General features: G+C 67.0%; 56 protein-coding genes. 20 read left to right on the plus strand and 36 right to left on the minus strand.

Going from position 1 to position 55,681, the window contains the following annotated elements:
- Positions 1-60: 60 nt before the first annotated feature.
- From ASD86_RS13520 to ASD86_RS13530, 3 genes are all read right to left on the minus strand, one after another.
- Positions 61-1,515 carry an amidohydrolase family protein gene (locus ASD86_RS13520; RefSeq protein ID WP_056111246.1) on the minus strand — a complete coding sequence of 485 codons (1,455 nt, stop codon included), beginning with the start codon at positions 1,513-1,515 and terminating at the stop codon, positions 61-63.
- Positions 1,516-1,641: 126 nt separating this feature from the next.
- The gene (locus ASD86_RS13525; protein ID WP_056111249.1) at positions 1,642-3,090 is read right to left on the minus strand and encodes a DUF2235 domain-containing protein; all 1,449 of its coding nucleotides are present in this window, start codon (positions 3,088-3,090) and stop codon (positions 1,642-1,644) included.
- Between the two features lie 568 nt (positions 3,091-3,658).
- A complete protein-coding gene (locus ASD86_RS13530; protein ID WP_056111252.1) occupies positions 3,659-5,692 on the minus strand; it encodes a M2 family metallopeptidase in 2,034 nt (677 codons plus the stop codon).
- A 571-nt stretch (positions 5,693-6,263) separates the two neighbouring features.
- On the opposite strand from ASD86_RS13530, the gene ASD86_RS13535 reads away from it, so the two are divergent.
- The gene (locus ASD86_RS13535) at positions 6,264-6,641 is read left to right on the plus strand and encodes a hypothetical protein (RefSeq protein ID WP_056111255.1); all 378 of its coding nucleotides are present in this window, start codon (positions 6,264-6,266) and stop codon (positions 6,639-6,641) included.
- A gap of 247 nt (positions 6,642-6,888) precedes the next feature.
- On the opposite strand, the gene ASD86_RS13540 is transcribed toward ASD86_RS13535, so the two are convergent.
- From ASD86_RS13540 to ASD86_RS13565, 6 genes are all read right to left on the minus strand, one after another.
- Positions 6,889-8,454 (minus strand): SDR family oxidoreductase, encoded by a 1,566-nt coding sequence (locus ASD86_RS13540; protein WP_056112707.1) that lies wholly within the window; start codon positions 8,452-8,454, stop codon positions 6,889-6,891.
- A 227-nt stretch (positions 8,455-8,681) separates the two neighbouring features.
- Positions 8,682-9,155 (minus strand): hypothetical protein, encoded by a 474-nt coding sequence (locus tag ASD86_RS13545; protein ID WP_056111259.1) that lies wholly within the window; start codon positions 9,153-9,155, stop codon positions 8,682-8,684.
- Between the two features lie 250 nt (positions 9,156-9,405).
- Positions 9,406-9,675 (minus strand): cell division topological specificity factor MinE, encoded by a 270-nt coding sequence (minE, locus tag ASD86_RS13550; RefSeq protein WP_036109358.1) that lies wholly within the window; start codon positions 9,673-9,675, stop codon positions 9,406-9,408.
- Between the two features lie 4 nt (positions 9,676-9,679).
- Complete coding sequence (minD, locus tag ASD86_RS13555; protein WP_036109357.1) at positions 9,680-10,489, minus strand: septum site-determining protein MinD; 810 nt, start codon at positions 10,487-10,489, stop codon at positions 9,680-9,682.
- A 25-nt stretch (positions 10,490-10,514) separates the two neighbouring features.
- On the minus strand, positions 10,515-11,318 hold the full coding sequence (minC, locus tag ASD86_RS13560) for a septum site-determining protein MinC (RefSeq protein WP_056111262.1): 804 nt from the start codon (positions 11,316-11,318) through the stop codon (positions 10,515-10,517).
- Positions 11,315-11,932 (minus strand): GNAT family N-acetyltransferase, encoded by a 618-nt coding sequence (locus ASD86_RS13565; RefSeq protein ID WP_056111265.1) that lies wholly within the window; start codon positions 11,930-11,932, stop codon positions 11,315-11,317. The genes minC and ASD86_RS13565 overlap by 4 nt, the downstream gene beginning before the upstream one ends.
- Positions 11,933-12,073: 141 nt before the next feature.
- Here ASD86_RS13565 and ASD86_RS13570 point away from each other — a divergent pair, with 141 nt between their 5' ends.
- From ASD86_RS13570 to ASD86_RS13590, 5 genes are all read left to right on the plus strand, one after another.
- A complete protein-coding gene (locus tag ASD86_RS13570) occupies positions 12,074-13,276 on the plus strand; it encodes a histidine kinase (RefSeq protein ID WP_036109347.1) in 1,203 nt (400 codons plus the stop codon).
- Positions 13,273-13,926 (plus strand): response regulator transcription factor, encoded by a 654-nt coding sequence (locus ASD86_RS13575; RefSeq protein ID WP_056111268.1) that lies wholly within the window; start codon positions 13,273-13,275, stop codon positions 13,924-13,926. The genes ASD86_RS13570 and ASD86_RS13575 overlap by 4 nt, the downstream gene beginning before the upstream one ends.
- Positions 13,927-14,315: 389 nt before the next feature.
- A complete protein-coding gene (locus ASD86_RS13580; RefSeq protein ID WP_056111271.1) occupies positions 14,316-15,407 on the plus strand; it encodes an SRPBCC family protein in 1,092 nt (363 codons plus the stop codon).
- A gap of 374 nt (positions 15,408-15,781) precedes the next feature.
- The gene (locus ASD86_RS13585; protein ID WP_157476610.1) at positions 15,782-16,183 is read left to right on the plus strand and encodes a DUF423 domain-containing protein; all 402 of its coding nucleotides are present in this window, start codon (positions 15,782-15,784) and stop codon (positions 16,181-16,183) included.
- A 2-nt stretch (positions 16,184-16,185) separates the two neighbouring features.
- Complete coding sequence (locus ASD86_RS13590) at positions 16,186-16,875, plus strand: DNA-3-methyladenine glycosylase (protein WP_056111274.1); 690 nt, start codon at positions 16,186-16,188, stop codon at positions 16,873-16,875.
- Positions 16,876-17,044: 169 nt separating this feature from the next.
- Here the strand turns inward: ASD86_RS13590 and ASD86_RS13595 are convergent, their stop codons facing one another.
- The 8 genes from ASD86_RS13595 to ASD86_RS13625 all read right to left on the minus strand — a co-directional run bounded on the left by ASD86_RS13595 (position 17,045) and on the right by ASD86_RS13625 (position 22,045).
- A complete protein-coding gene (locus ASD86_RS13595; RefSeq protein WP_056111277.1) occupies positions 17,045-17,746 on the minus strand; it encodes a methyltransferase domain-containing protein in 702 nt (233 codons plus the stop codon).
- Positions 17,747-17,749: 3 nt separating this feature from the next.
- Positions 17,750-18,145, minus strand: a complete 396-nt coding sequence (locus tag ASD86_RS13600) for a hypothetical protein (RefSeq protein ID WP_056111281.1) — start codon at positions 18,143-18,145, stop codon at positions 17,750-17,752.
- Positions 18,146-18,425: 280 nt separating this feature from the next.
- Entirely contained in the window at positions 18,426-19,229 is an 804-nt protein-coding gene (locus tag ASD86_RS13605) for a M15 family metallopeptidase (RefSeq protein ID WP_056111284.1), read from the minus strand.
- An 86-nt stretch (positions 19,230-19,315) separates the two neighbouring features.
- Complete coding sequence (locus tag ASD86_RS26780; protein WP_157476612.1) at positions 19,316-19,492, minus strand: hypothetical protein; 177 nt, start codon at positions 19,490-19,492, stop codon at positions 19,316-19,318.
- Entirely contained in the window at positions 19,489-19,671 is a 183-nt protein-coding gene (locus tag ASD86_RS13610) for a hypothetical protein (protein WP_036109329.1), read from the minus strand. Before ASD86_RS13610 ends, ASD86_RS26780 begins: the two co-directional genes overlap by 4 nt.
- A complete protein-coding gene (locus ASD86_RS13615; protein ID WP_056111287.1) occupies positions 19,668-20,063 on the minus strand; it encodes a hypothetical protein in 396 nt (131 codons plus the stop codon). Before ASD86_RS13615 ends, ASD86_RS13610 begins: the two co-directional genes overlap by 4 nt.
- Positions 20,064-20,072: 9 nt before the next feature.
- On the minus strand, positions 20,073-20,939 hold the full coding sequence (locus tag ASD86_RS13620; RefSeq protein WP_056111290.1) for an SPFH domain-containing protein: 867 nt from the start codon (positions 20,937-20,939) through the stop codon (positions 20,073-20,075).
- A gap of 224 nt (positions 20,940-21,163) precedes the next feature.
- Positions 21,164-22,045: a hypothetical protein gene (locus ASD86_RS13625; protein WP_157476614.1), complete on the minus strand. Its 882-nt coding sequence runs from the start codon at positions 22,043-22,045 to the stop codon at positions 21,164-21,166.
- A 230-nt stretch (positions 22,046-22,275) separates the two neighbouring features.
- On the opposite strand from ASD86_RS13625, the gene purT reads away from it, so the two are divergent.
- From purT to ASD86_RS13640, 3 genes are all read left to right on the plus strand, one after another.
- Positions 22,276-23,475: a formate-dependent phosphoribosylglycinamide formyltransferase gene (purT, locus tag ASD86_RS13630; protein ID WP_056111296.1), complete on the plus strand. Its 1,200-nt coding sequence runs from the start codon at positions 22,276-22,278 to the stop codon at positions 23,473-23,475.
- Between the two features lie 97 nt (positions 23,476-23,572).
- On the plus strand, positions 23,573-24,007 hold the full coding sequence (locus ASD86_RS28270; protein ID WP_056111299.1) for a hypothetical protein: 435 nt from the start codon (positions 23,573-23,575) through the stop codon (positions 24,005-24,007).
- Between the two features lie 193 nt (positions 24,008-24,200).
- Positions 24,201-24,578, plus strand: a complete 378-nt coding sequence (locus ASD86_RS13640; protein ID WP_056111303.1) for a hypothetical protein — start codon at positions 24,201-24,203, stop codon at positions 24,576-24,578.
- A gap of 242 nt (positions 24,579-24,820) precedes the next feature.
- Here ASD86_RS13640 and ASD86_RS13645 read toward each other — a convergent pair whose 3' ends face one another.
- The 4 genes from ASD86_RS13645 to ASD86_RS13660 all read right to left on the minus strand — a co-directional run bounded on the left by ASD86_RS13645 (position 24,821) and on the right by ASD86_RS13660 (position 28,198).
- Positions 24,821-25,168: an SMI1/KNR4 family protein gene (locus ASD86_RS13645; RefSeq protein ID WP_056111306.1), complete on the minus strand. Its 348-nt coding sequence runs from the start codon at positions 25,166-25,168 to the stop codon at positions 24,821-24,823.
- Positions 25,155-25,991 carry an ATP-grasp domain-containing protein gene (locus tag ASD86_RS13650; protein ID WP_056111309.1) on the minus strand — a complete coding sequence of 279 codons (837 nt, stop codon included), beginning with the start codon at positions 25,989-25,991 and terminating at the stop codon, positions 25,155-25,157. Before ASD86_RS13650 ends, ASD86_RS13645 begins: the two co-directional genes overlap by 14 nt.
- A gap of 148 nt (positions 25,992-26,139) precedes the next feature.
- Complete coding sequence (locus ASD86_RS13655) at positions 26,140-26,685, minus strand: hypothetical protein (RefSeq protein ID WP_056112712.1); 546 nt, start codon at positions 26,683-26,685, stop codon at positions 26,140-26,142.
- A 286-nt stretch (positions 26,686-26,971) separates the two neighbouring features.
- Positions 26,972-28,198, minus strand: coding sequence for an endonuclease/exonuclease/phosphatase family protein (locus tag ASD86_RS13660; RefSeq protein ID WP_056111312.1), 1,227 nt, complete (start codon positions 28,196-28,198; stop codon positions 26,972-26,974).
- A gap of 6 nt (positions 28,199-28,204) precedes the next feature.
- Here ASD86_RS13660 and ASD86_RS26785 point away from each other — a divergent pair, with 6 nt between their 5' ends.
- A complete protein-coding gene (locus ASD86_RS26785) occupies positions 28,205-28,510 on the plus strand; it encodes a hypothetical protein (protein WP_157476616.1) in 306 nt (101 codons plus the stop codon).
- On the opposite strand, the gene ASD86_RS13665 is transcribed toward ASD86_RS26785, so the two are convergent.
- Together ASD86_RS13665 and ASD86_RS13670 are read right to left on the minus strand one after the other, a co-directional pair.
- Complete coding sequence (locus ASD86_RS13665; RefSeq protein ID WP_036109309.1) at positions 28,480-28,914, minus strand: hypothetical protein; 435 nt, start codon at positions 28,912-28,914, stop codon at positions 28,480-28,482. The two genes, ASD86_RS26785 and ASD86_RS13665, sit on opposite strands and share 31 nt — an antisense overlap.
- Positions 28,915-29,038: 124 nt before the next feature.
- Complete coding sequence (locus ASD86_RS13670) at positions 29,039-29,782, minus strand: arginyltransferase (RefSeq protein WP_056111315.1); 744 nt, start codon at positions 29,780-29,782, stop codon at positions 29,039-29,041.
- Between the two features lie 203 nt (positions 29,783-29,985).
- On the opposite strand from ASD86_RS13670, the gene ASD86_RS13675 reads away from it, so the two are divergent.
- On the plus strand, positions 29,986-30,624 hold the full coding sequence (locus ASD86_RS13675; protein WP_056111318.1) for a hypothetical protein: 639 nt from the start codon (positions 29,986-29,988) through the stop codon (positions 30,622-30,624).
- Positions 30,625-31,226: 602 nt separating this feature from the next.
- Entirely contained in the window at positions 31,227-33,419 is a 2,193-nt protein-coding gene (locus ASD86_RS13680; RefSeq protein ID WP_162253665.1) for a DUF11 domain-containing protein, read from the plus strand.
- A 160-nt stretch (positions 33,420-33,579) separates the two neighbouring features.
- Here the strand turns inward: ASD86_RS13680 and ASD86_RS13685 are convergent, their stop codons facing one another.
- Complete coding sequence (locus ASD86_RS13685; protein ID WP_056111324.1) at positions 33,580-34,875, minus strand: sigma-70 family RNA polymerase sigma factor; 1,296 nt, start codon at positions 34,873-34,875, stop codon at positions 33,580-33,582.
- A gap of 414 nt (positions 34,876-35,289) precedes the next feature.
- On the opposite strand from ASD86_RS13685, the gene ASD86_RS13690 reads away from it, so the two are divergent.
- Positions 35,290-35,922, plus strand: coding sequence for a hypothetical protein (locus ASD86_RS13690; RefSeq protein ID WP_157476618.1), 633 nt, complete (start codon positions 35,290-35,292; stop codon positions 35,920-35,922).
- A gap of 210 nt (positions 35,923-36,132) precedes the next feature.
- Here ASD86_RS13690 and ASD86_RS13695 read toward each other — a convergent pair whose 3' ends face one another.
- The 3 genes from ASD86_RS13695 to ASD86_RS13705 form a co-directional block, all read right to left on the minus strand.
- The gene (locus tag ASD86_RS13695; RefSeq protein WP_056111331.1) at positions 36,133-36,984 is read right to left on the minus strand and encodes a hypothetical protein; all 852 of its coding nucleotides are present in this window, start codon (positions 36,982-36,984) and stop codon (positions 36,133-36,135) included.
- A gap of 1 nt (position 36,985) precedes the next feature.
- On the minus strand, positions 36,986-37,885 hold the full coding sequence (gene tesB / locus ASD86_RS13700; protein ID WP_056111335.1) for an acyl-CoA thioesterase II: 900 nt from the start codon (positions 37,883-37,885) through the stop codon (positions 36,986-36,988).
- Positions 37,886-37,997: 112 nt separating this feature from the next.
- Positions 37,998-38,561 (minus strand): N-acetylmuramoyl-L-alanine amidase, encoded by a 564-nt coding sequence (locus ASD86_RS13705; RefSeq protein ID WP_082578335.1) that lies wholly within the window; start codon positions 38,559-38,561, stop codon positions 37,998-38,000.
- 40 nt (positions 38,562-38,601) lie between these two features.
- Between ASD86_RS13705 and ASD86_RS13710 the strand changes: the two genes are divergently transcribed.
- The 6 genes from ASD86_RS13710 (at position 38,602) to ASD86_RS13735 (ending at position 44,829) form a co-directional block, all read left to right on the plus strand.
- Positions 38,602-39,114 (plus strand): MOSC domain-containing protein, encoded by a 513-nt coding sequence (locus ASD86_RS13710; protein ID WP_056111341.1) that lies wholly within the window; start codon positions 38,602-38,604, stop codon positions 39,112-39,114.
- Between the two features lie 480 nt (positions 39,115-39,594).
- Entirely contained in the window at positions 39,595-40,122 is a 528-nt protein-coding gene (locus tag ASD86_RS13715; protein WP_056112715.1) for an alpha/beta hydrolase, read from the plus strand.
- Positions 40,123-40,135: 13 nt separating this feature from the next.
- Positions 40,136-42,490 (plus strand): bifunctional 23S rRNA (guanine(2069)-N(7))-methyltransferase RlmK/23S rRNA (guanine(2445)-N(2))-methyltransferase RlmL, encoded by a 2,355-nt coding sequence (rlmKL, locus tag ASD86_RS13720; RefSeq protein ID WP_056111344.1) that lies wholly within the window; start codon positions 40,136-40,138, stop codon positions 42,488-42,490.
- Between the two features lie 58 nt (positions 42,491-42,548).
- The gene (locus tag ASD86_RS13725) at positions 42,549-43,136 is read left to right on the plus strand and encodes a methyltransferase domain-containing protein (RefSeq protein WP_056111346.1); all 588 of its coding nucleotides are present in this window, start codon (positions 42,549-42,551) and stop codon (positions 43,134-43,136) included.
- Positions 43,137-43,468: 332 nt separating this feature from the next.
- Positions 43,469-44,326: a pirin family protein gene (locus ASD86_RS13730; protein ID WP_056111350.1), complete on the plus strand. Its 858-nt coding sequence runs from the start codon at positions 43,469-43,471 to the stop codon at positions 44,324-44,326.
- 257 nt (positions 44,327-44,583) lie between these two features.
- Positions 44,584-44,829 (plus strand): hypothetical protein, encoded by a 246-nt coding sequence (locus tag ASD86_RS13735; protein ID WP_056111352.1) that lies wholly within the window; start codon positions 44,584-44,586, stop codon positions 44,827-44,829.
- A 206-nt stretch (positions 44,830-45,035) separates the two neighbouring features.
- On the opposite strand, the gene aqpZ is transcribed toward ASD86_RS13735, so the two are convergent.
- From aqpZ to mfd, 7 genes are all read right to left on the minus strand, one after another.
- On the minus strand, positions 45,036-45,746 hold the full coding sequence (gene aqpZ / locus ASD86_RS13740; protein WP_056112718.1) for an aquaporin Z: 711 nt from the start codon (positions 45,744-45,746) through the stop codon (positions 45,036-45,038).
- A gap of 220 nt (positions 45,747-45,966) precedes the next feature.
- Positions 45,967-46,443: a hypothetical protein gene (locus ASD86_RS13745; RefSeq protein ID WP_157476619.1), complete on the minus strand. Its 477-nt coding sequence runs from the start codon at positions 46,441-46,443 to the stop codon at positions 45,967-45,969.
- 107 nt (positions 46,444-46,550) lie between these two features.
- Complete coding sequence (locus tag ASD86_RS13750) at positions 46,551-47,411, minus strand: pirin family protein (RefSeq protein ID WP_056111359.1); 861 nt, start codon at positions 47,409-47,411, stop codon at positions 46,551-46,553.
- 233 nt (positions 47,412-47,644) lie between these two features.
- Positions 47,645-48,055 carry a hypothetical protein gene (locus ASD86_RS13755; RefSeq protein ID WP_056111362.1) on the minus strand — a complete coding sequence of 137 codons (411 nt, stop codon included), beginning with the start codon at positions 48,053-48,055 and terminating at the stop codon, positions 47,645-47,647.
- Between the two features lie 101 nt (positions 48,056-48,156).
- A complete protein-coding gene (locus ASD86_RS13760; protein WP_162253666.1) occupies positions 48,157-48,675 on the minus strand; it encodes a phosphoglycerate mutase family protein in 519 nt (172 codons plus the stop codon).
- A 45-nt stretch (positions 48,676-48,720) separates the two neighbouring features.
- On the minus strand, positions 48,721-49,218 hold the full coding sequence (locus ASD86_RS27280; RefSeq protein ID WP_162253667.1) for a heme-binding protein: 498 nt from the start codon (positions 49,216-49,218) through the stop codon (positions 48,721-48,723).
- A gap of 422 nt (positions 49,219-49,640) precedes the next feature.
- Positions 49,641-53,117 (minus strand): transcription-repair coupling factor, encoded by a 3,477-nt coding sequence (gene mfd / locus ASD86_RS13770; protein WP_056111374.1) that lies wholly within the window; start codon positions 53,115-53,117, stop codon positions 49,641-49,643.
- 210 nt (positions 53,118-53,327) lie between these two features.
- Between mfd and ASD86_RS13775 the strand changes: the two genes are divergently transcribed.
- Positions 53,328-53,618 carry a hypothetical protein gene (locus ASD86_RS13775; protein WP_157476621.1) on the plus strand — a complete coding sequence of 97 codons (291 nt, stop codon included), beginning with the start codon at positions 53,328-53,330 and terminating at the stop codon, positions 53,616-53,618.
- 161 nt (positions 53,619-53,779) lie between these two features.
- Here ASD86_RS13775 and ASD86_RS13780 read toward each other — a convergent pair whose 3' ends face one another.
- Both ASD86_RS13780 and ASD86_RS13785 read right to left on the minus strand, forming a co-directional pair.
- Positions 53,780-54,067 carry a hypothetical protein gene (locus ASD86_RS13780; RefSeq protein ID WP_056111381.1) on the minus strand — a complete coding sequence of 96 codons (288 nt, stop codon included), beginning with the start codon at positions 54,065-54,067 and terminating at the stop codon, positions 53,780-53,782.
- Positions 54,068-54,327: 260 nt separating this feature from the next.
- Positions 54,328-54,921, minus strand: coding sequence for a GNAT family N-acetyltransferase (locus ASD86_RS13785; RefSeq protein ID WP_056111384.1), 594 nt, complete (start codon positions 54,919-54,921; stop codon positions 54,328-54,330).
- Positions 54,922-55,681 lie beyond the last annotated feature (760 nt).

Raw genomic sequence — 55,681 nt, forward strand, 5'->3', positions numbered from 1 at the left:
GCCTTATTTTCCGAAGGGGAACATCGACGGCAGTTTCGTGGCGACGGGGAACACAAGCACTTACTCCGCCTTCTGCGCCGCCACGCGCTTGCGCACCTCTTCCAACATCCCATCCAGCGCCTTGCGGTCATACACCTTGCCGCGCAGCACGAACGTATCGATGCGACGCGTCGCGGCGATGTCGCGCAGCGGGTCGGCATCGAGCAACACGATATCGGCCGCCTTGCCGGCGGCGAGAGTGCCGTGCAATTTCTCCTGGCCCAGGAAGCGCGCGCCGTTGATCGTCGCGGCCTGCAAGGTCTGCAGCGGGGTCAGGCCGCTCTCGACGAAGCGCTGCATCTCATCGTGCAGCCCCACGCCGGGGTAGTTGAAGGAATTGAGAAAGCCCGCGTCGGTGCCGGCCAGCAAGGTCACGCCCGACTGCTGCAGCAACGGCAGGATCGCGGCATCGCGCTCGTAGCGCTGATGGCGGCGTTCGATCGCGGCTGCGTCGTCCTTGGCCGCGCGCTCCACCCGCCAGGCGTAGGTCGCCTGCAGGCCGGGGCCGATGTATTTCAGATAGTCGTCGCCGCGATGATCGTTGCGATCCAGATATGTGGTCACGAAGCTGCCGTTGAGGGTCGGCGTGACCGCGGTGCCGCGCCGCGCCAGACGCTTGTAAGCGGCGCGCGCGGTTTTTTCGTCGAAGCTGGATTGGATGCGGTTCCAGCCCTCCTTGCTGTCGATCTCGCCGCGCCGGACCATCGCGCCGATCTGCGCTTCCTGGGTGGAACCGGCCTTGTACGCGTAGTCGATGTGTTCGATCGAACTCAGCCCGGCCGCGCTGACCTCGTCGATGGTGAGCGAGAACGGCACGTGCGCCGACACCCGCAGGCCGCGCGCATGCGCCTGCTTGAGCGCGTCCATGAACAACTCGGGCGACAAGGTGTTGTCGGTGATCTTGACGAAGTCGACCCTCCAGCCCTGCAACCGGTCCAGCGCCTTGGCGATCTCTTCATGGCTGCCGACTTCGATGTCGCCCGGCCAGATCGACTTGTAGCCCTCCAGCTTCGGACCGGAGGTGAAGATGGTCGGGCCGTCGAGCGAGCCTGCGTTGATCGCGTCGCGCCATTCGAACACGCTCGGGCTCAGGTCGCCGGCGGCGTCGCGCACCGCGGCGATGCCGTGGGCGACGTACAGCGGCAGCAGGTTCTTGTTTTCCTCGATCAGCTTGTCGCCGCCGCCGAAATGCACATGCATGTCCCACAGCGCCGGAATCGCGTACTTGCCCTGCGCGTCGATGCTGCGCGCGCCCTCGAAGCGCCTGGCCTTGGCATCGTCGACGATGGCCAGGATGCGCGCGCCCTTGACCGCGATGGTCTGGTTCGCGCGGGTCTTGCCGCTGGTCACGTCGATCACCGCGGCGTGGCGGATCAGCAGGTCGGCGGTTTCGCCGGCGGCCTGGGCGGTCGTGGCGGCGCAGGCGAGGGCGAGCAGGCTCAGCGCGAGGGCGTGGCGGCGGTGCGGGGCGATCATGCGGCGATTCCGATTCGTGGTCCGCAGCGATGATCCGGCGGCGCGGCCGCCCGCGCCAGTCCCGATCGGGCGGGGGAGATGGATCGGATCAGGGGTTTCGCGCCGGGACGTGCCTGCAGTCCCGATTCAGTGCGGCCTGGCTTGTGCTTGGCTGTCGTCCCCAGGCACCGGCGAGTAGTAATGCGCGACCTGCTTATGTTTCAGCAAAGCCTCGGGCCGGTACGCGTTCTTGCGATCGCGGATCAATACCTGTGAGGCCTTGAAACGCTCCAGCACGGTCGGATCCAGTTCGGCCTCGTCCTGAATCTGACGAGGCGCGCTGGACCACTTGAAGCAGCGCATCCACCAGGGGCCTTGTTGCCGTGCGAATACCTCGCAATGCTGCGGCCCGAGAGGATCCGGGTGCAGGTGCAGTTTGGTCGTGTCCAGCAAAATGGGATGCGGGCCGGCGGTCGCTTCGTCGATCATCCAGCGCAGGGAGATGTCCGACAGGCGCGACTCCTCTTCCGCGTAGCTGCCGCCGATGTCGGAATGGTTGCCGGCGAACCAGCGCTGGCGGAAGTGTCCGCGCGTATCGTCCTGCCGGTCTTTATTCACCCGGCTTCCCCAGGTGACGCGTCCAAAGCTGATCCGCGTTTCGTCGATGGCCAGCGCGTGGCGCGCGATGGGAATACGCGGGTCCAGAAAACGATCGTAGTTCTTCGAGCGCCACAGGGCGAAATGCCACGGCCGGGTCTCGCATCTAACGTCCTTCGACGCCCATCGAAAGGTGATGCGCGCGTAGGCGAACAGCGCCAGCAAGATGCCGATCGAGAACAAGGACGTCGCCACCACCCACTGCGTTAAATCAAACCAGTAGTGGGCCAATGAACCGAGCGCAATGCCGACCGCAGCCAGCGCCAATGCACCGATACCCATCAAAGCCAAACGCGCCAGCACGGGCAGACCCAAGGCCGCCACCGAATCGAACACGCCGATGAATTCGGGATGGACGTCGCCACGGGCGGGGTTGTTTCCGGATCCGTACTTCAATCGAAAACGCCGGGCAATCGCCTCGCGCTGGCGTTCGAATCGCTTGCGCGGGTGCCCGGCGCCATGCTCGTAGACTTTCACGACCGCCTCGGTGGCGATCGCACGCAGCGCCCGGCCTGTTCTCGGCAGCGGACCACCCTGACCATCGGTGGTCGGCACGCCGCACAGATTCAATACGTTGGCCAAGGCGCGCACGGTGTAGCCGCCGCGGCTGAATCCGAACAGATAGATCCGGTCGCCCGGTTCGTAGCGCCTGAGAATGGCCTCGTAGCAATCGATGACGTTGGTGCTGAAGCCCAGGCCGACCGCCAGGCCGGCCCAGGATTTCAATCGTTCCCACAGGCCCAGACTGACGTTGCCGGCCGCATTGGACGTTCCGAGACCCGGCTCGTAATAGGCGACCTGTTCGCTGGGATCGATCGGGCTGTCGGGCCCGACTCGACTCGCGCGGAACAGTTTGTAGATGTTGCTCAATTGCTGATCCGGCCGCACGCCGCCGATCTGGCCGGTCCCGTCCGCGAATATCAGAATGTTCTTTGGCATGGTCGAATGCGTGCCTGTGCGGGCTTGGGCTTTTGGGTCGGGTCGACGACGGCTTTCGTTACGCCGACGAGCGCGCATTCACCGCGGAAAGCGCGCTCGCCGATCCGAATGCGGGCGCATCCGGATTTCGATGCGTCGCTTCATGCCTTCGCCGGATCGTGATCGCCGATTTCACTCGGACCACATCCATCCAGCCTGGGCCACGCAACGGATCGCGCGCCCCGGTCGTCGTCGTTCTTTCCCGGGAAACGTCAGGGCGTGGGCCGGCGTGAACTGCCCGAGCGCATGGACGTTGTTTCGCGCGAGCGGCGTTTCACAGCGATCAAATGCTTCAACGAATTTGCTTGATCGGATCGGCCAACAATCGGCCGCGGAGAGTCGACCGTTGACGCTTCGACGTCAGCGCCTGTCGCCGGCCAAATCGAACCGTCGGCCACTACCCCGAATCCCCAATCCCGAATCCCCAATAACAAACAAGCCGGCATAAGCCGGCCTGTCTGTATCGCTTCAATGTCGCGAGCAACTATCGATCAGCCTTCAAGCCCGATCGATCGCCGCCGCGCGCGGCTCAGCCCTGCGCAGGCTTCGCCTTCGCATCGGTCTTCACCGCCGGCTTGGCCGGCGACAGCGGCGCCGGAGCGCCCGCGGCCGACGCCTGCCAGCCGCAGCTCTTGCCTTCGTTCTGCTGCTTGAGCCAGGTCTGCAGCGGCGCGAAGTATTCCAGCACCGCGGTGGCGTCCATTTTCTCGCCGCCGGTCAGCTCTTTCATCGTCTGCTGCCACGGCTGGCTCGCGCCCTTGCTCAGCATCGCCTCGAACTTCGCGCCCGCGGCCTTGTTGCCGTAGAAGCTGCATTCGTACAGCGGGCCCTTGTAACCGGCCGCGTCGCACAGCGACTTGTAGAACTGGAACTGCAGGATGTGCGAGAGGAAGTAGCGCGTGTACGGGGTATTGCCCGGCACGTGGTACTTCGCGCCGGCGTCGAAGAACTCCTCGCCGCGCGCCTGCACCGGCGCCACGCCCTGGTACTTGGCCTTCAGTTCCCACCACGCCTTGTTGTACGCATCGGGCTTGATCGAGCCGTCGAACACGCCCCAGCGCCAGCGGTCGATCATCAGGCCGAACGGCAGGAACGAGACCTTCGCCAGCGCCATGCGCATCTGCGCGTTGATCAACGCTTCGTTGCTCTGCTGCTGATTGCCGACCATGCCGATCGACTGCAGGTACTTGGGCGTCATCGCCAGCACGATGGTGTCGCCGATGGCTTCGTGGAAACCGTCGTGCGCGCCGGTCTGGAACAGCGGCGGCTGCTTGTTGTAGGCCAGGTAGTAATACACGTGGCCGAGCTCGTGATAGATCGTGGTGAAATCTTCTTCGTTCGGCTTGATGCACATCTTGGTGCGCACGTCGCCGCCCATGTTCATGTCCCACGCGCTGGCGTGGCAGACCACGTCGCGGTCGCGCGGCTTGACGAACTGGGTCTTGGCCCAATAGCTGTCGGGCAGCTTGGGCATGCCGAGCGAGACGTAGAAGTCCTGCGCGCGCTCGGTCATCTGCTTAGCGTTGGCCAGGTTGGCGTCGACCTCGGTCTGCGCCTGCTCCAGCGGGCTGCGATCGCCGCCGGCCTTGGCTTCCTGTGCATCGAGCACCTGCTGGTACTGACGCGCGAGCGCGCCGTTGATGTCCAGGCTGCCGGCCTGCTGCTCGGTGTACGGCGCGAGCACGTCCCACAGATTGCCCCAGTCCTGCTGCCACATATTGCCGAGCAGGTGCGCCGGCAGCATGCCGCCGCCGGTCTGGCCCTTGTCGACGCCGTACTTCGATTCCAGGCGCGAGCGGGTGTAGCAATGCAGTTGTTCGTACAGCGGTTTGACCTGGCCCCACAGGCGATCGGTCTCGGCGGCGAGTTCGGCCGGGCTCATGTCGTAGCCCGAGCGCCACAGCTCGCCGGTGTCGGCGTAGCCGAGGTTCTGCGCGCCTTCGTTGACCAGTTCGACGAAGCGTGTGTAGTCCTTGCGCATCGGCTTGGAAATCGTATGCCAGCCCTTCCAGGCGTCGAGCTGCGCGTCGTAGTCGCGGCTGTTGCGCAGCACGTCCTCCAGATCGCCGAGCTGACGGCAGTCGGTGTCGCCAGGGCCGCTGCAATAGCTGCCCGAGCCATACATGCCTTCCATGCGGGTGGCGATCTGGGTGAGTTCGGCGAGCTTGGCCGGGTCTTTCGGCGCCGGCATCGCGGTGCCGATCTTGAGCAACTGGATCGCGCGCGCGGTCGCCGGCGACATCTGCTTGCCTTCGAACTTCTTCGACTGCTCGATCCAGCTGTTGAGCTGGGTGAGGTAGCGCTCGTTGGCCTTGGCCGACAGCAACTGGCTGTCGTCGTTGATGTAGGTCGACGACAGCCACTGCGCGGCGGTCATCTCCGGATACATCTTCTTGTACTCGTCGTTGACGCGCGCGATGAACTGGTCCGCGGTCTCGCCCTCGGGCGCGGTGGCCGGAGCGGTGGTGGTGCTCGAGGAGGGGACGGGTTCCTTCTTGCAGCCGCTCAGGCCGATCACGGCCGCAGCGACGCCGAGCGCCAACAAGGCGCGGACATGTTTCATGTGTGCTCTCTCCGGAAGAAGTGCGGCGCTTCGCGCGCGAGCCAGAAGGCTAGAGGCCGGGTCGGTCCGGCGCAAGCCGGGCTTGATCGGGCCGGTGGGATCGTCCGTCCGGCAGGTGAACGCTGGAGCGGTCGTGAGGAACTTTTGCGCAAACTCGGCACAGCCGCCGGGCTGAAAACGGTTACGGCGCGGGTAGGGGGCGCCCGGATTTGGCCGATTCAGGCGAATTGCGCATTGTGACCCGCGAACGCCGTCGCGGAATTTTGTAAATAATTCGTTACGTGAAAACGCTTAGATTGTTTTATTTTCGTTATTCACGTGTGCTTTACGCAACGGTGAAGCCCTTTTGCAGCCGTTTGTTCAGTTTCTGATACGGCCACGATCCGGCCTAGCCCGATTCATGTCACAAAAACAGAATTGATTTGTGACGCGAAAACGGAAAAAGTGACGTCCAACGGCAGCCGTTCATCGGCTGCGCTGCCGGGGCAGGCAGGGCCGATCGGGATATCTCTTCGGAGGGCTCCGTTCAGCGCACCCAACTCGGCACGGTCCTGGCTTCAAAAGGTAAGGCATGAAACATACGACGGGCACCGCGAACGGCACGCTGCACACCGCCACTCTGGCCTCGGCCTTGCCGATGCGCGGGCGCGAAGGCGGGGTCTGCCTGTTCTCGGCCGACCTGAGCTGGGCCCGCGAACAAGCGCCGGCGACCTCGCGCAGCCTGTTCGCACGGATCCAGATCACCCGTATCGCCCTGTTCGCGTTGCTCGCGCTGGCGGTGGTCGGGGTGGTGATGATGAATGGGCCGGCCGACGCCGGTCCGAACCGTTCGCTCTCCAAGGCGCTGCCCGATCCGGTCAGCGAAGCCGAGGTCGAATCGGTGGTCGCGAACACGGGTCACCCGGCCGCGCGCCTGCAGGCGACGGCCGAACGCACGGCGGCGCGCTGACGCGCGAACCGGCGTACACCCGATACGGAACTCGGTGGGAGTAGGCGCCTGGACGGCGCAATCAGGGGAAGGGAAGCAAGCAGTACGCTTCAGCAGTACAAGTCGGAGTCCGGTTATGGGGATAATCCGTTCCGCGCAGTTTGAATGGCGTCGGCGCCACGGAAGGCGTCGGTGACCGCTGTCTTCCCGGCCCGCATGCGGGCCAGGACCGAGACCGACCTGCCGCCGCGCGCGCAAGGCGCCGGCATTACCAATCCGTCGGCGCGTAATCCTTGAGGAACTGACCCCATACGTGGGTGCCGGTGTTGATGCCGTGGATGATCGGATCGACGATGCGCGCGGCGCCGTCGACGATGTCCAGCGGCGGATGGAAGCGCTCCTCGATCACCTTGCGCGCGGCGATCTCGACCGGATCTTCGTCGGTCACCCAGCCGGTATCGACCGAGTTCATATGGATGCCGTCGCCGTGGTAATCCGCGGCCGAGGTGCGCGTCATCATGTTGAGCGCGGCCTTGGCCATGTTGGTGTGCGGGTGCTTGGTGGTCTTGAAGTTGCGGTAGAACTGGCCTTCGACCGCCGACACGTTGACGATGTGCTTGTCGCGGCGCGGGCTGTCGCCCTCGGGCACGCGCAGCATCAGCGGCTTCAGCCGCGCATTGATGATGAACGGCGCGATCGCGTTGACCAGTTGGGTTTCCAGCAGCTCCACCGACGGCACTTCGTCCATCTGCAGGCGCCAGGAATTGCGCCCGCGCAGGTCGACCTGCTGCAGGTCCTGATCGAGGCGGCCTTCGGGAAACAGATGCGCCTGGCCGAGCAGTTCGTCGGCCAGCAGCGGCACCTGCGACAGTTCGGCGGCGCGGGTCAGGCCGGTCGCGTCGATCAGCGAGCGCACGTTGCCCTGCGCCTGCAAGGTGCTGCTTTCGCTCTCGCCGGCATCCGGCAGCAGATCGAACGCGCGCAGGCCTTCGTAGCGGCCGACCAAGCGGCGCACCTCGTCGGGCATCTCGTGCAGCGCGGAGGTCTCGCCGGCCATCATGTGCGCGTAGAACGCCGGTGGGCGGCGCACGGTCTGGCAGGCGTTGTTGATGATGAAGTCGAGCCGTTCGCGGGTCGCCAGCAGTTCGCTGCAGAACGCTTCCACGCTCGGGGTGTGGCGCAGGTCCAGGCCGAACACTTCCAGGCGATGGCCCCAATGGGCGAAGTCGGGCTCTTGCGCGTAACGCAGCGCCGAGTCGCGTGGAAACCTAGTGGTGACGATCAACGCGCAACCCGCGCGCAGCAGCTTCAATCCGGCCTGATAACCGATCTTGACCCGGCCACCGGTCAGCAGCGCGACCCGGCCGCTAAGGTCGGCGGTTTCGGTGCGCTTGAAGTAGTTGAGCTCCGCGCAAGGCGGGCACATCTGGTCGTAGAAGTGATGGACCTGGGTGTATTTCTTCTTGCACACGTAGCAATGCAGCAGCTCGGGCGACTCGCTGTAAGCGATCGGCTCGGGCGTGTTGTTGCTGGGATCGTGCTGGCCGGCGGGCTGCGGCGGAAAATAGTTCGGCGTGGTGAATACCGGCTTGCGGCGCAGCGCGCGGATGCCGGTCTGGTTGAGCAGTTCGTCGGCCTTGCGCAGCTTTTCCTGATGGCGGTCGCGCGCCTGCTGCTTGAGCTGCTTGCGCCGTGCCTTGGGTTCGGGATGGAAGGCCTGGGCGATCGCCTGGTGCAGGCGCGCGCGCTCATCGGCGGGCAGCGCGTCGAGCATCGCGCGGTCGGCGTTGAGCTGTTCGAGCACGGCGAGCGCGTCGCGGACGCGATCGAGCAGCGGCGCGCGGTCGGTCTGCGCGGCGGCGTCGGCGCCGTCCGGGGCGTTGTCGGTGGGAGTATTCAAAAGAGGGGGTCCGCGGCGCACGGCGAGGGTGCGCGATTCAATGGGGCTGATCAAAAGGGCGATGCGAAGGCGTGATTCTACAGTGCGCGCCCGTGGCCGCCCGCGGACCGCGATGGAGGATGGATCGGGTGGCCGCTGATTCGACCCGCGGCGCCTGGGTCTTAAATCGCCAGAACCCGTTCAGGCAACCGCACCAGCCCGTGCTCGGCCAGCCATTGCCAGGAGGTTTCGGCGTCCTGCTCGACGTAGGCGCGCGCCGAACCCATGCGGAAGCTGTAGCCCCATTCGTCCATGTCGGCCAGGATGCGGTCGCGGCCGGCGCCGGGCAGGGCGTCGCCGAGCAGGGTCTGCAGCACGCACACCGCGTCTTCTTCCTCGACCGAATCGGTGGCGTCGGTATGCACCTGCGCGCGGCGTTCGGGCGGCAGCACGATCAGGTGCGCGGCTTCGTGCAGCAGCGAATGCACCGGCGTGTCGCCGCGCGCGTACACGGTGCTGCCGATCAGGCCGGCTTCGTTGTCGCCCCAGTAGCTGCCCGGAATCGCCTCGCCGTCGGCGACCCGCTCCAGACGCAGGTCGTAGCGCGCGAGCAGGGCGGCGGCGTCGTCGAAGGCGATGTCGGACAGGGTGAGCATGGGGCGGGATGTTTTGAAGTAGGAGCGAGATAAGTCGCGATGGGTTGCGACACAGCTCCGCGCGAGCGTAGTGATTGCGTCGGTTGCGCCCTGACAGGCCGCATCGCCTGGCCATTGTGGGCATAGGCTGTTTGCGCGGTGATCAGCGTGGCGCGGTCGCGGCTCGTGACCGAAGGAAATCCAGTAGGGCGCCGCTCCTACAGGCGGATACGAGACAAACAGCGGCGGTCGGCGGGCCGACCGCTTGCCGTCAGGCTTGCGCCTGGTGCGGGGTTTCCGGCAAGGCGACGGAGATATCCAGCACCTTGTTGTCGCCTTCGCCGATCAGATCGACCTTGACCGATTCGGCGTCGACGTTGACGTACTTGCGGATCACTTCAAGCAGCTCGCGCTGCAGCATCGGCAGATAGTCGGGACCGCCGCCGCGGCCGGCGCGCTCGTGCGCGACGATGATCCGCAAACGCTCCTTGGCGACGTTGGCGGTGGGTTTCTTGGCCAGCAGGAAGTCGAACAGACCCATGACCTCAGCCTCCGAACAGCTTGGTGAAGAAGCCCTTCTTTTCCACTTGCGTGAAGCGCATCGGTCGGGTGTCGCCGAGCAGGCGGGCGACGGCGTCGTCGTAGGCCTGGGCGGCGTCGGATTCGGTTTCCAGGATCACCGGCTCGCCCTTGTTGGACGCGTTGAGCACATCGCCGGATTCGGGAATCACGCCGATGGTCTTCAGGCCGAGGATTTCCTCGACGTCGCCGATGCTGAGCATCTCCTGGTCTTCCACGCGCTTGGGGCTGTAGCGGGTTAGCAGCAGATGCTCCTTGACCTTCTCGCCGTTCTCGGCGCGGCGGGTCTTGGATGCGAGCAGGCCCAGGATGCGGTCGGAGTCGCGCACCGACGAGACTTCCGGGTTGACCACGACCACCGCCTGATCGGCGAAGTACATGGCCAGGAACGCGCCTTTTTCGATGCCGGCCGGTGAATCGCAGACGATGTAGTCGAAGCCTTCGGCGGCGATGTCCTCGAGCACCTTCTGCACGCCTTCCTTGGTCAGCGCGTCTTTGTCGCGCGTCTGCGAGGCGGCCAGGATGAACAGGTTCTCGAAGCGCTTGTCCTTGATCAGCGCCTGCTTGAGGTTGGCTTCGCCGTTGACCACGTTGACGAAGTCGTACACCACGCGGCGTTCGCAACCCATGATCAGGTCGAGATTGCGCAGGCCGACGTCGAAGTCGATCACGGCGACCTTGTGGCCGCGACGGGCGAGGCCGCAAGACAGGCTGGCGCTGGTGGTGGTCTTGCCGACGCCACCCTTGCCCGAAGTGACAACAATTATTTCGGTCAAAACACGTTCCTCCAATGGTGCGGCGTCAATCCAGCGCCGCAATTTTGATTTGTTCGTCTTCCAGCCAGATCTGCACGGCCTTGCCGCGCAGCTCCTTCGGGATGTCTTCGAGCACCTTGTAATGGCCCGCGATCGCGACCAGCTCGGCATGGAACTCGCGGCAGAAGATGCGGGCCTTGGTATTGCCTTGCGCGCCGGCCAGCGCGCGGCCGCGCAACGGGCCGTAGATGTGCACCGAGCCATCGGCGATGACTTCGGCGCCGGCGCCGACCGTGGTCAGCACGGTCAGGTCGCGGTTATCCGCGTAAATCTGTTGGCCCGAGCGGACCGGGGCGGACTGGATCAGTCCAACCGAAGTGGACTGAGCCACAGCCGCCGGCGCCGTAGCCGAACGCGACACTTTAGCCGGCTCCGGCGCGGCTACCGCCGCGGCCTCGCGTCGAGGCGCGGCAGGCGCCACCGCTTCCGGCGTGGTGCCGCCGTCGGCACGTTCGTACGATGCGCGGAATTTCGCCAGCAACGGCAAGCCCAGCGCCTGCGCCAACCGATCGGTTTCGCTGGTGCCGTAAGCCAACGCCACCGGCAGCACGCCGGCGGCGCGCAGGCCATCGAGCAGCGCCTGCGCGGTGACCGCGTCCGGGGTCTGGCTCAGGCCGCCGAAGTCGATCACCACCGCGGCGCGGCCGAACATGTTCGGCGCGCGCTGCACGCGGCTGCGCATTTCTTCGGTCAGGCGTTCGACGTCGAGGGTGCGGATGCGCAGGTTGGCGATGCCGACTTGGCCGATCTTGAGTTCGCCGGCTTGTTCGTAATCCACGGCTACGCTCACGGGCACGTCCCGGTCGGCCGCTGCGCGGCCTGGTCGTGCACGCGCTGCACCGGCACCCGCGGACGGGTCAGCCAGCTGGCCTCGGGCAGGGCGTCGCCGTAGGTTTCGCGCACCCAGGCGTAGCTGCACAGCGGCTTCATCAGCATCGCCGCGCGCACGCCGGCCTCTTCCATCACGTGCTGGCCGACCTCACGAAAACCGAAGCTGCCATGGAACAGCAGCGCCGGGTCGTTGCCGCCTTCCAGGAACACCTCGCAGGCCAGCTGCGGATAGCGCAGCTCGGCATAGCTTTGGGCGTCGGCATAGAACGCGCGGCCGACACCGCCGCCGCGGCGCCGGCTGGCGACGACGATGCGGTCGATATAGAAGAAATCCGGGTGACGATCGCGAAACCAGCGGAAATTGCTGCTGTCGTGACCGGTATTCGAGCCCATCCCAATCAAGAAACCGGCCAGGGTCCCGTCGCGCTCGGCGACGCGGAAATATTCGGCGCTGTCGAAGAAATGACGCAGACGGACCGCATCCAGCGGCAGGATCGCGGGGCCGGCGGCGTTGTTGAGGGCAAGGACGGAATCCAGCTCGTGCTCACGCACGTCGCGGACGACGATCGACATTCCACGCTCCAAGTATTCAAAAACCGGCACGCGTTCCGTGCCGGCGTCCCGATTATCGCATGGCCGTCCGCCTGGGGCGAACGGCAAGTGCATGACTTCTGGACGGCTCGGCGGGGGCGCCCATGCCGTTAGCATGCATTCATGCTGGCACGCCTCACTCCTACTCAACTCATGCGGTTCGCCGGGCTGTTCACCTGGGGCATGGCGGGGTGCTGGCTGGTGATCATGTGGCTGGAGCCGGAAGCGGCGGCCACCCTGCCGGGCGGCAGCGAGCACACCTTCTTCCTGCTGATCCTGCGCTGGGTCGCGATCCACCTGGCCTTCGGCGCGGTGTACTGGTGGGCCAGCCGCGGCCTGGGTCAGCGCCGGCCGGGCCCGACCGATTACGCCATGGTCCTGGTCCTGACCGCCTGCGCGATCGGGGTCGGCTACTACTCCAACAGCGGCATCGGCAGCATCTTGCTGATGGTCGTGGCCGGGCTGCTGCCGTGGCTGCTGCCGCTGCGGGTCGGCGCGGCCTGGCTGGTGCTGGGCAATCTGTCGATCATCCCGGTGTTCGTGATCGCCATCGGCCAGCCGCTGCTGGTCGCGATCGTGCAGTCGCTGGCCTATGCCGGCTTCTCCAGCTTGGTGTTCGTCAGCTCGTTGGTTGCGATGCAACAGGCCCAGGCCCGCGAGGACCAGCGCCGGCTCAACGCCGAACTGCGCGCGACCCGCGCCCTGCTGGCCGAAAGCGCGCGGATCAACGAGCGCACCCGCATTTCACGCGAACTGCACGACCTGCTCGGCCACCACCTGACCGCGCTGAGCCTGAACCTGGAGGTCGCCGGCCACCTGTCCGAAGGTCGGGTCAAGGAACACGTGCAGCAGGCGCATACTCTGGCCAGGCTGCTGCTCACCGACGTGCGCGAGGCGGTCAGCCAATTGCGCGAGAACGGCGCGATCGATCTGGCCCTGGCGCTGCGTCCGCTGGCCGAAAACGTACCGGCGCTGGACATCCGCATGGACATAGAAACGCCCCTGACCCTGGACGACCCCGAGCGCGCCCATGTGCTGCTGCGCTGCACCCAGGAGATCATCACCAACACCGTGCGTCATGCCGGCGCGCAGCACTTGTGGATCGACGTGCGCCGCAGCGGCGAACAGATCGTCATGAGCGCGCGCGACGACGGCCGCGGCGCCGATCACCTGATCGCCGGCAACGGCTTGCGCGGCATGCGCGAGCGGCTGCAGCAGTACGGCGGACAACTTCTCATCGAAACCCGGGCCGAGGCGGGCTTTTGCCTGCAGCTGACACTCCCGGCCACCGCGGCCGCCATGGCCCGCGAAGGAGCGCTTGCATGATCCCGAACCCCATCCGCGTATTGCTGGTCGACGACCAGACCCTGGTCCGGCAGGGGGTGCGCTCGCTGCTCGCCCTGGCCGAGGGCATCGAGGTCGTGGGCGAGGCCAGCGACGGTCGTCAGGCCGTCGAGGTCATTCCTCAGATCCGTCCGGACGTGGTCCTGATGGACATGCGCATGCCGGTGATGTCCGGCCTGGAGGCCCTGCAGGCGCTGTCGCGCGCGGGTTACCTGCCGCCGACCATCATCCTGACCACCTTCGACGACGACCAACTGGTGCTGGCCGGGCTCAAGGCCGGCGCCAAGGGCTATCTGCTCAAGGACGTATCGCTGGCGCAGCTGGTCGGCGCGATCCAGGCGGTGGCCGACGGCGGTTCGCTGGTCCAGCCGGCGGTGACCCAGCGCCTGCTGTCGGGGCTGGAGCATATGCGCAACGACTTCGTCAGCCTGGACCGGCCCGATCCGCTGACCGAGCGCGAGACCGAGATCCTGCGGCTGATGGCCGGCGGCTTTTCCAACAAGGAAATCGCCAATTCGCTGGGCGTGGCGGAAGGGACGATCAAGAACCACGTCTCCAACATCCTGTCCAAGCTCGGCGTGCGCGACCGCACCCGCGCGGTGCTCAAGGCGTTCGAGCTGCAACTGGTCTGAGTCGTTGGGCTGAATCGTCGAGTCGATTCAGGCGCCCCCGGCCCGGCGCGACGCGCCGGGCGTTCGCGTCCACGCGAGTCGTTCACCTGGATCGGCCGCGCAACTGGCGCATTGCAGGCACCGATCGCGCCCGCGCCGCGCACTCGCGGCCCCCGCCGACTTGTCCGAATTTGCGCATCCGCATCCGCGCGGCCGTCGCATACCGAGGCGAATGCGCGCGGCAGGCGGCGAAAAGCCGGTGATTTCCCGGCTTTTCGCGACGCGATGGTCCAAGTGGGCGATTCGGCGAATTTTCTTCGCTGTGACGGCTGTCCTAGCCGGGATTTATCTTGCTACGATTGTGGGTCTGCGCCCCCGGCCCGATCCGGGCCCGGCCCTGGAGAACCTGAATGACCCGTCTGATCGAGATTCTGATTTCACTGGCGATCGTCGCCGTGCTGTTCCTGGTTGTCGGCATCGTGCTGCCGTCGAGCCGCCATCTGTCGCACTCGGTTGAGACCAACCGCAAGCTGACCATCGTGTTCGACACGTTGAACAGCATGCGCCGCTTCAAGGATTGGAACCCGCTGGCTCTGCGCGATCCGAACATGGAGCTCAAGCTGGTCGGCAAGGAAGAGGGCGTCGGCGCCCGTCTGGAGTATTCGTCCAAGGAACGCGGCCTGGGCAACGGCAGCTGGGAAATCGTCAAGAGCGAGCCGGGCAAGCTGGTCGGCTACAAGATCAGCAGCGTCGAGCGCGGCGACAACAAGCGCTCCGAGTTCACCCTCAAGCCGACCGGCAAGAACAACCGCAACGTCGAGATCACCCAGACCTACGACGTCGACTACGGTTGGGACCTGCTGGGTCGCTACTCCGGCCTGTACGTGAGCAGCAACGTCGGCGAAGACGTCAAGATGGGCCTGGCGCGACTGAGCAACCTGCTCGCGACCGTGCCGAACTACGACTATTCCAAGCTGGCCGAAACCGATCCGGCCGGCGCGCCGAAGATCGTCGACCGTCCGGCCGAGAACGTGCTCAGCGTGACCGCCGCGGTCGCGCGCGACAACGACAAGATCAAGGGCCAGATCCACTCCAACATGGAATGGATCAAGAAGGTCATCGCCGCCAACGGCCTCGAGGCGGTCGGTCCGGTCCGCATCGTGACCAACGAATTCGGCGCCGAGACCTACTCGTTCGACGTGGTCCAGCAGGTGCGCAAGATCGGCGACACCAGCACCGAAGCGACCAAGCTCGACGTCAAGATCGACGGCCCGGGCAACCCGGTCAAGGCCGAGTTGCTGCCGCCGACCAAGGTCGTCGTCTCCTCCAGCAGCGGCCACAACTTCGCGGCGCTGCCGCCGGTGCGCGACGCGGTCCGCGCCTGGGCGCTGACCCGCGGCTACACCACAACCGATCGCCCGTACGAAGCGTGGAAGGCCGGCATCGACGAAAGCTTCGATCCGGCGCTGGGCAAGTTCGACGTGTACTGGCCGGTCAAGTAAGCCGCGCCACATCGCGACGCCGCCAAGGCGGTGTCGCGTGCGAAAACGCGCCGCGGTTTCCGCGGCGCGTTTTTTTTTGGCGCTCGCGTTGCCGCGCACCGGTCGGGCGATGGATTGCGGGTGATGCGTTGCGTCGCTCGCCTTCGACCGGGAGCGTCGTCGCCCGCATGACCGCCGAAAGGCGGCTGCGTGGACTATCGATCTGCAGTCGCAAGAAATGGGGTGATCCGGCCAGCGCTGGCGCGGCGGTTGCTCGTGCGATGCATCGATCGCCACGTTCCTGGCGATTGCATGCGACCGGGGATCGCGCCGCGCCGCGGGCCGCGGCCCGGCTGCTATCGTGGCGTTCCACGAATCCCATGGTTTCGACCCGCATGAACCTTCCCGCGCACGACGCCCGCGATGGGCGAGCCGCGTTGTTCCCGTTGCCGTTTTCGTCGCGATTTCTCGCCGCCGCCGGGGCCTTGCTGGCCGCGCTCGCGGTCGCCTTGTCGGCGTACGCCGCGCACGTGGCCGATCCGGCCGGGCAGTCGCGCCTGCAGACCGCCGCGATGTACGCCTTCGGCCATGGCATCGCGTTGGCCGCGCTGGCGCCGTTGGCGCGTCGCGCCCTGGGCCGTTACGCCTTGATCGCGGTGTTGATCGGCACGTTGGTGTTCGCCGGTGGTCTGGCCTGCGCGTATTTCCTTCATACCTCGACCGCTCTGCTGCCGTATGGCGGCAGCCTGATGATCCTGGCGTGGCTGGTCTACGCCATCGATGCCCTGAGGCGCTGAGCATGCCGCGCCAGGTTCGCGGCTACGACGCGCAGGCCGCTTACGCGCACTTGAGCAAACGCGACCGCAAGCTCGGTGCGTGGATGAAGAAAGTCGACGCGCTCGAAGGCGGCCCGATCCCGACCGATCCGCGCTGGCGCAAAACCTTCGATCCGGTCGATGCGCTGGCGCGCGCGATCTTGTTCCAGCAGCTCAGCGGCAAGGCCGCCTCGACCATCGTCGGCCGGGTCGAAACCGCGATCGGCGCGAGCCGCCTGCATTACGACACCCTGGGCCGTTGCGACGATGCGACCTTGCGCGGCTGCGGCGTGTCGGGCAACAAGCTGCTGGCGCTGCGCGATCTGGCCGCGCGCGAATCGCGCGGCGAGATTCCCGATCTGCGGCGCATGGCCGGCATGAACAACGAAGCGATCATCGCCGCGCTGGTGCCGATCCGCGGCATCGGCCGCTGGACCGTGGAGATGATGCTGATGTTCCGGCTCGGCCGGCCCGACATCCTGCCGGTCGACGATCTCGGTATTCGCAAGGGTGCGCAGCGCGTCGACAAGCTCGAGGCGATGCCGGCGCCTAAAGCGTTGGCCGAACTCGGCGAGCGCTGGGGGCCGTATCGCAGCTATGCCAGCTTGTATCTGTGGCGGATCGCCGATATCAGCGATGGACCGAAGGCGGCGACGAATCGGTCGCAGGATTGAGCGGCGGTTTGTGAGGTGGCTTCGAATGGGCTTTGTGCCCAGCGAATGCGTGGCGGCTTGAGCAAGCAGCGCCGGGCCCTCATCGCGATGTCTTCGTCGCGGTGACCATGCAGATCGGATACCCGGGCGACACGTTGATGCGACGCGCATCGGTGTCGGAACCGGTCGGCTAAGCCACGTCCGCGATCAACATCAGCGATACCGGTTGCCCGCTCACCGGGTGCACCGGCTCAGCCAACTCGCGCAGTCGCAGTCCGCTGCGTTCGAGCAGCGCGACCCAGCCGCCGATGGTGCGGAAATACCACGGCGCCGGTTCGCCGAACGCCGCGTCGCAACCGGCCCAGCTGCCGTCGCGCCAACCGTCGATATAGGGCGCCTCGCCGCAGGCTTGCGGCGGATGCAGAGTCTGGATCAGCACATGGCCGCGCGGGTTCAACATGCCCGGCATCGCGCCCAGCAAGCCGGCCACGCTGTCGTCGCCGAGCAGGGAGAAGTTGCAGATCGCCAGGTCGTAACGCGCGCTCAGAGCGCCGGCAGCGATGTCTTCGTAACTCAGGCAGTCGTAGCGTGGTTCGGACGCGTCGGCGGTTTGCATGCGGCGGGCGGCGTCGATCAAGTCCGGTATCGCATCGACGCCATGCACGTCGATGTTGTGCGCGCACAGCGCGCGGCTCAGCCAGCCTTCGCCGCAACCCAGGTCGAGCACGCTGCGCGGCGCAAGCCGCAGCGCGGCATCGACGACGGCGCGGTCGGTGACCAGGCGTCGGCTTTCGATCGCCTGCGCGCGCACGGTCTGGGTCCACGGCGCGGCGTTCTCGCGCCAGGCCTCGAGCACGCGCGCATCGCTGTGGCGGGGTGGAGTGCGGGCCATGGCTCAGGCCTCCGCAGCGGCGGGGTCGCGACGACGCGAGGTCGAGTACGCCAGCCACAGCAGGCCGGCCAGGGCCAGCACCGCGATCGATCCGGGCAGGTACAGCACGAACCAGGCGATCGCGGTGTCGACCTTGCCATAGGTCCAGATCGTGAATGCCGCGAACAAGCCGTCGGCCAGGATCAGGAACGCCAAGGTGGTGGTGCGGCGCACGCTGGCGAGCAGGCAGGTCAGGGCGATCAAGGCCTGCGGCAGGCCGATGTAGAAGAAATTCATCGCGCCGGTGTACAGCGATTGCGACAGTCCCTGGCCGTCGGCGATCCACGACTGGCCGAAGAAATACCCGAACGGCAGCGCGAACAGAATGGCGGCGAGCGGCCAGAACCGGCGGGTGCTCATGCGACGCTCCTTGAGCGGATCGGATTTCGATTGGGTTCGACGACCCCGCCTGGTCCCGCGGCGGTACGCATGCGATGCGTACTGTTTTGTAGCCAGTGGTGCCACAACGCTGGCTGAGTGGAATGCGTTGGCACACCCGATGCCGCGTCGCTACACGAGGGTTTCGAAGTCGCCGCCCGATCCGGCCGCGCCGATCCGCTCAGCCCGTCGTCGCCGCGGACATCGCGGTCAGGCCGGCGCACTCAGGCCCGGATGCTCAGACCAGCGTGTTCCGGCGAGCTCAGGCCGGCGTGCAGCGCCAATGCCAGGGTTCGTAGACGATCCCGTGCGGATTGCCGCGCGGATAACTCATCGCATAGCCATAGCCGCCGGCACGCTCGCGCAGCCAGGCGAAGGCCGCGGTGTGTTCGAACGATTCTTCGGCCGGCGGTTCGCCCGGCGTGCCGATGTCCAGCGCGAGGCCGCTGTGGTGTTCGCTGTAGCCCGGCGCGGCGTTGACGGTGAGGATCTCCTCGACGCTCAGGCCGCGCGCCAGTTTGCGTTCGAAGATGCCCAGTTGGTAATCGTGACTGCGATAGCCGGAGATCGCGTCGAGCACGATGCCGTCGCGCTGCGCCGCCTCGCGCAGGTGAGTCCAGGCGCGCGCGGCGACCGGGTGCAGCCACAGCGGGCGGCGGAAGCGGTCGACGCCGGCCAGCGCCAGCCGGTCGGGTTCGGCGACCAGATCCAGGCCGGTGCGATCTTCATAGGCGGCACCGTCCAGGCCGAGCGCGTCGAGCCGATGCTCGATCCGGTCCAACGGCAGCTCATGCACGCGGACCAGGCCTTCGCGGCGGTATTCGACGATGCTGTCCAGGGCGTCGAGCGCGGCGTCGATACCGTCTTCGCGCATCAGTCGGTGGACCAGCGGCAGCAGGCCTTCGGGCAGGTCGGCGGCGAGGAAACGGCCGTCGCGCTTGCGCCGCAGTACGTGCCGCGCGCGCGCCAGGGCGCGGGCGTCGTGGTTGCTGCGCGCGCGCAGCAGTCCGCCCGGCCACAGTTCGATCTCGGGCGTGTTGATCAGGACAGTGCCGGGGCCGCGCATGGGCTCAGGTTAACGGCTGCGGCCGCGGCGTGCCACGTTGCCGAGGGCCGGCCGGGCTGAAGCGGGCCGGGCAGCGCGCGGGCTGGTCATGCCGGCTGCTTGAAATACAGGCGGGTGCCGAGGATGCCCGGGTCGTGTTCGACCGCGACCAGTTCCCAGCCCTGTTCGCCGCGCTGATCGAGTTCGCGCTGGATGCGCTCGCGCATCGGCGCCTCGAACAACTGGTAGGTGAGTTCGGTTACGTGGTGCTTCCATTGGCTCATGCGTCGTCCTCGGGCGTCGGGGTGTCCTGGCGCGGCAGCCGGCCGCTCTTGCGCAGCGCGTCGCGCAGGACATATTCGATCTGCGCGTTGAGCGAGCGCAACTCGTCGTCGGCCCAGCGCTGCGCGGCGGCGAGCACTTCGGCGTTGATGCGCAGCGGGTAGGCCTTCTTCTCGCTCACCGGCGGCCGGTCCGCTCGCTGCGAGATCCGTTCGCCGTGTCGTTGCGCTGCGAGTCGCGATAATCGCGCCGCGCCTTGGCCACCGCCAGCATCAGCGCCACCACCAGGCCGTTGACGGCGATCAGCAGGGCCACGGTGACGCCGGTGGTGCGGCTGTCGTTGCCGGTCGCCCAGTAATACCCCGGCGCGGCCAGCAGGATCGCGATGGCGATCAGCGCGAGCAGTCGCGACAACCGCGCCGCGGTCGCGGCCGGGTCGCGCAGGCGCGAGGCATCGAGCCCGTTGACCAAGTGCAGGTTGCCGCGCGCGACCAGGACCGCGGCGACCAGGGTCGGCACCGCGCTGATCAGCATGATCGCCGGCAACATCAAAGCGTGGGTGGTCGTGCTCATGGGCGGGCCTCAGTACAGGGTGCCGGCGTTGACGATCGGCTGGGTGCTGCGGTCGCCGCACAGCACCACCAGCAGATTGCTGACCATCTGCGCCTTGCGCTCCTCGTCGAGCTGCACCACGCCGTTCTTCTGCAATTCGGCCAGGGCCATTTCGACCATGCCGACCGCGCCGGAGACGATCCGGGTGCGCGCGGCGATCACCGCGTTGGCCTGCTGACGCTGCAGCATGGCGTGGGCGATTTCCGGCGCGTAGGCGAGGTGACTGATGCGCGCGTCGACCACGTGGATGCCGGCGTCGGCCAGGCGTTCCTGCAGTTCGTCGCGCAGGTGCACGGAAATCTCGGCGGCGTGGCTGCGCAGCGACAACTGGCCGTCCTCGTGCTGATCGTAGGGATAGATGGTGGCCATCGCGCGCAGCGCCGACTCGGTCTGGATGTGGACGAAGGTTTCGTAGTCGTCGACGTTGTAGACCGCTTCGGCCGAATCGACCACTTGCCAGACGATCACCGAGGCGATCTCGATCGGGCTGCCGTCGAGTTCGTTGACCTTGAGCCGGCCGCTTTCGAAATTGCGCACGCGCTGGCTGACCTTGCGCTTGGCGAACAGCGGGTTGTTCCAGCGCAGGCCGTTTTCCTTGACCGTGCCGATGTACTTGCCGAACAGGCTCAGCACCGCGGCCTGGTTGGGTTCGACCATGTACAGGCCCATCAGGCAGAACGCGGCGATCGCGCCGATCAGCGCCGAGCCGATCATGGCGAAGTAGAGGCCGGGATCGGTGAATCCGGTGGCGAAGCCGTAGGCGCACACGAGCAGGATCAGCAGCAGGCCGATCAGCACCGGGATGCCGGACAGGGAGTGGGTCGGGTTTTCTTTCATGGCGTCGGCTCGGTCGGTGTCTGCGATATTGATATCAGATTGATATCAGGTCTGGGCAGCCGTTCGTCGGGGCGGTGCGTCGGGCGAGGTAGCACGCCCGGTCTGGCTTGCGCGGTGGTCTGCAAACCCACGGTCAATCCGCCTGCCGGCGCAAACCGCAGGCGGCGATGCTCCATCCGATTCCCGATTCCCGATTCCCGATTCCCGATTCCCGATTCCCAGCCTTACGGCGTAATCCGATAAAGCGGCGCCGGAATGAATTCCCCCGTCGTATACAGGCTGCGGCCGTCGGCCGACCAGCCCAGCGCCTCGGCCTGCGGCAGCCACGGCAGATCGCTGACCCGCGGCGCGCCGGCGACCGCCTGGGCCCAGCTCTGTTGCGGCTGGCGCGGGTACTGCAACAGGTAGCGATACGTCATCACCGCCAGGGTCGTGCCGTCGGGCGAGATGTCGGCCGCGGTGACTTGGCCTTGCAGCTTGGCCCGGCCGGGATTGGATTTGCGCAGCGCCTCGTCGGCTTGCGGGATACCGGCCAGTTCGCCGAGCCGGGTCGCGGTCTGCAGCGCGTTGCCGGCCGGCATCAGCGGCAGCGCGAACAGCTCCGGCGGCTGGCGTTTCTTCGAAATCAGCAGCACCTGTTTGCGCGCCACGTCGACCGCCACCGCTTCGCAGTCGCGCGCGCCGTCGGGCCAGCGGAACGCGATCGACCAGGCCGGCTTGAGCCGCGCGTTCTCGATCTTGGAAGGCTCTTCGATCACGTGCAGCTGCAGGCTGCGACGTAGGCCGCCGTTGTCGCCGGTGTCGGCGATCAGCAGGTAGGAGCGGCCGTCGAGTTCGAACGCGGCCATGTCCTCCCAATCGGTCTTGGTCACGCCCTCGATCCGCAGCGTGGCCAGGCGGTCGCCATTGGTCGCGACCGCGAACAGGCGTTCGGGGTTGCCGCCGTCGTCGTGCATCCACAGTACGTCCGGATGCCGGCGCGAGGCGGCCAGGCCGCTGATCTCCGACAGTTGCGGGTCCAGCATCATTCCGGCCAGTTCGCTGCTGCCGTGTTCGGGCGGCGTGTCCGAGCCCGAGCACGCGACCAGCACGGCAGCGCCTAGCAAGCCCGTGAGCCACGCCAGCCGGCGCCGAACGCCGCCCGGCGCGGTGGCGGCGCGGGCGGTCGGCGGGGCATCCGGCGATGCGAGGGCGACGGCGCGCGCTGCGGGCCGAGGACGGGCAAAGGGCATAGCCACAGCATCGCACGGGCGATGTGTGCCGCCATAGTCCGCGAACGCCGCCCCGGCGCGGAAAGTTAGACTAGGCTCATCCCACCCCACTTGAGGTTTCGTCCATGACCACGCTTGGTACGCCGCTATCCCCGCACGCCTTTCGCGTGCTTCTGCTCGGTTCGGGCGAGCTGGGCAAGGAGGTGGCGATCGAGCTGCAGCGCTTCGGGGTGGAGGTGATCGCGGCCGACCGCTACGCCGACGCACCGGCGATGCAGGTCGCCCACCGCAGCCACGTGCTGGACATGCTCGACGGCCAGGCCGTCCGCGCCTTGATCGCGGCCGAGCGGCCGCATCTGATCGTGCCGGAGATCGAGGCGATCCATACCGAAACCCTGGTCGAACTGGAACGCGAATTCGCCGAGCGCGGCACCGAAACACGGGTGATCCCGACCGCGCGCGCCGCGCGCCTGACCATGGACCGCGAAGGCATCCGCCGTCTCGCCGCCGAAACCCTGCGACTGCCGACTTCGCCGTACCGCTTCGTCGACACCGTCGAGGACTACCGCGCCGCGGTCGCCGAGCTCGGCCTGCCGTGCGTGATCAAGCCGGTGATGTCGTCCTCGGGCAAGGGCCAGAGCCTGGTGCGCGATCCGGGCGAGATCGACAAGGCCTGGAACTACGCTCAGACCGGCGGCCGCGCCGGCGCCGGCCGGGTCATCGTCGAAGGCTTCATCGATTTCGAATACGAAATCACCCTGCTGACCGTGCGCCATGCCGGCGGCGTGACCTACTGCGCGCCGATCGGCCACCTGCAGCGCGACGGCGACTACCGCGAAAGCTGGCAGCCGCAGCCGATGAATCCGGTCGCGCTGGCGCGCGCGCAGCAGATCGCCCGCGCCATCACCGACGATCTGGGCGGTTACGGCGTGTTCGGCGTGGAGTTGTTCGTCAAGGGCGACGAGGTGTGGTTCAGCGAGGTCTCGCCGCGGCCGCACGACACCGGCCTGGTCACCTTGATCTCGCAGGACCTGAGCGAATTCGCCCTGCATGCGCGCGCGATCCTCGGCCTGCCGATTCCGACCATCCGCGAGCACGGCGCGTCGGCCTCGTGCGCGGTGCTCGCCCAAGGTGTCGGCGTGCCGGTGTTCTCCGGCGTCGATGCGGCGCTGGGGCAGGTCGACACGCAGTTGCGCTTGTTCGGCAAGCCGCGCGTGGAAGGCCAGCGCCGGGTCGCGGTGACCCTGGCCTTGGGCGCCGACATCGATCAAGCGCGCGCCAAGGCGCGCGAAGCGGCGGCGCAATTGCAAATCGAACTGCGCTGAGCGCGAGCAGGCGCCGCGATCCTCGATTCGCGGCGCGACAGCGTCCGCCGCCGCGCGCGCCGGGCCACACGGTACCGAACCATCCAGGGAAGCGACGATGAACGACACGCAGGGCTACGCGGTATTTTTCTTCCCGCAGGCGTTGGAGGTGCTGGGCGATGCGATACGGCCATATCTGCTCGACGGGCCGGCCGGCGCGCACGTGCTGTGCAAGGAAATCGACACCGGCGGTGCATTCACCGAAATGACCCTGGAAGGCCGCACCGCCGACGGACACTTCCTGTCGCTGGAGTTGATGGTGCCCGGCAGCATGGTGCGCATGATCGTCTCGGCGCACGGCGAGGGCTCGTTCGGGTTCGGCGCCAGCCTGCCCAAGCCCGCGCCGAAAGCCGCGCCGAAGAGCGTGCCCGTCACCGCCGCGCCGGCCTCGGCGCCGAGTCCCGCACCGACGTCCGCGCCGAGTCCCGCGCCGGCGGTGCCGGATGCGCCGGCGACGGTGATCGCGGCGAGCAATCCGAATAAAACCGAATAAGCCCAGATAAACCCGACTGAGCGGCGTCGCCGCCGAGCCGCCGCGATCGTACCGCCGCGGTCGTACCACGTCGCGCGCGTGCGTCGTTTGCGGGCGCGGTCGACGCAAACGCGGTAGATTGCGCCGCTTCGGGCAGGACGATCGATTCGGCCCGCACTTCGCCGGCAGGTTGGCGCGGACAAGGAGTCCAGCAATGAACGCTCCAAGCAAGCACGAAGACACCGTCACCCTGTACCGGCCGGTTGGCCCGGAGGAGTTGGCGAAGCTGCGCGACAGCGCATTCAAGCGCTGGCCGCCGCGTCTGCCCGAGCAGCCGATCTTCTATCCGGTGACCAACGAACAGTACGCGGCCGAGATCGCCGAGCGCTGGAACATCAAGGACAGCGGCTACGGCGCGGTCACCCGCTTCCAGGTGCGGGCCGCGTTCATGGCCCGCTACCCGATCCAGAAAGTCGGCGGCGCGCATCACACCGAGTGGTGGGTGCCGGCGGAGGAACTGGAAGCGCTCAACGACGAAATCGTCGGGACGATCGAGGTCATCCGCGAATTCCACGGGCCGGCCGGGGGCTGAGCCGCGTGCGGTGCTGGCGGATCGGCGATCGCCGCGTCAGCGTTGCGTATCGGTTCGAGATATCGCTGGGCTTGAGCGGCCCGCCAGGTTCGCACTGACGGTTGGTTTATTCGTCGTCCGCCGAACTCGGACCCGGCGCGATGCACGGAGCGCGACGAGCTGATCGTGGATGCTTGCCGATGCAGCGCCCATTACCTTGGCGACGACACGCATCCGGCAACGATGCGCCAGACGCGCAATCTTCAGTCCAGCGGACAACCAGCGTGGAGCCAGCCCGCAAGGTCGTCGCCGACCGCGACGAAGTCGTCCTCGCTCATGCTGCCGTGACCGACCACGAATACGGTCGGTGGCGCCAGCCCCGCGTGCGCGAGGATCGCGCGGCCGCCGCCATCGTCGCCCACAGTCAGATAGCCCGGGCAATAAACCTGGGTTTCGTAGCATTGGTTGCGTTCGATCAGCTCGTCGACTGCGTACAAACGGACCGCGCCGATCTCGCCGCCGCCATGACGGGCAATCGCTTCGCGCAACTGCGTTGCGATCGGCGCGCCGAACCAGTGTTCGACCGCCGCCCAGGAGTCATCCGAGTGCATCGGCTTCGACCGCCGCTGCCGCGCGAGGCGAGGTGGCGAAATGCGCGGTCACCGCGGCGACGATCTTCTCGATGTCGTGCGCATAGAACCCCGACGAGTTGAAGGTGTTGAACTCGATCACCTTGAGCCCGTCGTCGGTCTGGGCCACGTCCATCACGCAGGTGCGGTGCGGCAGCCAGCCGTCGGCCAGCGCTTGCGCCTGCTCGTACAGTTCCGGACGCGCGACCGCATTGGCCATGCGCTGGCCGGCGATGCGGTAGGAGGAGCCGTCCACGACCGTGCCGTCGACGATGAAATACCGCCATTCGGCGTGGATCTTTTGCGGCGGCGCCACGATCACTTCGGTGTCGCCGTCGAAGCTGAAGTTGCCCGAATCCACGCTGCTCATCCAACGGCGGATTTCCTTGGCGACCGTGACCGTGCCGTCGAAATGCTTGAGGTCGTGCAGCGGGCGCACGAACCAGACGCTGTCGTCGGGCTCGTGCTCCATCGCCGCCATGCACTCGCGCACGCTCATCTGCCGCACGTGCTGGTTGAGCATGTCGCCGCGGTTGCGATTCCAGCAGTCGACGCGGAAAGTGTCGGGATCGAAGCACAGCCCGGTCCAGCCGCGCTGCACCGCCAGCCGGGTCAGCTTGGTCGCGCCGTAGGGAATCACCACGCCGTCGATCTGCGGCACGTGGTTGCCCAGTTCGTCGGAGAACGGAATCACCTGGATGTCCTGCACGCGCGCGCCGGCATCTTCGGCGGCGTTCCACACCCGGCGGATCTGCTCGTCGGCGATGAAGTTGGTCTGGATGGCCCAGGTGACGGAGGTGTACATGCGATGGTTGCCGGTCGGGGTGGGTGCGATGACGCAGGCCCCGATTCTATCGCCCGGATTTCAGCGGCGGGGATGGCGAACGGCGATGACGCATGCGGCGATGACCATCGCGACAACGCGACAACGCGAAGGACGCGACCGGCGCGTTCTACCCGCGCGCGAAGATCAGAAGGTCGCTGCTGGTGGCGATCACCAGGCTCAGTCCGGTGGCGGAGAAGCCGCAGGCGCGCACGGTCGAGTCCTGATGGATCTTGTGCAGCGGCGCGGGCTTTTCGTACAGATCGCCGAACAGGTGCGAGCCCGGCTCGGTCAGCACCAGTTCCTGCGCGGGCCAGTCCAGTTCGAGCCGGTGCAAGGCCCAGCCGTCCGCGGTGGCGGTGGCCAGTCCGCCGCCGCCCGCGCCGGCGATGCGGATCGCGCGGCCCTGCAAGGGGCCGATGCCTTGCGCTTCCAGGTGGGCGTAGTCTTCTTCGTAATCGCCGCGATCGCGCGCCACGCGCTCGCCGCTGAGACAATCGAACACGCCGCGCCCCTGACTGGATACGACCAGCAGCAGATCCGAATCGCGGTCGAAGCCCACCGAACTCAATCCGCCGACGGCGACATTCGCGATCGCTTTCCAGGGAGCGGGCGGTGGAGTCGTTGGCAGCGAACGGATGCGTTCGCGCAGTGTTTCAAGACGTGAAGTATTCAAGGTCGACATCGGTCAGGGCGGTGGAATCGTTGCTGGTCCGGTCGCGATGGCGGGCATCGGGCCGGGCGCTTCATCGAATCGTGCGGCGGACGTGAAGCGCGGCGTCGGCGTGGGTTTCAACTGCTGCGTTGTATAACTCGATCGGCGCGTGCGGATCAGGACAGCGACCCGGCCTGCACAGCATGCCGGTGTCGCGGGCGGAAATCTGAGGCGTGTGCGTTCGGTTAATGTGATCTTCAGCACCGCGCTTGAGTCGAAGCGGTAGCGATGCCCGCTTGCGCTGTGCTCAGTTGCTCAGATCGACCCACACCAGGTGATGATCGCTGGCTTCGGAAATCTTCGCGTCTTCGCTGCCGGACTTCGGCCAGAACACGCCGGTGTCCTTGACCTGCCAGCCGCGCGAGGGCAGCACGTAATCCAGGCGCAGGGTGCCGGCCTTCGGGCCGAAATCGCCGGTGTGCTGGGCGATGTCGCCTTTGCGCGCGAAGCCGTAAAAGCTTGCGCGTTCGGTGGCGCCTTCGCTGCGCGGTATGTGGCTCGCATCGACGCGCGGGTGATCGAGCAATTGCTTGATCGAGCCCGGCACGCCGTCGCCGTCGATCGGATCGGCATTCATGTCGCCGACGATGACGAAGCGCGCATCGTCCGCCAGTCCGCCGCAGCGGCCTTGGTCGTCGCACAGCCACGCCGGCGTGCCGCCGTCGAGGTAGCGCGCCCACAGTGCGATTTCATCGTGATTGCGCGCGCCGTTGCGATCCTCCGGGCCGTCGAACACCGGTGGGGTCGGATGCGCGGCGAGGAAGTGCAGCACGCCCAGCGGCGTTTTCACCGGCACGTCCCAATGCGATTTCGACGACAGCCGCATCTGCGGCCACACGCTGTCCGAGTACCAGGCCTTGCCGGTGGCCGGATTACGCGGCTGGCGCGCGCCGGGCAGGGCGCTCCACTTGAAGGTCTGGAAGCTGCGCACCGCGGCGGTGTCGATCGGATACCGCGACAGCACCAGCATGCCGTACTGGCCCGGATGCAGGCCGTAGCCCCAGGCGTCGTTGCCGCGCGCGCGGTCGGCGCGCTTTGCATCGCCGGATTGGCCGTCGCCGTCCAGGTCCAGCCCGCTCGGCACGCCGGTGTTGACCGGGGCGAGATAGCGGTAGGGATAGCGCAAAGCTTCGCCGCCGCCGGGCTGGGCGACTTCCAGGTAATTGCGCTGGAACAGGTCGGCCGCGCGGTGCTGCGCGTCGTAGTCGAATTCGTTGAGCAGGACCAGATCGGGACGCACGCGCTGCAGCACCGCGGCGATCTTGCGCGCGTTGCCGTCGTCGCCTTGCAGGCGCGCGATCAGGCCGCCGTCGGCGTCGTCGTAGAGCGAGGTGTTATAGGTCGCCACGCGCAACTGCGCGGTCTCGTTCTGAGCCTTGACCCAGGCCTTGGGATCGCCGTGAACGTTCACTTGCGTGCAGGCCGCGAGCAGGGCCGCGAGGATCGCGGCGACGTAGGGAAGTGGTCTGGACATGAGCGCATGATGGCACGGCGCGATTCGGGCTTAGTGACAGTTTCGGGCGGTTACGCGGGCGAGTTATCGGGGGCGTTCGCGGCGAGCCGGGACAAGCGCGTCGGGGTTGAAGCCCATCCCACAAAAAACCTCGTCGCGGCGAAATTTCTTGTCGCGCAGGCTTCAACCCCGACGCTCTCGATCCGACCTCGATCGATGCCCGATCGCTTGCGCGCGACCGAACCCCACAAACAACAACGCCCCGGCAAGCCGGGGCGTCGCGTCGAGCCCGAAGGTTCGAATTACAGGGTGCAGCCGAACGAGGCGTACTGAGCCTTGCTCTGGTCCAGCGCCATCTTGCAGGCGTTGGCCAGCGCTTCCTTGCCCTGCGGCGTGGCGGCGGCCTGGGCCCAGGCATTGCGGCTCTGGTCCAGACCGGTCTGGAACGCCGCGCGCTGAGCTTCCGGCACCTTGTCGGTGAGGCAGGCGCTGACCTTGGCCAGGTAGTCGTCGCACTCGGCGACGCCGACGCTGGCGGCGGCCGGGGCAGCAGCCGGCATGGCCGGATCCATCGGAGCAGCCGGAGCAGCGTCCGGAGCCGGGGTGGCGGCCGGATCGGCAGCCGGCGCGGCAGCGGCGTCGGCGGCCGGGGCGTCGGCGGGCTTGTCGGCGGGCTTGTTACAGGCGGCCAGGCTCAGGGTGATCGCGGCAGCCAGGAACAGGGTGTTCAATTTCATTGCGGAAACTCCATGTGGCGTTGAGTGATGAGGGTGGCGGCTCCATGCCAGGCCTGAGCGGCGCCTTCCCGCATGTCGTGACTACGACGCGGGTACGAAATACACGACCCGCACGCACAGAGTGTTACGAATGTGTAAAAACGCGCCAATCGCGACCATCGAATGCCTCCAACGGTCGGAAACGGCGTTTGTAATCCATCTTCGGATGGCCGGCGATCCAGTAGCCCAGATACAGATGGCCGCGCCGTTCGCGTCGGGCCCATTCGATCTGGCGCAGGATCGCCAGCGTGCCGAGGCTGCGATCGGCCAGGTCGGGGTCGTAGAAGGTGTAGACCGCCGACAGGGCGTTGTCGACTACGTCGGTGACCGCGACCGCCAGCAGCTTGCCGTGGCCGCGCGGCGCCGGTTCGCGCAGCTCGAGGAAGCGGTTCTCGCTCCAGCTGCCGATCAGGAACTGGTCGAACTCGAGCGCGCCGTGGCCGTCCATGCCGCCGCCGGCGTGGCGCGAGGCGAGGTAGCGCTTGTACAGCGCGAGTTGTTCCTCGTCGCGTTCGGCCGGGCGCACGCGCATTTCCACCGCGGCGTTGCGCGCCAGACAGCGGCGCTGGCTGCGGTCGGGCACGAACCGGTCGACCGGGATGCGCACCGCGACGCAGGCGCGGCAGCCGCTGCAATGCGGGCGGTAGACGATGTCGCCGGAGCGGCGGAAGCCCCAGCCCAGCGCGTGCGGGTACCACTCGCGCAGGCGCGGATCGCGCGGGTCCAGGACCAGATCGCGGGCGGTGCGCTCGGGCCAGTAGCCGCAGGCGTGCTCGCCGGTGTGAAACAGGCGGAGATCGTCGCTGTCAGGCTGAGGTTGCGTGCCCATGGGCGCAGCATAGCGCCGCGTTCGCCCGCTGCGCAGGCCGGCGTCGGAGTTTTGCGTGGTCGGCGACGGGTTAGCGCCGGCTCGACGCAGATCGGCCGGCTGTCGCGCCGATGAATGTCCACGCCAGCGTGTCAACCGCCTTACGGCGGGGACGTTGATCCGCTCATCGGCGCCACGGTGGCGCCTGCCGCAGGAGTCAACGCATGACCCGTTCCCCCCTCTATGTCGCCGCGCTCGCCGCGGCCATGCTCGCCGGCGCGGCCATCGCGGCGCCCCAGACCGACACCGCCGCGCCGCAGCGCCAGCGGATCAAGCTCGACGCCAATAACGACGGGGTGATCACCCGCGAGGAAGCGTCCAAGCTGCCGCGCCTGGCCGAGAACTTCGACAAGCTCGACAAGAACCACGACGGCAAACTCGATGCGAGCGAACGCCCGCAGCGTCGCGGTGGACGCGAACACGGCGGTCGTGGCGGACACGGTGGCCATGGCGGCCCGGCCGCGCTCGACACCGACGGCGACGGTCGAATCAGTCAGGCCGAAGCGGCGAAGTCGCCGCGCCTGGGCGACAAGTTCGCGCAGATCGATCGCAACCGCGACGGCTACATCGTGCGCAGCGAGCTGCACGCTTACTTCGAAAGCGAACGGCCCAAGCGCGAAGCCGAACGCGCCAAGCGTTTCGACGAGAAGTTCGCCGCCGCCGATCTCAATCACGACGGCAAGCTGAGCAAGATCGAAGTCGACGAAAAGATGCCGCGCCTGGCCAAGAGCTTCGCGTTCCTCGACGAGAACCGCGACGGCTTCCTGACCAAGGCCGATCTCAAGCCCACGCCGCGTCGTTGAGGCAAATGTTCGTTGCGCCGCATCGGAGCCGGGTTCGGTTCCGATGCGGTGCGTGGCGGCCGGGGTGCCGCGTGGTTCCAGCGCACTGAAACGATCGGCATCGATCGCGCCGCGGATGGATTGAGGCCGGCTCGGTGCATCGCGCGATGCGGTCCGGATCTGGCCGCATGCGACGGGTAAACCGGACAGGCAAAAATCTGAGTGAATTGTTGTGACTATGTGACTCGATTTATGTGGCTTGGCGTCGAGTCGTTTACAAGCGTTTTGCGCAGCGGTCGTTTCGCCCCGGATGAATTAGCTGCATGAAATCAGGAGTTTTTTACAGGTGCGTGCTTTTTTAGTAGATCTAACGTGCCTCTTGGAAACATAAACTGCGCGAAACAATTTTATTTTCGCTGAGGCCGCGCGCAGCCTTCTGTTTTCGAATTTTTAGGATTAGTAAGTAGTGCCATGGCATCCGCGAATCGCGATGCCGATACGTCGCATAGGGGGGCGATGCTATGGCGCTACGGCACCTGTTCAATGCACAGCCGATCGAAGTCGGCGCTTTGCCGGGGTGGCGCCTCCGCCTCGCGGTCGCGGCTTTCGCGATCGTTGCGACGATGCTGGCGCCGGCCGCGCAGGCCGATCGCGCGTTCGCGCCGCGCTACCAGAACCCGGCCGTCAACGGCGATATCACCGGCATCGGCAATATCAACCTGCATTGCGGCGGCAACATCACCTTATGTACGCAGGCGCAGAACGGCAGCGTCACCGTCGTCAATCAGGACCCGGCCATCGCCATGGTCTATGTCGATGTCGACAGCGACGCGACCACGTTCAATTCCAGCAGCGCCACGCTCGCGCTGCCGACGGGGTCGACCGTGCTGTTCGCCGGCCTGTACTGGAGCGGCGTCAGCGCCTCGCTCGCGCGCAACAGCGTGCGTCTGCGCACGCCCGGGTCCGCGCTGTACACCTCGCTCAGCGCCGACGAACTGTTGACGAATTCGGCCGGCGCGTTCGGCGATGCCGCGTATCAGGGCTTCGACGACGTCACCGCGCTGGTCCAGGCCGCGGGCAACGGCAGTTACACCGTCGCCAACGTGCAGACCACCCAGCGCGGGATCGGTTCGGCGGGCAGCAGCTGGGCCGGCTGGGCGCTGGTGATCGCCTACCGCGATCCGGCCCAGACCGCGACCCGCAACCTCAATATCTACGACGGCCTGCTCAGCGCCAGCGACTCGGCCTTGCCGGTCGACATCGCGTTCAGCGGCTTCGTCACCCCGGCCACCGGGCCGGTCAACACCACCCTCGGGCTGCTGGGCTGGGACGGCGACGATACCGTCGACGGCGCGGTCGGACTGCAGTACGGCCGCAACGCGGCCACGCTGAGCAACGTGTCCAACGCGGCCAATCCGGTCAGCAACTTCTGGAACAGTTCGATCTCCCGCAACGGCGCCGACGTCGGCGCGCGCACGCCGAACTATTTCGACACCCTGGGCATGGACCTGGATTTCACCCCGCCCAACGTGCCCTTGCCCAACAGCGCGACCTCGGCCTTGATCCGCGCCCGCGGCAGCATCGACGAGGTGTTGATCTTCGGCATGATCAGCCGCGCCACCGACGTATCGCGGCCCAATCTCAAGGACCGGCTGCTCAAGAGTTCGGCCGACCTCAACGGCGGCGGCTTGTTGCCGGGCGAATTGCTCGAATTCACCATCGGCACCACCAACATTGGCAGCGATTCCTCGCTGCAGACCGTGCTGACCGATGCGATCCCGGCCAACACGACCTACGAGCCGGGCAGTCTGGTCATCGTCAGCGGCGCCAATGCCGGCGCGCTCAGCGACGCGGCCGGAGACGACCAGGCCGAATTCGATGCCGGCAACAGTCGCGTGGTGTTCCGCCTGGGCACCGGCGCGACCGCCGGCAGCGGCGGCACGATCGCGCCAGGCGAGAGTTTCAGCCTGCGTTTTCGCGTGCGGGTCAATGCCGGCGTGGCGGCCGGCACGGTGATCAACAACAGCGCGAGCGTGGCGCATCGCGCCGCGACCCTGGGTCAGAACCTGCTCGACGTCAGCGATGCCGATCCCGCCACGCCCGGCGATCAACCGACCCGCAACGTGGTCGCGGCCTCGCCGCGGATCGTGCTCAACAAGACCAGCCTGCGCGGCGTCGACAGCTTCGGCTTCGCGCTGACCAATACCGCGCAGGCCACCGGCAACGTCACCACCCAGGCCGCGGGCACCGCGGTCCAGGTCGACGGCGACGTCAACACCGCCGGCGTGCAGGCCTACACGGTGGTCGCGGCCGGCACCGACGTGACCATCGCCGAGACCGGCGTGCCGGCCGGCTATGCGCTGACCTCGGCGCTGTGCCGCAACGCCGCCAACACCGCGGTCGGCGCGCTCGCGGGCACGGTCTACACGATTCCCGGCGCCAGCGTGGTCGCCGACGACGTGCTGACCTGCGTCTTCACCAACACTCGCAACCAGGCGGCGCTGTCGATCGTCAAGAGCGACGCGAGCGCGACCTACACGCCGGGTGGCAGCGCCGTGTACACCCTCACCGTACGCAACGACGGCCCCGATGCGGTGACCGGCGCGCTGGTCGAGGACGTGCTGCCCAACGGCGCGACCCTCGCCGCCGCCTGGAGCTGCGCGATCGGCGCCGGCACCGGCGCGTGCAATCCCGCCAGCGGCGGCGCGGCCGGCGGCGGCGCGGTCAATCTGAGCGTGGATCTGGACAACGGCGCGAGCGCGAGGATCACCGTGCCGGTGAACTTCGCCGCCGCGCCGGAGGCGTATGTGCCATGAGCATGCGCATGACGCGCGATGCGGCCGGCGATGTCCGCGCGCATGACGCGCGACGCGGAGCGGCAATGCGCACGCGGATCACGCGCGATGCGCGGGGACGATGTTGGCGCGGGGGCGCAGCGGAGCCGCGGCGATCGCTGGTGATCGTTACCGAGAGCGATCAGCCGAAGCGGCCGTCGCGAAAAAGCACGTACACCACCGAGGCGAGCATCACCAGCGAACTCCAGACCATCGCCTGCGGCCCCAGCACCCAGCGATAGATCAGGCTGCGCTTGGGATCGCGGCCGGTTTCGCGGCGGATCCGCGCCATCGACGGCGCCAGCGCGCGCGGCACCACGACCAGCCATTGCCACAGGCTCAATACGATCACCGCCAAGGTCACCGCGAGCGGCGCGATCCAGCCGCGGCTGACCTCCAGCGTGACCAGGGTGGCCACCGCGAGCAGCGCGCTGGTCACGCTCATGACCGTGATCAGCCGGCCGATCTCGCGCCGCTCCTGTGGTGTGGCGGCGAAACCGAGCATGTAGCGCGCGATCAGCACCGTGGCGATCAAGCCGCCGACGAAACCGCCGATCACCCCGCCCAGGGTCTGCGAACTGATCGTCGTCATCCGGATGGCGATCGAGGCGCTGTCCAGCGGCGCGCCGGTCATCGCCTCGGACACCGGCGACAACACCCGTTCGACCACGAACACCACCACGCTGCCGACCACGCCGCCGGAGGTGCCGGCGGTGCCGAGCCCGCCCAGGCCGAACTTGCCGGCCAGGCCCGAGCCGATCGACCCGGCCGCGATCGCCGCGGTGGTGGTGCCGGCCGGCGCGATCACGCCGAGCGCGCTGGCGACCAGGGTGGTGAAACCGACCGTGGGCGCGCTGGCCCGCGCGAACACCGCGAAGCGATCGAGCAACTCGCTGCGCACCGAGCTGCGCGCGCGCGACAGGCGCTTGCGCACGGCCGCGTCGCTCAGGCCGAGCAGGGCGGCGACCTGCTGCGAGCTTTGGCCTTCGCGGTAATACAGCAGCAGGACCTCGCGGCTTTCGTCGGGCAGTGCCGAGATCAATTCGGCCGCGACTTGCGCGCGCTCGGCTTCGATCAGGCGTTCGACCGCGCTGGGTTCGGGATCGGCCGCGGCGGCGATGGCCGCGTCGAAGTCGTCGCTGCCGCGCGGCAGACGCTGGCGCGCGCGCAGATGATCGTTGGCGAGGTTGCGGGTGATCTGGCGCAGCCACGGCAGGAAGCTTGATGGGTTCTGCAGCTTGCGGATGTTCTGCCAGGCGTTGAGGAAGGCTTCCTGGGCGATGTCCTCGCTGGCGTGGACGTCGCGCACCATCGCCAGGGCAATGGCGGTGACCGAGTTCTGGCAGGCGCCGACGATGCGCGAATACGCGGCGGTATCGCCGCGCGAGGCCGCCGGCAGGTGATGGTCGATCAGGGAATGCAGGGCTTCGGCGTTCATCGCCAGGCGCTCGAAAGGGCGGGTGCGGGAGAGGTGGGGATGCGGCGCGACGGGTAGGCGGGTGTCATGCAAGTGGTCTCGGGACGGCGGCATCCGGCGATGCCTGCAAACCTAGACGTAGCTCGCCGGGGAATGTGACCGACCGGCGCGGCGGCGGCAAGGGAGCGCCCGAGGGAGCGTTCGGACGGGCGTCGAGCTTCCGCCGTGCGTGTCGCTTGCGCCGATGCGTGGATAGGACGAGTCAGAAAGTCGACGCAATGCGATGAGGTCGGTGTAAATCGCGCGGTAATCGAGGATCCGGCGGGCCCCGCCGGTCCGTACCCGTATTTCTAATGATCCGTCCGCGCCGATCGGCGCGGACGGCGCGGGCATAGATGCCCGCGTCTCATTACAGAAGTAGATACGGAGAACTTCATGATTGCAAAATCGCTCCTCCCCCTGGCGATGCTGTCGGCGTTGGCGATGGCCCCGCTGTCGGTGGCATGCGCCAACGACGATCCGATTGTCAGAACGGCGAAAACCTCTTACTCCACCAACCACGAAGGCCCGCTTTACACCCAGCTTCTGGAGCGACCCGATATGGTCGATTCCGAGCAGATCCTCGACACCCACCTGGTGGTCGCCAACAACGAACTGGACTGCACCGCCGCGGTGTTCGAACTGATCTCGGATGGATGGGCGTATCCGGCGGAAAAACAGCCGTGGGCGGATGTGTGCGCGCCTTCGCGCGGTGTCATCAACGAACTGGTGCCTGCTTCCCGCCCGCCCGGGACCATGCCGGGCCTGTGGATCAGCGATATCGCCCGCAAGCCCGATCCGGGGCAGACCACGCCGACGACGAAGGGCAAGGTGGTGAGCACCCATCATCTGGGCACCACGGATTTCATGTTCGAAAATCAGATGTCGCCGCACTGGCAATACGACGCCCAGCCGGAGGACAAAACGCCTTTCGGAACGACAATCCGGACCACTCAAACCAAGGGCACGTTGATTGTCGATGGCAGGATAATCGGTCAACGGTTCGTCCTTAACCCGTTCGGGAAATAGGCCGTGACCGGCGACAACCACCGATCGCGCCAGGGCGGAACAGTGCGCCCGGACAGGGTGTAAACGGCGCAGGATGCGCCCGCAACGGCATGGCGGCGTTGGTCGCCATGCCGTTCTTCAGTGCTGTGGCAGCGGCGCCGCCGTCGCGCTTGCGTGCGCAAGTCCGTCCGCGTGCGCGAAACCGGATTGCATTCGCGGCGGGTGTCGCGCTCAGCCCATCGCGCGCACGGTCTTGACCGTCTTGACCACCGTCCAGTTGCCGTCGACCAGCTTGACCTCGAGGGTCTTGTAGACCGCCTGCGAGCGGCTGAAGTACGCCGAATACTCGACCGTGCCGGTGCTCGCCGAGGTCGGCCGGAACGCATGCACCTGGATCAGTTCGGCCGGCGCGCCGTCGAGCGCGTGGCTGCCTTGTTCCTCGTCGGGCACTTCCACGCACTGGCTCGCCGGCAACAGGCGCAGGTTCGAGCGCGCGAGCGCGGTCAGCAATTTGCGCGAGGCATCGCTGCGGTCCACGCGCAGGCATTGGGTCGGCTGATCGGCCTCGGCCAGCTGTTGCTTGAATACCGCCGCGGCCAGCCCGGCCGGTATCGCCGCGACGCTGCCATCGAACTTGTGGGTCTGCAGCGCGACCATCGCCGGGTCGACCGCGGGCGCGGCCACCGGGCGATTGCGCAAGTTATGGAACATCGCCAGGCCCAGCACCACCGCGATGCACAACAGCAGGCCGATCTTGATCCGGAACGCGCGTTTCTGCCCCGGCGTGCGAGTCTGGTCGATGCTCGACTGAAAACGGAACGGCGCGTGATGCGATTCTTCGGCGCGGGTGCTGTCGATCAGCCCGGCCTCGCGCAGCAGATCGCGCGCGCGCAACTGATCGCTGGACTGCACCACCCACACCGCCGGGCGTTCCTTGGCTTGTTCGGCGTAACTGAAACTCGAACGCCGGTTGCCCTTGTAGGAGCGGTCGTTGGTGACCCGCACTTCGATCCCGGCGTCGCGCAACAACTGCGCCACGCCTTCGACGTTTTCCAGTCGCGGACTGCTGAATACCTGCCTCATGTCATTCCTTCGCCGGAACCTGCGCGGCGCTGGCGGCATCGCGCACCACGCGGATCAAGCCTTCCTGCGCGCTGCTGGCGACCAATCGTCCCTGCCGATCGAAGATCTGCCCGCGCGCCAGCCCGCGCGCGCCCTGCGCGCTGGGGCTGTCGATCGAATACAGCAGCCAGTCGTCGGCGCGGAACGGACGGTGAAACCACAAGGCGTGATCCAGCGAGGCCATCTGCACGTTCGGCTGGTAGTAGCTGATGCCGTGCGGAAACGTCGCGGTGCCGAGCAGATGGAAGTCGGAGGCGTAGGCCAGCAGGGCGCGATGCAGCTCCGGCGCGTCGCCGACCGGTTCGCTCAGGCGGAACCAGACCTGCTGGAACGGCGGCCGCTTGGGCGGATTGAGTTCGTCGCGCGGATACACATGGCGGAACTCGAACGGCCCCTGCCGCGACAGCCAGCGCTGAACCTTGGTCGGCAAGGTCGCCATGACCTCGGCCGGCACCGCGGGCGCCGGATCGATGTCCTCGGGCTTGGGCACTTCCGGCATCGACAGCTGATGCTCGCCGCCGTCCTGGTCTTCGTGGAACGAGGCGGCCAGGAAGAAGATCGGCTGGCCGTGCTGGATCGCGGTGACCCGGCGCACCGAGAAACTGCCGCCGTCGCGGGTGCGATCGGCCTGATAGACGATCGGCGCTTCGATATCGCCGGCCTTGAGGAAATACGCGTGCAGCGAATGCGCCGCGCGCGCGGTGTCGAGGGTGGCCTGCGCGGCCGACAGCGCCTGGCCGAGCACCTGCCCGCCGAACACGTACTTGGTGCCGATATCGCGGCTTTGGCCGCGAAACAGGTTGTCCTCCAATCGTTCCAGCGACAGCAGTTCGATCAGTTCGGAGACGGGGGAGGAGGTCATCGGCGCGCGGCTTGGGAGGTCGGGTGGAGTATAGCGGGACGCCCGCCACGGTCCGGGGCGGCGCGGCGGGCCGGTGAGGTTGTGCGCCCACGCCGCGCGGCGCGTCGATACCTCAGCGCGGCAACCGCTCCAGGCCGCATGCCGCCAACACCCGCGGCCACGGAAACCACGGGCCCGGATCGAGCTTGCGCTGCACCAGCACCGAAGGATCGTCGCTGGCTTCGACCTGAGTGGTGTCCAGGTCCTCGTGCCCGGCGATGTAGCGCAGCGACGGCAGGCGCTGGCGCAGGTCGTTCAACAGCGCCGTCAGCGCCTCGATCTGCGCCGCGGCGTAGTCCTCGGGCATGGCCTGGCGGCGCGAATCCAGCCAGTGCGGATAACGGCCGATATTGACCAGTTCGATCCCGATCGAACGCGGGTTGTAGCCGCGTACGTGATGGGCGATGCGGTCCTCGCTCACATAGCGCAGCACCGAGCCGTCGCGGTCGACGTAGTAGTGGCCGCTGTTGCCGGTGCCCGATTCGGCGTACAGCACCCGCTCGCCGTATTCGCGCGCCGTGGCCAGGTCGGGCAACTCGGTGCAATGGATCACCACCAGGTCGATCGAGCCCGGTTCGCGCGGCGTCAGCCGGGCTTCGTAGGGCAGGGGCGCGGACGTGAGATTCAGGGGCGACATGCCTGCGGATGCTACCATTCGCCCTCCCACGGAGCCCCCCATGACCCTGCCGCCCGCCGACTCCGCGCTAGGAAAGCTGATGGCCACGTTGCCGCGGCCCGGCCGGGTCGAATGGATCGGCGTGCGTCCGGCGCGGGCGGTGCGGATGCAGGCCCTGGACGAGGTCGTCGCGCAGGCCGGCGCGGGCCTGGCCGGCGACCGCTACAAGGGCGGCAGCGGCAAGCGCGGCGTGACCCTGATCCAGGCCGAGCATTTGCCGGTGATCGCGGCGCTGTCGGGTCACGAGTCGCTGGAACCCGCGCTCCTGCGCCGCAATATCGTGATCTCCGGGCTGCCGTTGCTGGCCTTGAAGGATCGTCGCTTCCGCCTTGGCGACGCGCTGCTGGAATGGACCGAGTCCTGCGACCCGTGTTCGATGATGGAAGCCGCGCTCGGCCCGGGCGGTTTCAACGCGATGCGCGGCCACGGTGGTCTGTGCGCGCGGATTCTCGAGGGCGGCACGATCCGGCTTGGCGATGCGCTGGTGCCGGTGATCGATGCGGTCGCGGTTTGATTGCGCGATTGGTGCGGATGATCGGGCTTGCGGGTTTCTTTCGCGATCGGTTGCCGCCTCATGATCGCGGGTCGGGCATGACGGTTTCGGCGCGCGCGCCATGATCGAGGGCGTTGGGATGGATTTCATGCGCGATGGTCGCCATGGCATGTTGTTTGCTGGCGCGATGGGATCCGCGATTGATTCACATTGGTTCTTGGATGATTGCGCCGGGGCTTGCTTGTTCGGACTTTCGCGGTGATCCGCAATTACTTCAGCTCGGCGCAAAGATGATCACCAGACCAATGCACCTCCACGCTCTCGCAGTGATCTGCAATCACTCCATCTCGAATCAAAGATGATCGCTCCAGACCATTGCACCTCCGCACTTCCGCAGTGATCTGCTCCTACTACACCCCGGCTCAAAGATGATCACGCCAAGTCACTGCATTCCCGGACTTTCGTCGTGATCTGCCACTACTACACCCCGGCTCAAAGATGATCGCCCCAGGACATTGCATTCTGTCTCATGGCTTCGAAAGCGGCCCCGACGCGACCAAGGTCACCGCCCTGGCCGAAGCGGCGCAGCGTCATGGCTGGACTCACGAGCGTCCCGATTACACCGACCTGGACGCCAAACGCGAAGTCAGCGATCTGGGCGATGTCTACGCGCGCATCGAGCGCCTGCTCGGCTTGGCGCGCAAGGCAGCCGAGCGCGGGCCGGTGGTGCTCGCCGGGTCGAGCCTGGGCGCCTATATTTCCGGCGCGGTGTCGATGCAGGTCCGGCCCGCCGCGCTGTTCCTGATGGCGCCGCCGATCGCGATGGGCCCGGCGCCCACGCTGCAGGCCGCCGATGTACCGATCAGCATCATTCACGGCTGGGACGATGAACTGATCCCGGCCGCCGATGTCGTCGCCTGGGCCCATCCGCGCCGTGCGCGGTTGCTCCTGGTCGACGACAGCCACCGCCTTACGGCGCACGTGCAGGGCAGCGCCGACGCGTTCGCGCGCCTGCTCGAAACATTGTGAGTACCGCGCAAGCATGAGCAAGTTCTACGCAAGCTGCGGCAAGGGTCTGGAATACCTGTTGGCCGACGAACTGATCGCGCTGGGCTGCCAGCGCGCGACCGCCGCCACCGCCGGCGTCAACGTCGAAGGCGAACTCGCCGACGCGCAGCGCGCGGTGCTGTGGTCGCGTCTGGCCAGCCGGGTGTTGTGGCCGATCGCCGAATTCGATTGTCCCGACGAACACGCCCTGTACGCCGGCGTCGCCGCGCTGGATTGGCCCGCGCACATGGAGAGCGTGCATACGCTCGCGGTCGACGCGCACGTGTCGGGCGAGGCGATCACCCACGCGCGTTACGCCGCGCAGCGGGTCAAGGACGGCGTGGTCGACGTGATGCGCGCGCGCACCGGTTCGCGCCCCGACGTCGATACCGATCAGCCCGATCTGCGTTTGAATCTGGTGATCCGCAAGGGCAAGGCGATCGTCTCGATCGACCTGGGCGGCGGTTCGCTGCACCGTCGCGGCTGGCGCCAGAAACAGGGCGAAGCGCCGCTGAAGGAAAACCTCGCCGCAGCGGTGTTGCTGCGCGGCGGTTGGCCGAAGGTGTACGCGAACGGCGGCGGGCTGTTCGACCCGATGTGCGGCAGCGGCACCTTGCTGATCGAAGGCGCGCTGATGGCCGCCGACGTTGCGCCGGGTCTGCTTCGCCACGGCGCCTTGCCGCCGACGCGCTGGCGTGGGTTCGATTTCGCGCGCTGGCGCGTATTGTGCGAACAGGCGCGCGAGCGCGAAGCCGCGGGCCTGGCCGCGCTGCGTCCGGTGTTCGCCGGCAGCGATATCGATCCGCATGCGATCCGCGCCGCGCGCGACAACGAGATCGAAGCCGGGTTGGCGGGGGTAATCGAGTGGAATGTCGCGGCGGTGGAGTCGTTGCAGGTTGCGCCGGCACGGCTTCAGGCCGGGCAAGTTATCGCCGCGCAGTCTGATGTCCGTCATCCCCGCGAAGGCGGGGATCCAGAGACTTCAGAGTCAAGTCGCGATAAAGCCCTGGATTCCCGCCTTCGCGGGAATGACGCTCTTGCAGAGCCGATCTCTTCAGGGACCAGCGCAAGCCCGGATACGAACGCGAAGAGCGATGCGCAGACTCCGGGCCTGGCCGTCTGCAACCCACCCTACGACGCCCGCCTCGCCGCCGATCCCGCGCTGTACCGCGCGCTCGGCGAAGCGCTCAAGCGCACCGTGCCGAGCTGGCGCGCCAGCCTGCTGTGCGGCGATCCGGCGCTGGCCCAGGCCACGACCCTGCGCGCCAGCAAGAAGTACCAGATCTTCAACGGCGCGATCGAATGCGCCCTGATCGTGTGCGAGCCGATCGCGCGCATCGGCCACGCCGAACGCAAGGCGCAGGCCGAAGACGCCGCGCCGCCGCCGCTGAGCGAAGGCGCGCAGATGGTCGCCAACCGACTGCGCAAGAACCTGCGCAAGCTCAAGAACTGGCGCCAGCGCGAAGCGATCGATTGCTTCCGAGCCTACGACGCCGATCTGCCCGAGTACTCGGCCGCGATCGACGTCTACACCACCGACGAGCCGCAGCCGCGCACCTATCTGCACGTGCAGGAATACGCCGCGCCGTCCGATATCCCTGAAGCCGACCAGCGCCGTCGTCTCAACGAATTGCTCGCGGCCGCGCGCGAGGTGTTCGCGGTGCCGCGCGAGCGGCTGGCGATCAAGACCCGCGCGCGCGGCAAGGGCGGCAGCAAGTACGGCCAGTTCGATCAGCGCGGCGAATTCATCGTCGTGCGCGAAGGCGCCGCGCGGCTGCGGGTAAACCCGTTCGATTACCTCGATACTGGCCTGTTCCTCGATCATCGGCCGATGCGCCTGCGCATCGCCGAGGAAGCGCGCGGCCGCCGTTTCCTCAACCTGTTCGGCTACACCGGCGCGGCCACCGTGCAGGCGGCGGTCGGCGGCGCCAGCGAGACCACCACGGTCGATCTGTCGGCCACCTACCTGCAGTGGTGTTCGGACAATCTGCGTGAGAACGGCGTGACCGGTTCGCAGCACCGGCTGGCCCAGGCCGACGCGGTGCAGTGGCTGGAAGCCGATCGCGGCCGTTACGACCTGATCTTCTGCGATCCGCCGACCTTCTCCAATTCCGCGCGCGCCGACGACTTCGACATCCAGCGCGAACACGTGCGCCTGCTGCGCGCCGCGGTCGCGCGCCTGGCCGACAACGGCGTGCTGTATTTTTCCAATAATTTCCGTCGGTTCCGTCTGGACGAAGAGGCGATCGCCCAGTTCGCCCGCTGCGTGGATATCAGCGCGCAGACGATTCCGCCGGATTTCGAACGCGACGCCCGGATCCACCGCTGCTGGCGGCTGGAGCCGCGTTGATGGCATCCCCTTTTCGTCGTAGCAGCCTCGCGCGTGCGCGTTGCTTGGAGCATCGCGCATGAAGTCGCACCGCAAGCCCGGTACCTGGACCTTCTTCCGTCAGTGGCTCAAGAACCCGTTGCGGGTGGCGGCGGTAGCGCCGTCCAGCGCCGAACTGGCCGCGGCGATGATTTCCGAACTGCCCGACGACGTGAACCGGGTGATCGAACTCGGCGGCGGCACCGGCGCGATTACCCGCGCCTTGCTTGATGCCGGCATCCGCGACGAAGACCTGCTGGTGCTCGAACTCAACGAAGAATTGCACGCGCATCTGCATCTGCGTTTCCCGCAGGTGCCGGTGGTGCTCGGCGACGCGCGCGAGTTGCCGCAGTTGGCGCGCGACGCCGGTTATCTGCGCGCCGGTCGGGCCGACGCGATCGTGTCGGGTCTCGGGTTGCTGACAATGCCGCACCCGCTGCAACGCGACATCCTTGGCGCGGCGTTCGAATGCCTGCGCGAGGACGGCGTGTTAGTGCAGTTCACCTACGGCCCGGCCGCGCCGGTGGCCGATCCGGTCGCGCGTTCGCTGGGGCTGCAGGTGCGGCGCGGTGATTTCGTATTGCGCAACGTGCCGCCGGCGACGGTGTATGTGTATACGCGGGTGTAGTGCCGGCGTGTACTCCCGGAGGTAGCGCCGAGGTCCGCTCGAGCGATCTTCTGCCGAGCCTCGAGTGATGCTTTCCCTCTCCCGCTTGCGGGAGAGGGGAGGGTGAGGGCGCTTCTGGGCGCTCTGCGCCATCCCGTTTCCCTCACCCCGGCCCTCTCCCGCAAGCGGGAGAGGGAGATAAGTAGCCGAGTGAGGCAGTGAAACGCGGGCGGACGATAGTGAGTTATTGTTCTGTTTGTGTGATTGATGATTGCATCCATAGCGCTATCGTTCCGAAAATGCAGTGCCATCCTATGCCCATCGCCAATCCGGCGTCCCCATAGGAGAGGACCATGGCCACCGCCACCCCCACTTACGCCCGCGTCGGCCGCAAGCTGCGCGGCCAGCCGACCTCCGACGGCGCCGGGGTCCGCCTGACCCGGGTCATCGGCGGCCCGCAGCTGCCCGACCTCGATCCGTTCCTGCTGCTCGACGAATTCGGCACCGACAAGCCCGAGGATTACCTCGCCGGTTTCCCGGAGCACCCGCACCGCGGCTTCGAGACCGTCACCTACATGCTCGACGGCCGCATGCGCCACAAGGACAACCACGGCAACGAAGGCGTGCTGGTCCCCGGCAGCGTGCAATGGATGACCGCCGGCCGCGGCCTGGTGCATTCGGAGATGCCCGAGCAGGAACAAGGCCGCATGCGCGGCTTCCAGTTGTGGGTCAACCTGCCGGCGCGCGAGAAGATGACCGAACCGAAGTATCAGGAGTTCGCGCCCGATCGCATCGTCCAGCTGCAGCCGGCCGACGGCGTGCAGGTCAAGCTGATCGCCGGCCGCATCGGCGACCTGCGCGGGCCGATCGCGCAGCCGGCGACCGATCCGGTCTACCTCGACATCGCGCTCGACGCCGGCGCGAGCTGGGAGTACGAATTGCCGGAAGGCCACAACGCCTTCGCGTACGTCTACGAAGGCGGCGTGCGGATCGGCGACGGCGAGGACGCGCGCGAACTCGATGCGCAGGAACTGGCCGTGCTGTCGGGCGGCAACGTGCTCAAGCTGGGTGACGCGAAGTCGGGCAGCCGTCTGATCGTGATCGCCGGACGGCCGCTGCGCGAACCGGTCGCGCGCTACGGTCCGTTCGTGATGAACACCAAGCAGGAAGTGATGCAGGCCTTCGTCGATTTTCAGGAAGGCAAGTTCTGATCGCGATCTATGCGTGAAGCGGTGACGCAAAAGGCCACGTGCGAGCGTGGCCTTTCGTTTTCGCGCGCCGGTATTCGCATACGCGGCGAGTGTCGTTCTTGCTTGAACGTCGATGTTTCACCAGCGATACGTCCGCAGCCCGCTGGCGCGCGCGTTGTTTTCTATCGGACGCAGCATCGACGCATGCCCGCGACGATGGGCGCAGACACGCGCGCGGCCGCGCAGGCGGCGGTGGGCGTCACAAGGAGCAACATCGCATGGCTACCAAGCTCGATCCCAAGCAGATCACCCTCGTCGCCACGTTCGTATCGGCCGGCGTCGCCAACGGCGCCAGTGGCTGGATGATCGTCGGCGGCAAACTCAAGAAGATCCCGCCGCGCGGCATCAAGCAGCTGCAGGCGGTGTCGCAGATGCTCAACGCCGCCGACGCGGTCGGCAATGCGCGCCTGGCCGCGCAATTGCAGCAGACCGCGATCGAAGTCGCGAACGAGGCGGTGCGTTAGTCGGTAGCGCATTGACCGGCGACGCGTTGCTGCGTCGACCTCGCGCGCTGGACATTGTTTCGCTGATATCGTTGCGGCGCAGTCCGCATTCCATCGCGTCCAGACGATCGATGCATGCCCGCGCGGAAGACAATGCGAACGCCGCGTCGCGCCCAAACGAAAAGCCGCGCGGAGGCGCGGCTTTTCGTTTCCCATCAAGCGCGGTTTCAGTCCTTGCCGAGCCAGCGATACACCGCGCCGCCAAGCAGGCCGCCGACGATCGGCGCGACCCAGAACAGCCACAACTGGCTGATCGCCGCGGCGCCCGCGAACAGGGCCACGCCGGTCGAACGCGCGGGATTGACCGAGGTGTTGGTGACCGGAATGCTGATCAGGTGGATCAAGGTCAGGCCCAGGCCGATCGCGATCGGCGCGAAGCCGGCCGGCGCGTTCTTGTGGGTGGCGCCGAGGATGATGATCAGGAACATCGCGGTCATCACCACTTCGGTCAGCAGCGCCGCGGTCAGCGAGTAACCGCCGGGCGACATCAGGTCGTAACCGTTGCTGGCGAAGGTGCCGGCGGCGTTGGGGTCGATGGCGAAACTGCCGTTGCCGCTGGCGATCTGCAGCAGGATGAATCCGGCGAGGATGCCGCCGAGCACCTGGGCGACGATGTAGGGCAACAGGTCTTTGGCCGGGAACCGACCGCCGGCCCACAGGCCGAAACTCACCGCCGGATTGAAATGGCCGCCGGAGATGTGGCCGAACGCATACGCGCCGGTCAACACGGTCAGGCCGAACGCCAGCGCCACGCCGAGCAACCCGATGCCGAGCGGATTGCCCGCGCCGCCGAAGTTGGCCGCCAGCACGGCGCTGCCGCAGCCGCCGAGCACCAGCCAGAAGGTACCGATGAACTCCGCACCGAGTCGCTTGATCATGATCGTCATCCTTTGAGGTAGTGGGGCATGCAGGCCCTGCGGATCGACGATCAGCCCTGTTCAGTCTTGGAACGGGGCAGTTCGACCCTGTTCAGCCAGGCCATTCTTATGCTGGCCGATTCCTCAAAAATGAGCAATACGTCACAAATACGTAGCGCGGGCACAGCAAAGCGACCGCGCTGAGCCAGCGCGGTCGCTTAGTTGGAACGGATTGCCTGAATTACTTGGCGCTCAGTTGTGCGGTTGGAAATCGCAGGCCCTCGGTCTGGCCGATGACCTCCTTGAGCTGGTCCGGCGACGCCGCCTGCAGCCAGATGTGCGCGATCTTGCCCGACCCGATTTCGATCAGCGTCTCGCGAACCTGGATATCGGGTTTGCCGGCGAGCTCGCCCCGATACCAATGCATCGCCTTGCCGTCGATCGTGCTGGCTTCGGCACGATCGCTGCGTTTGGGCGTGAACGGCGATTTGCTGGCGATGTACAGGCCGAAGGCTTCCGAGCCGTCGGCGCGCAGAGCGCGGCAGAAATCCGAATCCGCGCTGGCGCGGTACTCCCAACGCAAGCCGGTGCTGGCAGGCAACGCCGGGCAATTGCCCGGGTCATCCGCAGCGGCGTCCTGGGCTTTGGCGTTGGCACACAATGCAAACAACAACACCAGCCACGGCACAGCGTGCTGGTTCTTTCCCCATGACTTCACGACACTTCCCCCTGCAACCGGATGTATGGTTAAGCGGTGTTGCGAGTCCTATAGGTTGTGACCTTAGTCCACTTTGCGGGGATTGACAAACGCCAGATTCGGAAAAGTCACCGTTCAGGTAATGGAATGAATTCGTGCTCACCCGGGATGTGACCGAATCGTCCCTCGGCCCAGTCCTGCTTGGCCTGTTCGATCCGCTCACGTGAGCTTGAGACGAAGTTCCACCACAGATGACGCGGCCCATCCAGCGGTTCGCCGCCGAGCAACATGGCCTTGACCGGGGTCTTCGCGCGCAGGCGCGGCCGGGTGCCGGGGTCGAGCACGATCAGGTGTTTTTCCGGCACATCGGCGCCATCCAGCTGAGCCTGGCCTTCGAGCAGATACAGCGCGCGCTCGGCGTGGCTGTCCTCGATCTCGAGTTCCTTGTCCGGGTCCAGATCGATGGCCACGTACAGCGTGTCGGCGAATACGCGCACAGGCGATTCCTGGCCGAAGCCGCGGCCGGCGACCACGCGCAACCAGGCACCGTCGCGATGCAACTGCGGCAGGGTCGCGGCTGGATGATGGTGGAAGGCCGGCGCGGTTTCCTCGAACGAGCGCGGCAGCGCGACCCAGGTCTGCATGCCGTGCAGCGGATGGCCGTCGGCGCGCGGTTTTTCCGGGGTGCGTTCGGAGTGGGCGATGCCGCGGCCGGCGGTCATCCAGTTGACGTCGCCGGGATGGATGTCCTGCACGCTGCCCAGGGTGTCGCGATGGCCGATCGAACCGGCCCACAGGAAGGTCACCGTGGCCAGGCCGATATGCGGATGCGGGCGTACGTCGATGCCGTGGCCGGGTTCGAACGCGGCCGGGCCCATGTGGTCGACGAACACGAACGGACCGACCGAGCGCGCCTGCACGCTCGGCACGGCGCGACGCACCTGGAACCCGCCCAGGTCGTGGATGCGCGGGGCGATGATCGTGGTCATGGCGGACTCCTGCAGGACTGATACCCGCAGATTGGCATGACTTTTATGCATTCGCGGTGTCGATGCTGCAACTCGGTGTTGCAGTTGCCGCGCTTGGTCGCGACAGGCGGCGAGGTGCTTGCACCGCATGCGCGATGCGGTGCGATATCGAGCGAAATGGTGCCCATCGCGACAGTTGTCGCCGGCCTCAGCCAGCTATCGATCCGATGGACGACAAACCCGCGGTCGGCCTATCACTTCGCCTGGAATTGCACCGTCGCATGCGGCGGCTCAGCGAAATCCAGCGCCTGCAATTCGAACGTCCACGCACCCGCGCTCTTGCTCGGTTCCGCCGGCGTGTTGAACGACACGGTGGTCTGAGTGCCGTCGCTGCCGGTCCATTGGAACTCCAGGGTCGCATCGCCGGCCCAGATGCATTGCAGGCCCGGCTTGCAGCGCGAATCGGCGGTGACGGCGACGAAACGCAGACGCGAGCGGTCGGGCAGGGTCACTTCATCGCCGGGTTGCATCGACAGCGGCTGGCCCGGCCGCGCGCTGTTGCCTGCATTGGGCTTGGCATCGGAGGGACCCGATGGCGCGGCATGCGCGCAGGCGGTCAGGGCGAACACGCACGACAGCATCGAGGCGACCAACGCGGATTTCATGGCGGAACTCCCTGCGGGCGGACAAACGAACGGGCAAGGGCATGCTCGGCGATCTTCGAGGGCGCGTCCAGCCGCGCGGACCCGGCCTTACGCGCGCCGCGTCACTGATCGCGCGACTGACTGTAGCTCGGATGGCCGTCGCGATCGAAGTCGATACGCATGCGCCGGTCGAATTCGGTTTCCGTCATAGGAGCCACAGTGCACTGGCAAAGTGCCGCCGCGATGTCGGGCGCGGTATTGCTGTGGGCGACCACCAGCACGGTGCCGGCGGCGTGCTCGCGTCGCAGGGTCGCGGCGAAATCGGTTGCCGGCTGTTTGGCGTCGTAGGTGACGACCTGCAGACGATGCGATTGCGCGGTCGGCTCACCGGTCTGCTGGGTGCGGCGATACGCGGTGGCGTAGACCGCGCGCATCGGCTGGTTTTTCAGCGCGGCGGCGAGGCGTTGCGCGCGCGCGCGACCGGCTTCGCTCAGGCTGGGATCGCGCGGATCGTCGTTGGCTTTTTCGGCGTGGCGCACGATTACGAAACTCGCGCCCGGCGTCGGCGTCGGCGGCGCGCTCGCGCAGGCGGCGAGCAAGACGCTCAAGCCCAGGGCGGAAAGACGAGTGATCGGAGCCATGCTGAAATCCTTGAAACGCTTCGAGTTGCCGACCATGCGGCCGGCCTACTTCAACACATCGGCGCCGGCCTGGGCGATCTCGCCGTCCTGCGCGGCCCGCGCGCCGGACACGCCGATGCCGCCGATCACTTGATCGCCGTGCAGCAGGCGCACGCCGCCTTCGATCGGCGTGATCGACGGCAGTCCGAGTACGACGTTGTTGCCTTCGCTGAGCAGCTTTTCATGGAAGGCGGTGTCGCGGCGGTAGTTGACCGCATGCGTGGCCTTGCCGATGGCGACCTCGACGCTGGAGTTCGGCGTGCCGTCCATGCGCTGGAAGTGCACGAGCCGGCCGGCGTCGTCGACGATCGCGATCGACACGCTCAAGCCCTGGGCGCGCGCCTTGTCCTCGGCGGCCTGGGCGATCTGCTTGACCGCGGCGAGATTGAGGGTGGTGCGTTGGCTCAGTTCGATCTTCATGGCGGCCGTGGCGGCGAGGGCGGGCCCGGACAGCGCCGGCATCAGCAGCGCGAGGGCGAGGAAGCGTGCGTGGCGAGACGGCATGAGGCGCTCGGCTTGGGAGGGAAGCGGCGATGGTAGGGCGAGTGCGGGGCGGGCGTCAGTGTGGAATGTCAGGGGACGGGGGCGAGAAGTGAGTGGACAGGAGTGAGGAATGAGTAAGAGCGAAGCGGGCAGATGACACAGCCCCGGGATCGCATCGGCGGGCATGGTGGATATCGCCAATGCCCCGCACTCGCGAAATTCGCGGCGAACAGTTCCCCCCTTTGAAAAAGGGGGGCTAGGGGGATTTGCTTTTCCCGCCAAGTCATCGCAACGAAGCAAAAGCGAATCCCCCGAGCTATCGATCACGCGGACATCCTGCTGACGCCGGGCGCTCGCCCCCTTTTGCAAAGTGGGCATGGAGTAGCGCGCGGCGCGCGAGGTGGGCGACGCGATGTCCGGCGCGCGATGTCCGCTGCGCAACCTCAGTGCTTGGTGTCGAGCAAGGTCAACAACCCCTTGGCCGCCGCCAGTCGCGCCAGCGCATCGGGCAGATCCAACTTGATCTTGAGCTTGTCCGGCCCATCCATCTGATACAGCTTCGGCTGTCCCTGGATCAGCTTGATCACCGACATCGGGTCCACGTTCGGCCGTTCGACGAACTGCAAGCGGCCGCCCTTTTCGCCCAGGTCGAGTTTGCGGATGCCCAGGTTGGTCGCGATCAGCTTGAGTTCGGCCACCGCGAACAGATGCTTGGCCGCGTCGGGCAACAGGCCGAAGCGGTCGATCATCTCGACCTGCAACTCGCGCAGTTCCTCGCTGTCGCGCGCGCCGCTGATGCGCTTGTACAAGGTCAGGCGGGTGTGGACGTCGGGCAGGTAATCGTCGGGAATCAGCGCCGGAATATGCAGTTCGACTTCGGCGCCGCGCGACTGCGTGGAATCCAGATCGGGCAGCTTGCCCTGGCGGATCGAGCGCACCGCGCGTTCCAGCAACTCGGTGTAAAGGCTGAAACCGACCTCGGCCATCTGCCCGCTCTGGTCCTCGCCCAGCAATTCGCCGGCGCCGCGGATTTCCAGATCGTGGGTCGCCAGGGTGAATCCGGCGCCGAGTTCGTCCATCGAGGCGATCGCTTCCAGGCGCTTCTGCGCGTCGGAGGTGATCGAGCGCTTGTCGGGCACCACCAAGTAGGCATAAGCGCGATGGTGCGAACGGCCGACCCGGCCGCGCAGCTGATGCAACTGGGCCAAGCCGAACTTGTCCGCGCGGTTCATGATGATGGTGTTGGCGTTCGGGATGTCGATGCCCGACTCGATGATGGTCGTGCACAGCAGCACGTTGAAGCGCTGCTTGTGGAAGTCGAGCATGACGCTTTCGAGTTCGCGCTCGGCCATCTGGCCGTGGGCGACGCCGATGCGCGCTTCGGGCACGAGTTCCTCGAGTTGGCGCTTCATGCGGCCGATGCTTTCGACATCGTTGTGCAGGAAGTAAACCTGCCCGCCGCGCGACAGCTCGCGCTGGAAGGCTTCGCGCAACTGCATGTCGTCCCAGGGCACGACGAAGGTCTGCACGGCGAGACGATGCGCGGGCGGAGTGGCGATGATGCTCAGGTCACGCAGGCCGGCCATGGCCATGTTGAGCGTGCGCGGGATCGGCGTCGCGGTTAGCGTGAGCAGATGCACGTTCGCGCGCAAGGCCTTCAAGGCTTCCTTCTGGCGCACGCCGAAACGTTGTTCTTCGTCGACGATGACCAGGCCGAGATCCTTGAAGCGCACGTCGCCCTGCAACAATCGATGGGTGCCGACCACGACGTCGATCTTGCCCTCGGTCAGCTTCTCCAGTTCGGCCTTGATTTCCTTGCTGCTCTTGAAGCGCGACAGCACTTCGACCTTGAGCGGCCAATCGGCGAAACGATCGCGGAAATTGCGGTAGTGCTGTTCGGCCAACAACGTGGTCGGCACCAGCACCGCGACCTGCTTGCCGGCGGTGGCGGCGACGAAGGCCGCGCGCACCGCGACTTCGGTCTTGCCGAAACCCACGTCGCCGCAGACCACGCGGTCCATCGGCTGACTGCTGCCGAGGTCGCGGATCACCGCTTCGATCGAAGAGTGCTGATCGGGCGTTTCCTCGAACGGGAAACCGGCCGCGAACGGCTCGTACATCGAACGGTCGACATCCAGCGCGAGCCCGGCGCGGGCCTGGCGCTTGGCCTGGATTTCCAACAGTTCGGCGGCCACGTCGCGGACTTTTTCCGCGGCCTTGCGCTTGGCCTTGGTCCATTGCTCGCCGCCTAGCGAATGCAGCGGCGCGGTTTCCACCGATGCGCCGGAGTAGCGGCTGATCAGGTGCAGTTGCGCGACCGGCACGTACAGCCGGTCGCCCTTGGCGTATTCGATTTCCAGGTATTCGCCGGGTTGGCCGCCGGCTTCGAGCACGATCAGGCCGCGATAGCGGCCGACGCCGTGATCCTCGTGGACGATCGGCGCGCCTTCGGACAACTCGCCCAGATCGCGGATGATTGCTTCGGGTTCGCGGCCGACGCGCTTGCGCCGGCGCGGCTGCGAGGCCCGTTCGGGAAACAGCTGGCGTTCGGTCAGGATCGCCAGCGCCGGTTCGCTGAGCGCGAAGCCGTCGTCGAGCGGCGCGACCGCGATCGCGAAGCGGCTGGCGCCGTCGCGGAACGATTTCCAGTCGGCGACCACATCGGGTTTCAGCGCCGCAGCCTGCAGCACTTCGAGCAGCGCTTCGCGGCGGCCGGCGGTGTCGGCGGCGATCAGCACGCGGCCCGGATAACTGCTCAGGAACGACTTCAGCGCTTCGGCCGGCGCGGCGTCGCGCGCGGCGACCGGCAAGGTCGGCGCGGGCTGGTCGCCCAGCGCGACGGCCTTAGTGCGTTGCGGATGCTGTTCGCCGCACAGTTCGATGCGCGCGCCTTCATTGAGGCGTTCGCGCAGGCCGACCGGGGTCAGGTACAGCGAATCGGGCGGCAGCAGCGGGCGTTCGAGATCGTGGCGGCGCTGTTCGTAACGCTCGCCGGTGTGGCTCCAGAATTGATCGGCCGCGTCCAGCGCGCCGTCGGCGATCACCGGCAGCACCTTGTCGCCGAGGTAATCGAACAAGGTCGCGGTCTGTTCGAAGAACAGCGGCAAGTAGTACTCGATGCCCGACGGCGCGATGCCGGCCTTCAGATCCTGATACAGCGCGCTGCGCCGGGTATCGAGGTCGAAGCGTTCGCGCAACGCATCGAGCGCGCGCTTGAGCGAGGCATCGTCAAGCGGCACTTCGCGGCCCGGCAACAGATGCACACGGTCGATCTTGTCGAGCGAGCGTTGCGATTCGGGATCGAACGCGCGGATGGTGTCGATCTCGTCGTCGAGCATCTCGACTCGGAACGGCGTGTCGGCGCCCATCGGGTAGACGTCGAGCAGGCCGCCGCGCACGGCGAAATCGCCTGGATCGAGCACCTGCGGCACGTGCCGGTAACCGGCGGATTCGAGCCGGCGCTTTTCGTTGTCGAGGTCCAGCACCTGACCGACGCGCACGTCGAAGCTGCCGCCGACGATATGCCGCAACGGCGCCAGCCGCTGCAACAGCGTCTGCACCGGCACCACCACGATGCCGCGCTTGAGCGAGGGCAGGCGGTGCAGGGCCGACAGACGCTGCGAGACGATGTCCGGGTGCGGACTGAACAAGTCGTAGGGCAGGGTTTCCCAATCCGGGAAGGTCAGGACCGGCAGCGCGCCGTCGTGACCGGCGTCCGCGCCCAGCAGGGTGCGCAGGTCGGATTCGAGTTGATGCGCGCCGTGGTTGTCGCGCGCGACCGCCAGCAACGGGCCGTCGTAGTCGGCGCCGGCGCGGGCGATCGCCCAGGCCAGGGCGGAAGGCGAAGCCGGCGCGCGCCACCAGGCGCGCTGCTGGCCGGTTTTAGGCAAAAGGGCAGACACGTGATTGGGGGAACTCACAGAGGGCGGCTAGGTTAGCCGCCGGGGGAGATAAGGTCACGTCGCGCGCGCGGGCTTTCGCCTGCATGATGGCGCGGCGCCGAAGGACGGACCGGAACAGTTCGTCCGGCGCAGGGGCCGGCGCTCACCGAGCCCGGCTCACGCGGGCCGAAGCCGCCATCGCGCGGCATCGGTCTTACGCTCATGAAGATCATGGAGGAAAGTGCAGTCATGAAGCTCGATTCGTTGGTTTCGCGGTTCCGCCGGCCGTTGCTGGCGTTGGGTGTTATGAGTGTGGTCGTGGCGTCGGCGTCGGTGTGGGCTCAACCGCCGCGTCCGCCGACCGCGGTGTCGGTGACCAGCTACTACACCGATGCCTCGCATGCGTATGTGGCCGGGGTGGTCTTTTACGGGGATTGCCCGGCGATCAGTTCCGGCAGCCTGATCGGCGCGACGACGCCGTATTCGGACACCACCACGGTCATGTGCGACGACGTGGACAGCGTGCCGCTGCCGTTCTGACCGGTGTCGCGGTAGTTTCAATGGGGTCGTAGTCGGCCCGTGACAAGGCGCCCGGGAACGGGCGCCTTGTCGTTTTTTCGCGTGGATCCTCGCTGGAGGCGGCGCGGCCGCATCGGGCTTGGCGGTGTTGAATCTGTGGGCCGAGCGCTGTGCTATCGGGCTCAGTTCTGGTTGGCGTTGCAGTTGGCGTAGTGCCAACTGAACTTCGCGGTCTGCTGGCCCCAGTCCAGCGGCCTCGGGCCGGGGCAGCCGGCGCCTTGATAGCGCATGCCGACGACCTTTTCGATGCCGTCGCGACCGGCCGGGCCATAGTAGGTATAGACCAGCCAGCCGCTACCGGACGGCGGGACCGGCAGGGCCGAACTCGCCACCGAGAACAGTCCGCCGACCACGATCGTGGCCAGCATGGCGATGCGTTTGAAGCCTGAGCGCTGCGTCGTCGTTTGCATAGAGACTCCTTGTCGTACGCGGTTGTCGAAGGTGCGACCGACCGGCATTGCGCCGCAAGACGAATCGCGGCGGCATCCGGCCATGGCGACACCAGCGCAGCCTAGCAGCCAGGCCTGGCTGCTGCGCGCGGGGCGCGACGTGTCTGGTTTTCCGCGGTGCCTGGCTGCCGATGCAGTGTGAGGGCGTCGGGCCGCGGCGATCGCCGCGGCGGTGACGAAGACGGCGATCAAGCCCGCGCCGAAGCGCGAGCCGGCCGATCTCAGGCGCCGGGCGTAGTCTCGCCGCTGGCGCGGCCGTCGGTGGTGGCCTTAGTGCTGCGCAGGTCCAGCGACACCCGGATCAGCCCCGGCGCGTCCTGCTGGAATTCGCGTTCGAACCCCAGCGACTGGGCCAGCGACAGCATCGGCGTGTTGTGCTCGAACACGTCGCCGTACAGGCGGTGCACCTTCTTGCCGCGCGCCCACTTCACCAGCCGGGTCATCAGATAACGGCCCAGGCCCATGTTGGCGATGTAGCGGCTGACCAGGATCGCGAACTCGGCGTCCTGGGTACGTTCGTCGATCGCGACCCGCGCGACCGCGCCGACCAGGGCCTCGCCCGGCGGCAGCGGCTCCGCCGCGACCAGGGCGAATTCGGTGCGCGGATCGATCCGGGTGAAGCGCTCGGCCATGTCCGGGGTGAGTTCCTTGAGCGCATACAGGAAGCGCTGTCGGATTTCGTCGGGCTGGAGCAGGGCGAAGCCGGCCCGCAGGGGCTCGGCATCCTCCGGCCGGACCGGACGGATCAGAACTTCGCGTCCGTTGGGAAGACGCTGGCGTTCGTGCCAGGGAGGCAAACGTTCACGCGTGGCCATGGTTGGGATAGTGGCACATTGTGACGAATTTGGCCCTTCATCTTCGTGAGGGGCGCTCGCCGGTGCGGTCGGCGGCGCTGAGCGCGCTGAATCTCGGCTCATCGGACCTGCGCCGGTGAAGGGTGGGCCGGCGCAGGCTCCAGTACAGCGGTTTCGTTGATGCGATGCACGCTGGAAATGAGAATTGCTCGCATGATGGCTGGGTGATGACGGCCTGACAATGCCCCGATGGCCGGCCGAAACGCCAGTGCCCCGCGCGCCGGCCTTCAGCCGGGCGGCCGCTTCCGGCCGCGCCCGGTGCCGGGTCCTCGCCAGGGCCTTGGGGTTCTGGGCGGGGTCGGCCGGGTCCGGCGGCGGGTGGCGTCGCCCCGTGGTGCCGACGGTGAGGCGGCAATCCGACCCGGTCCGCCCGGGTCTGCCGGCCGTGCCGGCGCAGGGCGAAGCGGCACCAATGAAGTGGCGACCGCGTGCGCGGAGTCTGTGCGACCGCCGCGAGACGAATCGGCAGGCCGGCGTTTCGAAGTGCAGGCTCGATGGCGTGCAAGGCTAGGCGCAACGCAGGTCGGCGAGGTCGGCGCGCGGACGGTGGCGCGGGCGGCGGTGTATGTCTTGGCGAACAGTATCCACACCGTGCGTTTTGCGATGGCTTTGTCGGCGATGGGCGCGATGTGGGTGCGTCAGCGATGTCGTGGCGTTGAGTGCGGGGCTGGGTCGCGCGTCGTTTGCACCGGTGGCGCGGTGGGCGGATTGGCGCGGTCGC

Source organism: Lysobacter sp. Root690 (genome assembly GCF_001427785.1).
Classification (GTDB): domain Bacteria; phylum Pseudomonadota; class Gammaproteobacteria; order Xanthomonadales; family Xanthomonadaceae; genus Lysobacter.

Coding starts and splice junctions, on each gene's coding strand:
- ASD86_RS13730 (WP_056111350.1), top strand. CDS start 43,469: ATGGCCACCGCCACCCCCACTTACGCCCGCGTCGGCCGCAAGCTGCGC.
- ASD86_RS13585 (WP_157476610.1), top strand. CDS start 15,782: ATGAACCTTCCCGCGCACGACGCCCGCGATGGGCGAGCCGCGTTGTTC.
- ASD86_RS13680 (WP_162253665.1), top strand. CDS start 31,227: ATGCTGGCGCCGGCCGCGCAGGCCGATCGCGCGTTCGCGCCGCGCTAC.
- ASD86_RS13650 (WP_056111309.1), bottom strand. CDS start 25,991: ATGTACACCTCCGTCACCTGGGCCATCCAGACCAACTTCATCGCCGAC.
- ASD86_RS13590 (WP_056111274.1), top strand. CDS start 16,186: ATGCCGCGCCAGGTTCGCGGCTACGACGCGCAGGCCGCTTACGCGCAC.
- rlmKL (WP_056111344.1), top strand. CDS start 40,136: ATGAGCAAGTTCTACGCAAGCTGCGGCAAGGGTCTGGAATACCTGTTG.
- ASD86_RS13525 (WP_056111249.1), bottom strand. CDS start 3,090: ATGCCAAAGAACATTCTGATATTCGCGGACGGGACCGGCCAGATCGGC.
- ASD86_RS13570 (WP_036109347.1), top strand. CDS start 12,074: ATGCTGGCACGCCTCACTCCTACTCAACTCATGCGGTTCGCCGGGCTG.
- ASD86_RS13530 (WP_056111252.1), bottom strand. CDS start 5,692: ATGAAACATGTCCGCGCCTTGTTGGCGCTCGGCGTCGCTGCGGCCGTG.
- tesB (WP_056111335.1), bottom strand. CDS start 37,885: ATGACCTCCTCCCCCGTCTCCGAACTGATCGAACTGCTGTCGCTGGAA.
- ASD86_RS13685 (WP_056111324.1), bottom strand. CDS start 34,875: ATGAACGCCGAAGCCCTGCATTCCCTGATCGACCATCACCTGCCGGCG.
- ASD86_RS13785 (WP_056111384.1), bottom strand. CDS start 54,921: ATGGCCACGCGTGAACGTTTGCCTCCCTGGCACGAACGCCAGCGTCTT.
- minE (WP_036109358.1), bottom strand. CDS start 9,675: ATGGGTCTGTTCGACTTCCTGCTGGCCAAGAAACCCACCGCCAACGTC.
- ASD86_RS13675 (WP_056111318.1), top strand. CDS start 29,986: ATGACCCGTTCCCCCCTCTATGTCGCCGCGCTCGCCGCGGCCATGCTC.
- ASD86_RS13735 (WP_056111352.1), top strand. CDS start 44,584: ATGGCTACCAAGCTCGATCCCAAGCAGATCACCCTCGTCGCCACGTTC.
- ASD86_RS13775 (WP_157476621.1), top strand. CDS start 53,328: ATGAAGCTCGATTCGTTGGTTTCGCGGTTCCGCCGGCCGTTGCTGGCG.
- ASD86_RS13660 (WP_056111312.1), bottom strand. CDS start 28,198: ATGTCCAGACCACTTCCCTACGTCGCCGCGATCCTCGCGGCCCTGCTC.
- ASD86_RS27280 (WP_162253667.1), bottom strand. CDS start 49,218: ATGCCGTCTCGCCACGCACGCTTCCTCGCCCTCGCGCTGCTGATGCCG.
- ASD86_RS13620 (WP_056111290.1), bottom strand. CDS start 20,939: ATGAAAGAAAACCCGACCCACTCCCTGTCCGGCATCCCGGTGCTGATC.
- ASD86_RS13645 (WP_056111306.1), bottom strand. CDS start 25,168: ATGCACTCGGATGACTCCTGGGCGGCGGTCGAACACTGGTTCGGCGCG.
- ASD86_RS13690 (WP_157476618.1), top strand. CDS start 35,290: ATGATTGCAAAATCGCTCCTCCCCCTGGCGATGCTGTCGGCGTTGGCG.
- ASD86_RS28270 (WP_056111299.1), top strand. CDS start 23,573: ATGAACGACACGCAGGGCTACGCGGTATTTTTCTTCCCGCAGGCGTTG.
- ASD86_RS13705 (WP_082578335.1), bottom strand. CDS start 38,561: ATGTCGCCCCTGAATCTCACGTCCGCGCCCCTGCCCTACGAAGCCCGG.
- ASD86_RS13535 (WP_056111255.1), top strand. CDS start 6,264: ATGAAACATACGACGGGCACCGCGAACGGCACGCTGCACACCGCCACT.
- ASD86_RS13665 (WP_036109309.1), bottom strand. CDS start 28,914: ATGAAATTGAACACCCTGTTCCTGGCTGCCGCGATCACCCTGAGCCTG.
- purT (WP_056111296.1), top strand. CDS start 22,276: ATGACCACGCTTGGTACGCCGCTATCCCCGCACGCCTTTCGCGTGCTT.
- ASD86_RS26780 (WP_157476612.1), bottom strand. CDS start 19,492: ATGAGCCAATGGAAGCACCACGTAACCGAACTCACCTACCAGTTGTTC.
- ASD86_RS13750 (WP_056111359.1), bottom strand. CDS start 47,411: ATGACCACGATCATCGCCCCGCGCATCCACGACCTGGGCGGGTTCCAG.
- ASD86_RS13605 (WP_056111284.1), bottom strand. CDS start 19,229: ATGCGCGGCCCCGGCACTGTCCTGATCAACACGCCCGAGATCGAACTG.
- ASD86_RS13755 (WP_056111362.1), bottom strand. CDS start 48,055: ATGAAATCCGCGTTGGTCGCCTCGATGCTGTCGTGCGTGTTCGCCCTG.
- ASD86_RS13600 (WP_056111281.1), bottom strand. CDS start 18,145: ATGAGCACCCGCCGGTTCTGGCCGCTCGCCGCCATTCTGTTCGCGCTG.
- aqpZ (WP_056112718.1), bottom strand. CDS start 45,746: ATGATCAAGCGACTCGGTGCGGAGTTCATCGGTACCTTCTGGCTGGTG.
- ASD86_RS13575 (WP_056111268.1), top strand. CDS start 13,273: ATGATCCCGAACCCCATCCGCGTATTGCTGGTCGACGACCAGACCCTG.
- ASD86_RS13695 (WP_056111331.1), bottom strand. CDS start 36,984: ATGAGGCAGGTATTCAGCAGTCCGCGACTGGAAAACGTCGAAGGCGTG.
- ASD86_RS13520 (WP_056111246.1), bottom strand. CDS start 1,515: ATGATCGCCCCGCACCGCCGCCACGCCCTCGCGCTGAGCCTGCTCGCC.
- ASD86_RS13710 (WP_056111341.1), top strand. CDS start 38,602: ATGACCCTGCCGCCCGCCGACTCCGCGCTAGGAAAGCTGATGGCCACG.
- ASD86_RS13725 (WP_056111346.1), top strand. CDS start 42,549: ATGAAGTCGCACCGCAAGCCCGGTACCTGGACCTTCTTCCGTCAGTGG.
- ASD86_RS13670 (WP_056111315.1), bottom strand. CDS start 29,782: ATGGGCACGCAACCTCAGCCTGACAGCGACGATCTCCGCCTGTTTCAC.
- ASD86_RS13615 (WP_056111287.1), bottom strand. CDS start 20,063: ATGAGCACGACCACCCACGCTTTGATGTTGCCGGCGATCATGCTGATC.
- ASD86_RS26785 (WP_157476616.1), top strand. CDS start 28,205: ATGATGGCACGGCGCGATTCGGGCTTAGTGACAGTTTCGGGCGGTTAC.
- ASD86_RS13545 (WP_056111259.1), bottom strand. CDS start 9,155: ATGCTCACCCTGTCCGACATCGCCTTCGACGACGCCGCCGCCCTGCTC.
- ASD86_RS13580 (WP_056111271.1), top strand. CDS start 14,316: ATGACCCGTCTGATCGAGATTCTGATTTCACTGGCGATCGTCGCCGTG.
- ASD86_RS13640 (WP_056111303.1), top strand. CDS start 24,201: ATGAACGCTCCAAGCAAGCACGAAGACACCGTCACCCTGTACCGGCCG.
- ASD86_RS13595 (WP_056111277.1), bottom strand. CDS start 17,746: ATGGCCCGCACTCCACCCCGCCACAGCGATGCGCGCGTGCTCGAGGCC.
- ASD86_RS13565 (WP_056111265.1), bottom strand. CDS start 11,932: ATGTCGATCGTCGTCCGCGACGTGCGTGAGCACGAGCTGGATTCCGTC.
- ASD86_RS13760 (WP_162253666.1), bottom strand. CDS start 48,675: ATGGCTCCGATCACTCGTCTTTCCGCCCTGGGCTTGAGCGTCTTGCTC.
- ASD86_RS13780 (WP_056111381.1), bottom strand. CDS start 54,067: ATGCAAACGACGACGCAGCGCTCAGGCTTCAAACGCATCGCCATGCTG.